This is a genomic window from Embleya sp. L77, from assembly GCF_055557415.1.
The window spans coordinates 3,092,092-3,147,722 of sequence record NZ_CM145709.1 but is presented as its reverse complement, the minus strand read 5'-3'; the positions used below and the strand labels follow the sequence as shown (position 1 = coordinate 3,147,722).

At 71.3% G+C, this 55,631-nt stretch carries 54 protein-coding genes and 5 tRNA genes (2 of these 59 only partly in view); 33 read left to right on the top strand and 26 right to left on the bottom strand.

Going from position 1 to position 55,631, the window contains the following annotated elements:
* Positions 1-91 carry the final stretch of a hypothetical protein gene (locus ACZOOI_RS13280; protein ID WP_396011499.1) on the top strand. It extends 758 nt beyond the left edge of the window, so 91 of the gene's 849 nt are visible here — the last part of the coding sequence; its start codon lies off the left edge, out of view; its stop codon occupies positions 89-91.
* 43 nt (positions 92-134) lie between these two features.
* Positions 135-1,085: a hypothetical protein gene (locus ACZOOI_RS13275; RefSeq protein ID WP_465280840.1), complete on the top strand. Its 951-nt coding sequence runs from the start codon at positions 135-137 to the stop codon at positions 1,083-1,085.
* 76 nt (positions 1,086-1,161) lie between these two features.
* On the opposite strand, the gene ACZOOI_RS13270 is transcribed toward ACZOOI_RS13275, so the two are convergent.
* Positions 1,162-1,524: a cupin domain-containing protein gene (locus ACZOOI_RS13270; RefSeq protein ID WP_465280839.1), complete on the bottom strand. Its 363-nt coding sequence runs from the start codon at positions 1,522-1,524 to the stop codon at positions 1,162-1,164.
* 115 nt (positions 1,525-1,639) lie between these two features.
* Between ACZOOI_RS13270 and ACZOOI_RS13265 the strand changes: the two genes are divergently transcribed.
* On the top strand, positions 1,640-2,728 hold the full coding sequence (locus tag ACZOOI_RS13265) for an RNA ligase (ATP) (protein ID WP_465280838.1): 1,089 nt from the start codon (positions 1,640-1,642) through the stop codon (positions 2,726-2,728).
* A 73-nt stretch (positions 2,729-2,801) separates the two neighbouring features.
* A complete protein-coding gene (locus tag ACZOOI_RS13260; RefSeq protein ID WP_391589207.1) occupies positions 2,802-3,293 on the top strand; it encodes a type III secretion system chaperone family protein in 492 nt (163 codons plus the stop codon).
* An 82-nt stretch (positions 3,294-3,375) separates the two neighbouring features.
* Here ACZOOI_RS13260 and ACZOOI_RS13255 read toward each other — a convergent pair whose 3' ends face one another.
* Complete coding sequence (locus ACZOOI_RS13255) at positions 3,376-4,533, bottom strand: pyridoxal phosphate-dependent aminotransferase (RefSeq protein ID WP_465280837.1); 1,158 nt, start codon at positions 4,531-4,533, stop codon at positions 3,376-3,378.
* A 231-nt stretch (positions 4,534-4,764) separates the two neighbouring features.
* Here ACZOOI_RS13255 and ACZOOI_RS13250 point away from each other — a divergent pair, with 231 nt between their 5' ends.
* The 3 genes from ACZOOI_RS13250 to ACZOOI_RS13240 all read left to right on the top strand — a co-directional run bounded on the left by ACZOOI_RS13250 (position 4,765) and on the right by ACZOOI_RS13240 (position 7,858).
* A complete protein-coding gene (locus ACZOOI_RS13250; protein ID WP_465280836.1) occupies positions 4,765-5,271 on the top strand; it encodes a DUF2617 family protein in 507 nt (168 codons plus the stop codon).
* Positions 5,272-5,341: 70 nt separating this feature from the next.
* Positions 5,342-5,767 carry a DUF350 domain-containing protein gene (locus ACZOOI_RS13245; RefSeq protein WP_391589204.1) on the top strand — a complete coding sequence of 142 codons (426 nt, stop codon included), beginning with the start codon at positions 5,342-5,344 and terminating at the stop codon, positions 5,765-5,767.
* Positions 5,768-6,286: 519 nt separating this feature from the next.
* A complete protein-coding gene (locus tag ACZOOI_RS13240) occupies positions 6,287-7,858 on the top strand; it encodes a polyamine aminopropyltransferase (RefSeq protein WP_465280835.1) in 1,572 nt (523 codons plus the stop codon).
* 60 nt (positions 7,859-7,918) lie between these two features.
* On the opposite strand, the gene ACZOOI_RS13235 is transcribed toward ACZOOI_RS13240, so the two are convergent.
* Entirely contained in the window at positions 7,919-9,127 is a 1,209-nt protein-coding gene (locus ACZOOI_RS13235) for a lipid II:glycine glycyltransferase FemX (protein WP_465280834.1), read from the bottom strand.
* Positions 9,128-9,259: 132 nt separating this feature from the next.
* Between ACZOOI_RS13235 and murJ the strand changes: the two genes are divergently transcribed.
* The 3 genes from murJ (at position 9,260) to pyrE (ending at position 12,519) form a co-directional block, all read left to right on the top strand.
* Complete coding sequence (gene murJ, locus ACZOOI_RS13230; protein ID WP_465280833.1) at positions 9,260-11,116, top strand: murein biosynthesis integral membrane protein MurJ; 1,857 nt, start codon at positions 9,260-9,262, stop codon at positions 11,114-11,116.
* An 87-nt stretch (positions 11,117-11,203) separates the two neighbouring features.
* On the top strand, positions 11,204-11,968 hold the full coding sequence (locus ACZOOI_RS13225) for a hypothetical protein (RefSeq protein ID WP_465280832.1): 765 nt from the start codon (positions 11,204-11,206) through the stop codon (positions 11,966-11,968).
* Positions 11,969-11,979: 11 nt separating this feature from the next.
* Complete coding sequence (pyrE, locus tag ACZOOI_RS13220; RefSeq protein ID WP_391589199.1) at positions 11,980-12,519, top strand: orotate phosphoribosyltransferase; 540 nt, start codon at positions 11,980-11,982, stop codon at positions 12,517-12,519.
* A 588-nt stretch (positions 12,520-13,107) separates the two neighbouring features.
* On the opposite strand, the gene ACZOOI_RS13215 is transcribed toward pyrE, so the two are convergent.
* Entirely contained in the window at positions 13,108-13,779 is a 672-nt protein-coding gene (locus tag ACZOOI_RS13215) for a DedA family protein (RefSeq protein ID WP_391589198.1), read from the bottom strand.
* Positions 13,780-13,963: 184 nt separating this feature from the next.
* Between ACZOOI_RS13215 and ACZOOI_RS13210 the strand changes: the two genes are divergently transcribed.
* On the top strand, positions 13,964-15,331 hold the full coding sequence (locus tag ACZOOI_RS13210; RefSeq protein ID WP_465280831.1) for an FAD-dependent oxidoreductase: 1,368 nt from the start codon (positions 13,964-13,966) through the stop codon (positions 15,329-15,331).
* Between the two features lie 142 nt (positions 15,332-15,473).
* Here the strand turns inward: ACZOOI_RS13210 and ACZOOI_RS13205 are convergent, their stop codons facing one another.
* Together ACZOOI_RS13205 and ACZOOI_RS13200 are read right to left on the bottom strand one after the other, a co-directional pair.
* Positions 15,474-16,460 carry a hypothetical protein gene (locus ACZOOI_RS13205; protein ID WP_465280830.1) on the bottom strand — a complete coding sequence of 329 codons (987 nt, stop codon included), beginning with the start codon at positions 16,458-16,460 and terminating at the stop codon, positions 15,474-15,476.
* Positions 16,457-17,077 carry a SigE family RNA polymerase sigma factor gene (locus ACZOOI_RS13200; RefSeq protein WP_465280829.1) on the bottom strand — a complete coding sequence of 207 codons (621 nt, stop codon included), beginning with the start codon at positions 17,075-17,077 and terminating at the stop codon, positions 16,457-16,459. Before ACZOOI_RS13200 ends, ACZOOI_RS13205 begins: the two co-directional genes overlap by 4 nt.
* A 407-nt stretch (positions 17,078-17,484) precedes the next feature.
* Between ACZOOI_RS13200 and fbaA the strand changes: the two genes are divergently transcribed.
* Positions 17,485-18,507: a class II fructose-bisphosphate aldolase gene (gene fbaA, locus ACZOOI_RS13195; RefSeq protein ID WP_396011489.1), complete on the top strand. Its 1,023-nt coding sequence runs from the start codon at positions 17,485-17,487 to the stop codon at positions 18,505-18,507.
* 121 nt (positions 18,508-18,628) lie between these two features.
* The gene (locus ACZOOI_RS13190) at positions 18,629-19,045 is read left to right on the top strand and encodes a DUF3151 domain-containing protein (RefSeq protein WP_026219278.1); all 417 of its coding nucleotides are present in this window, start codon (positions 18,629-18,631) and stop codon (positions 19,043-19,045) included.
* 109 nt (positions 19,046-19,154) lie between these two features.
* Here ACZOOI_RS13190 and ACZOOI_RS13185 read toward each other — a convergent pair whose 3' ends face one another.
* A complete protein-coding gene (locus tag ACZOOI_RS13185) occupies positions 19,155-20,141 on the bottom strand; it encodes a diacylglycerol kinase family protein (protein WP_465280828.1) in 987 nt (328 codons plus the stop codon).
* Positions 20,142-20,265: 124 nt separating this feature from the next.
* On the opposite strand from ACZOOI_RS13185, the gene ACZOOI_RS13180 reads away from it, so the two are divergent.
* From ACZOOI_RS13180 to ACZOOI_RS13150, 7 genes are all read left to right on the top strand, one after another.
* On the top strand, positions 20,266-21,558 hold the full coding sequence (locus tag ACZOOI_RS13180; RefSeq protein WP_391589191.1) for an adenylosuccinate synthase: 1,293 nt from the start codon (positions 20,266-20,268) through the stop codon (positions 21,556-21,558).
* Between the two features lie 139 nt (positions 21,559-21,697).
* Positions 21,698-23,050, top strand: coding sequence for an aminotransferase class III-fold pyridoxal phosphate-dependent enzyme (locus tag ACZOOI_RS13175; protein ID WP_465280827.1), 1,353 nt, complete (start codon positions 21,698-21,700; stop codon positions 23,048-23,050).
* Between the two features lie 286 nt (positions 23,051-23,336).
* On the top strand, positions 23,337-24,059 hold the full coding sequence (locus tag ACZOOI_RS13170) for a GntR family transcriptional regulator (protein ID WP_465280826.1): 723 nt from the start codon (positions 23,337-23,339) through the stop codon (positions 24,057-24,059).
* 74 nt (positions 24,060-24,133) lie between these two features.
* Positions 24,134-24,736, top strand: coding sequence for a hypothetical protein (locus ACZOOI_RS13165; protein WP_391589188.1), 603 nt, complete (start codon positions 24,134-24,136; stop codon positions 24,734-24,736).
* Positions 24,737-24,773: 37 nt separating this feature from the next.
* Positions 24,774-26,054 (top strand): phosphoribosylamine--glycine ligase, encoded by a 1,281-nt coding sequence (gene purD / locus ACZOOI_RS13160; RefSeq protein WP_465280825.1) that lies wholly within the window; start codon positions 24,774-24,776, stop codon positions 26,052-26,054.
* A 192-nt stretch (positions 26,055-26,246) separates the two neighbouring features.
* Complete coding sequence (locus ACZOOI_RS13155; RefSeq protein WP_465280824.1) at positions 26,247-27,623, top strand: M48 family metalloprotease; 1,377 nt, start codon at positions 26,247-26,249, stop codon at positions 27,621-27,623.
* 135 nt (positions 27,624-27,758) lie between these two features.
* Positions 27,759-28,661 carry a phosphoribosylaminoimidazolesuccinocarboxamide synthase gene (locus ACZOOI_RS13150; protein WP_465280823.1) on the top strand — a complete coding sequence of 301 codons (903 nt, stop codon included), beginning with the start codon at positions 27,759-27,761 and terminating at the stop codon, positions 28,659-28,661.
* A gap of 171 nt (positions 28,662-28,832) precedes the next feature.
* Here the strand turns inward: ACZOOI_RS13150 and ACZOOI_RS13145 are convergent.
* The 3 genes from ACZOOI_RS13145 to ACZOOI_RS13135 all read right to left on the bottom strand — a co-directional run bounded on the left by ACZOOI_RS13145 (position 28,833) and on the right by ACZOOI_RS13135 (position 29,610).
* Positions 28,833-28,908: transfer RNA gene (locus ACZOOI_RS13145), tRNA-Gly, on the bottom strand.
* Positions 28,909-29,000: 92 nt separating this feature from the next.
* Positions 29,001-29,072 (bottom strand) — tRNA-Gly (locus ACZOOI_RS13140).
* Between the two features lie 211 nt (positions 29,073-29,283).
* Positions 29,284-29,610, bottom strand: a complete 327-nt coding sequence (locus ACZOOI_RS13135; protein ID WP_465280822.1) for a histone-like nucleoid-structuring protein Lsr2 — start codon at positions 29,608-29,610, stop codon at positions 29,284-29,286.
* 497 nt (positions 29,611-30,107) lie between these two features.
* Here ACZOOI_RS13135 and purS point away from each other — a divergent pair, with 497 nt between their 5' ends.
* Genes purS through purL form a run of 3 tightly spaced genes read left to right on the top strand, consistent with a single transcriptional unit; the run spans position 30,108 to position 33,303 of the window.
* Complete coding sequence (gene purS, locus ACZOOI_RS13130; RefSeq protein ID WP_391589184.1) at positions 30,108-30,365, top strand: phosphoribosylformylglycinamidine synthase subunit PurS; 258 nt, start codon at positions 30,108-30,110, stop codon at positions 30,363-30,365.
* Positions 30,362-31,039, top strand: a complete 678-nt coding sequence (gene purQ, locus ACZOOI_RS13125) for a phosphoribosylformylglycinamidine synthase subunit PurQ (protein WP_391589183.1) — start codon at positions 30,362-30,364, stop codon at positions 31,037-31,039. The genes purS and purQ overlap by 4 nt, the downstream gene beginning before the upstream one ends.
* Positions 31,039-33,303, top strand: a complete 2,265-nt coding sequence (gene purL, locus ACZOOI_RS13120; protein WP_465280821.1) for a phosphoribosylformylglycinamidine synthase subunit PurL — start codon at positions 31,039-31,041, stop codon at positions 33,301-33,303. The genes purQ and purL overlap by 1 nt, the downstream gene beginning before the upstream one ends.
* 42 nt (positions 33,304-33,345) lie before the next feature.
* Here purL and ACZOOI_RS13115 read toward each other — a convergent pair whose 3' ends face one another.
* The 3 genes from ACZOOI_RS13115 to ACZOOI_RS13105 form a co-directional block, all read right to left on the bottom strand.
* Complete coding sequence (locus ACZOOI_RS13115) at positions 33,346-33,957, bottom strand: hypothetical protein (protein ID WP_465280820.1); 612 nt, start codon at positions 33,955-33,957, stop codon at positions 33,346-33,348.
* 65 nt (positions 33,958-34,022) lie between these two features.
* A complete protein-coding gene (locus tag ACZOOI_RS13110; protein ID WP_465280819.1) occupies positions 34,023-34,934 on the bottom strand; it encodes a hypothetical protein in 912 nt (303 codons plus the stop codon).
* Positions 34,919-35,269 (bottom strand): hypothetical protein, encoded by a 351-nt coding sequence (locus ACZOOI_RS13105; RefSeq protein WP_465280818.1) that lies wholly within the window; start codon positions 35,267-35,269, stop codon positions 34,919-34,921. The genes ACZOOI_RS13110 and ACZOOI_RS13105 overlap by 16 nt, the downstream gene beginning before the upstream one ends.
* Positions 35,270-35,374: 105 nt before the next feature.
* Between ACZOOI_RS13105 and ACZOOI_RS13100 the strand changes: the two genes are divergently transcribed.
* The 3 genes from ACZOOI_RS13100 to purM all read left to right on the top strand — a co-directional run bounded on the left by ACZOOI_RS13100 (position 35,375) and on the right by purM (position 38,943).
* Positions 35,375-36,163 (top strand): maleylpyruvate isomerase family mycothiol-dependent enzyme, encoded by a 789-nt coding sequence (locus ACZOOI_RS13100; protein WP_465280817.1) that lies wholly within the window; start codon positions 35,375-35,377, stop codon positions 36,161-36,163.
* Between the two features lie 37 nt (positions 36,164-36,200).
* Positions 36,201-37,757: an amidophosphoribosyltransferase gene (gene purF / locus ACZOOI_RS13095; protein WP_465280816.1), complete on the top strand. Its 1,557-nt coding sequence runs from the start codon at positions 36,201-36,203 to the stop codon at positions 37,755-37,757.
* Positions 37,758-37,869: 112 nt separating this feature from the next.
* A complete protein-coding gene (purM, locus tag ACZOOI_RS13090) occupies positions 37,870-38,943 on the top strand; it encodes a phosphoribosylformylglycinamidine cyclo-ligase (RefSeq protein WP_465280815.1) in 1,074 nt (357 codons plus the stop codon).
* 195 nt (positions 38,944-39,138) lie between these two features.
* Here purM and ACZOOI_RS13085 read toward each other — a convergent pair whose 3' ends face one another.
* Together ACZOOI_RS13085 and ACZOOI_RS13080 are read right to left on the bottom strand one after the other, a co-directional pair.
* Positions 39,139-39,390 (bottom strand): DUF3073 domain-containing protein, encoded by a 252-nt coding sequence (locus tag ACZOOI_RS13085; RefSeq protein WP_020555620.1) that lies wholly within the window; start codon positions 39,388-39,390, stop codon positions 39,139-39,141.
* A gap of 239 nt (positions 39,391-39,629) precedes the next feature.
* Complete coding sequence (locus tag ACZOOI_RS13080; protein ID WP_465281179.1) at positions 39,630-40,730, bottom strand: Leu/Phe/Val dehydrogenase; 1,101 nt, start codon at positions 40,728-40,730, stop codon at positions 39,630-39,632.
* 147 nt (positions 40,731-40,877) lie between these two features.
* On the opposite strand from ACZOOI_RS13080, the gene ACZOOI_RS13075 reads away from it, so the two are divergent.
* Positions 40,878-41,759 (top strand): DUF8083 family protein, encoded by an 882-nt coding sequence (locus tag ACZOOI_RS13075; protein ID WP_465280814.1) that lies wholly within the window; start codon positions 40,878-40,880, stop codon positions 41,757-41,759.
* 534 nt (positions 41,760-42,293) lie between these two features.
* The gene (gene bldC / locus ACZOOI_RS13070) at positions 42,294-42,500 is read left to right on the top strand and encodes a developmental transcriptional regulator BldC (RefSeq protein ID WP_020555617.1); all 207 of its coding nucleotides are present in this window, start codon (positions 42,294-42,296) and stop codon (positions 42,498-42,500) included.
* A gap of 754 nt (positions 42,501-43,254) precedes the next feature.
* Here the strand turns inward: bldC and ACZOOI_RS13065 are convergent.
* Both ACZOOI_RS13065 and ACZOOI_RS13060 read right to left on the bottom strand, forming a co-directional pair.
* Complete coding sequence (locus ACZOOI_RS13065) at positions 43,255-44,466, bottom strand: glutathionylspermidine synthase family protein (protein ID WP_465280813.1); 1,212 nt, start codon at positions 44,464-44,466, stop codon at positions 43,255-43,257.
* Positions 44,467-44,497: 31 nt separating this feature from the next.
* Positions 44,498-44,866, bottom strand: a complete 369-nt coding sequence (locus ACZOOI_RS13060) for a hypothetical protein (protein ID WP_465280812.1) — start codon at positions 44,864-44,866, stop codon at positions 44,498-44,500.
* Between the two features lie 369 nt (positions 44,867-45,235).
* On the opposite strand from ACZOOI_RS13060, the gene ACZOOI_RS13055 reads away from it, so the two are divergent.
* The gene (locus ACZOOI_RS13055; protein WP_465280811.1) at positions 45,236-46,012 is read left to right on the top strand and encodes a mechanosensitive ion channel family protein; all 777 of its coding nucleotides are present in this window, start codon (positions 45,236-45,238) and stop codon (positions 46,010-46,012) included.
* A gap of 3 nt (positions 46,013-46,015) precedes the next feature.
* Here the strand turns inward: ACZOOI_RS13055 and ACZOOI_RS13050 are convergent, their stop codons facing one another.
* The 5 genes from ACZOOI_RS13050 to ACZOOI_RS13030 form a co-directional block, all read right to left on the bottom strand.
* Positions 46,016-46,345 carry a DUF6401 family natural product biosynthesis protein gene (locus ACZOOI_RS13050; RefSeq protein ID WP_465280810.1) on the bottom strand — a complete coding sequence of 110 codons (330 nt, stop codon included), beginning with the start codon at positions 46,343-46,345 and terminating at the stop codon, positions 46,016-46,018.
* A 74-nt stretch (positions 46,346-46,419) separates the two neighbouring features.
* Positions 46,420-47,148: a VIT1/CCC1 transporter family protein gene (locus ACZOOI_RS13045; protein WP_465280809.1), complete on the bottom strand. Its 729-nt coding sequence runs from the start codon at positions 47,146-47,148 to the stop codon at positions 46,420-46,422.
* 206 nt (positions 47,149-47,354) lie between these two features.
* A tRNA-Phe gene (locus ACZOOI_RS13040) sits at positions 47,355-47,428 on the bottom strand.
* 45 nt (positions 47,429-47,473) lie between these two features.
* Positions 47,474-47,548 (bottom strand) — tRNA-Asp (locus tag ACZOOI_RS13035).
* A 90-nt stretch (positions 47,549-47,638) separates the two neighbouring features.
* A tRNA-Glu gene (locus tag ACZOOI_RS13030) sits at positions 47,639-47,711 on the bottom strand.
* 149 nt (positions 47,712-47,860) lie between these two features.
* Here ACZOOI_RS13030 and ACZOOI_RS13025 point away from each other — a divergent pair.
* The gene (locus ACZOOI_RS13025) at positions 47,861-48,220 is read left to right on the top strand and encodes a metallopeptidase family protein (RefSeq protein ID WP_465280808.1); all 360 of its coding nucleotides are present in this window, start codon (positions 47,861-47,863) and stop codon (positions 48,218-48,220) included.
* A 7-nt stretch (positions 48,221-48,227) separates the two neighbouring features.
* Here ACZOOI_RS13025 and crcB (ACZOOI_RS13020) read toward each other — a convergent pair whose 3' ends face one another.
* Together crcB (ACZOOI_RS13020) and crcB (ACZOOI_RS13015) are read right to left on the bottom strand one after the other, a co-directional pair.
* On the bottom strand, positions 48,228-48,578 hold the full coding sequence (crcB, locus tag ACZOOI_RS13020; protein WP_465280807.1) for a fluoride efflux transporter CrcB: 351 nt from the start codon (positions 48,576-48,578) through the stop codon (positions 48,228-48,230).
* A complete protein-coding gene (gene crcB, locus ACZOOI_RS13015; RefSeq protein WP_465280806.1) occupies positions 48,575-48,958 on the bottom strand; it encodes a fluoride efflux transporter CrcB in 384 nt (127 codons plus the stop codon). The genes crcB (ACZOOI_RS13020) and crcB (ACZOOI_RS13015) overlap by 4 nt, the downstream gene beginning before the upstream one ends.
* 195 nt (positions 48,959-49,153) lie before the next feature.
* On the opposite strand from crcB (ACZOOI_RS13015), the gene ACZOOI_RS13010 reads away from it, so the two are divergent.
* The 3 genes from ACZOOI_RS13010 (at position 49,154) to ACZOOI_RS13000 (ending at position 53,798) form a co-directional block, all read left to right on the top strand.
* Complete coding sequence (locus ACZOOI_RS13010) at positions 49,154-50,572, top strand: hypothetical protein (RefSeq protein WP_465280805.1); 1,419 nt, start codon at positions 49,154-49,156, stop codon at positions 50,570-50,572.
* Positions 50,573-50,780: 208 nt separating this feature from the next.
* On the top strand, positions 50,781-53,150 hold the full coding sequence (locus ACZOOI_RS13005) for a DEAD/DEAH box helicase (RefSeq protein WP_465280804.1): 2,370 nt from the start codon (positions 50,781-50,783) through the stop codon (positions 53,148-53,150).
* A gap of 99 nt (positions 53,151-53,249) precedes the next feature.
* Positions 53,250-53,798, top strand: a complete 549-nt coding sequence (locus tag ACZOOI_RS13000) for a winged helix-turn-helix transcriptional regulator (RefSeq protein WP_465280803.1) — start codon at positions 53,250-53,252, stop codon at positions 53,796-53,798.
* A gap of 128 nt (positions 53,799-53,926) precedes the next feature.
* Here the strand turns inward: ACZOOI_RS13000 and ACZOOI_RS12995 are convergent, their stop codons facing one another.
* The gene (locus ACZOOI_RS12995; RefSeq protein ID WP_465280802.1) at positions 53,927-55,153 is read right to left on the bottom strand and encodes a DUF2786 domain-containing protein; all 1,227 of its coding nucleotides are present in this window, start codon (positions 55,151-55,153) and stop codon (positions 53,927-53,929) included.
* 166 nt (positions 55,154-55,319) lie between these two features.
* A protein-coding gene (locus ACZOOI_RS12990) for a DUF6597 domain-containing transcriptional factor (RefSeq protein ID WP_465280801.1) crosses the window boundary here: on the bottom strand, positions 55,320-55,631 show its end. The gene runs 501 nt beyond the window's last position; only the last 312 of its 813 coding nucleotides appear in the window; the start codon falls outside the window, past its right edge — the gene reads right to left on this strand; the stop codon is at positions 55,320-55,322.

The window sequence follows — 55,631 nt, the reverse complement described above, 5'->3', positions numbered from 1 at the left end:
CTCGGGCGCCGACGAAGCACCCGACACCTGGACGAAGAAGGCCGGACCGGCCCTGGTGCGCGTCCTCAACATCAAGATGACGGACGACTGATTCGCCGTCGTCCCTCGACGGTTCGTCACCACGGGAGCACTCGATGACCGGCCAGTACAACAGCCCGAACTCCGGCCAATACCCCGGCCAAGGGCCCGGCTACCCGCCGCAGGGCGGGTACGGCCAGCAGCCGCCGCCCGGCCGGTACGGCGGGCCGGGGCAGTACGGGCCGCCGCCCGGCTACGGGACGCCCGGTTACCCGCCGCCGTATCCGCCCGAGCCGCCGCGGCCCAACCGCCGCAAGCAGGTCTTCAGTTGGCTGGCCGTGCTCGCGGCCGGCACGGCGGCGACGGTGATCGCGGCACTGCTGATCAACGGCACGGACGGGAAGAAGAACGAAGCGGTCAAGTTGCCGCCCACGGAGAGCGTCCGCAAACTGGAGAGCTTCGACCCGAACGCGGTCGCCGGCACCCCGAGCGTGGCGGCGTCCAAGGCCGCCTCGCGCCCCGAGGCGCCGCCCGCGCCCAAGAGCGGCGGCAAGTTCGCGCCGGTCGCAAGCGACATGTCCACCTGGCCGGACGTGTGCGACCTGATCCGGCCGGACGAGATCGCCAAGGTCATCCCCGAGGTGCTCACCCAGGAGGAACAGGGCACCGCCAAGGCTGCCGGTTCCTACGCGTCCCGGGGGCCGGCGGTGCGCAGCACGACCTGCCTCTACACGATGACCTCCAAGCGCGGCTTCGGCTACAGCAACGTGATCAAGCTGACCATCCAGATCAACAACATCGACGCTCCCAAGGAGCTCGACTACAACTGGGACCTCGGCAAGAACAGCGCGCAGCGGGTCGCGTCCGACTTCAAGGCGCTCGGCACCGCCGGGGGCGCCGACGACGCCTACTACTCGAGCAACACGTTGCGGATGCGCAAGGGGCAGTACGCCCTTCAGATCGACGGTTCGGGCAGCCTCACCAAGGAGGGCACCGACCGGCCCTGGAGCGGATGGCAGAGCGAACTGCTGCCGAAGTTCGTGTCGACCATCACCGCCAAGATCTGACCCGCTCGCACTCCGGCACCCCGGCGGGTCGCGGCGATCGCCACCCGCCGGGCCAGCGCCCCGGGCCGGCCGCGGCCTACGCGTCGCGGTGCACCGTGTTCGGGGTGAAGCCCGGGAGGCAGACGGCGATGTAGTCGGCGCCCTCGGTGCCCCTGGTGCTGTAGCGCACCCATTCGCCGGCGGCGGTGTGGATGGCCTGGCCGGCCGTGACCTCCTGGACGCCGCCCTCGAACTCGACGGTCAGCACGCCGCGCAGGACGACCGTGTACTCGTCGAACTCGGGGCGCTGGCCCGGCTCCTCCCAGCCGCCCGGGCTGGTCATGTGCGCGATGCTGAGCGCCTCGTCGCCGGTGTTCACCCGGCCGACGAACTCGCGAATGGTCTTGGGGATGTTGCCGGCGGCCTCGACAACCGTCGGCTTCTCGATGAAGTTCGGCATGAGTCCCATCCTGTCCCAGGGCGCCGGTAAATCGTTGGCCGCCCCGCCCGGATGCTTGGGACCGTGGGGTGCACGGGGATTCACCCCGAAGCGAGCACGGGGGAAGGGGCGCCTCATGTCCACACTCAGGGTCACGGCCGAGCGGTTGGTCGTACACGCACACCCGAACGCGGATGCGCTGGAGCTGGCCCAGGTCGGGCTGTACCGCGCCGTCGTCGCCAAGGGGGCCTACGTCACCGGTGACGTCGCGGTGTACATCCCGGAGCAGTCGGTGCTGCCGGACCCGCTGATCGAGGAGCTCGGGCTCACCGGGCGGCTCGCGGGGTCGGCGAAGAACCGGGTCCGGGCGATCCGGCTGCGCGGCGAGCTCTCGCAGGGCATCGTGTGCCGGCCGGCGGCGTTGGCCGGCCTGGACCTGGCGGCCGCGCTCGCCGACGACAAGGACTTCGCCGAACTGCTCGGCATCGTCAAGTGGGTGCCGCCTATCCCCGTGCACATGAGCGGCGACATCGTGCCCGCGGCCGAGCTGCTGCCGTGGGTGGACGTCGAGAACGTGCGGCGCTATCCCGCGCTGTTCACGGCCGGCGAGCCGGTGGTGGCGACCGAGAAGATCCACGGGACCGCGTGCCTGTACACCTACGTGGCCGACACCGGCGAGAGCTTCGTGTCCTCCAAGGGCTTCGGCGCCAGGTCACAGGCCCTGGCCCGGGACGAGCACAACCTCTATTGGCGCAGCGTGCTCGCACACCGGCTGCCCGAGGCCGCCGCGGAGCTGGCCGCGCGCTTCGGTGCGGCCCGGGTGGGTGTGTTCGGCGAGGTGTTCGGGCAGGGCGTACAGGACCTGGGGTACGGCGCGCAGGGCCGTTCGGAGCTGCCGGGTTACGCGGTCTTCGACGTCGCACTCGCGGACGCCGCCGGGGCGGTGCGCCGGGTGGACGCCGAGCAGCTGGCCGACCTGCTCGCCGGCCTGGAGACCGTGCTGCCGGTGGTGCCGACGCTGTATGCCGGGCCCTACGACGAGGCCGCGCTGCTGGCCCTGGCCGAGGGCCGGGAGACCGTCTCGGGCACGGCCGCGCACCTGCGTGAGGGGCTCGTGGTGCGCCCGGCCCGGGAGCGGTACAGCGACGTGGTCGGCGGCCGTGCGATCGGCAAGATCGTCTCCGCGGCCTACCTGACCCGTAAGGGTGGTACCGAGTACGAATAGGGGCTCGGTCGTGGCCCACCGCTCTGGGCCGAATGAGAGAGGATGGCGTCCATACGTCTGGAGAGGATCCTTCATGAGCATCGACCCGTCCTCGCTTCCGAGGTCGACCTTCGTTCCGGCCGCACCGGTCGTCAAGCCGTCGGCGGAGCTGATCAATCAGGTCCTCGACGAGCTTCAGGTGAACCATTTCACCGACGAGGAAGGTGACGTCTGCGCGCCTTGGGACGGTTTCCGCGTCTACTTCATGCTGCGCGGGGACAAGCACGAGATCTTCACGGTCCGGATGTTCCTGGACCGTGAGTTCGACCCCGCCGAGCGGCCGCGGATGCTGGAGCTGCTCGACGAGTGGCACCGCCAGTTCTTCTGGCCCAAGGTCTATACGCACGAGCACGAGGGCAAGCTGCGGCTGATCGGCGAGGCCCAGCTCGACTGCGAGCCCGGCATCAACCGCGAGCTGTTCGTGTTCACCACGCGCGCGTGGATCAGCACGTGCATCTCGTTCGGGAACTGGATCAACGAGCAGTACGGTCCCGAGGACAAGCCGGCGGCCGACGGCGAGGCGTAGTCGCCACGCGCGTTGTGCCGTGTCGTGTGTGGGGGCGGCCCGCCCCCACACATCCGCCGGTACCCGGGCGCGCGGGTCCGGCTCAGCCGCCCGCCGCGAGCCGCTTGGCCGCCTCCTCCAGCACCTCGACCCGCTTGCAGAAGGCGAATCGCACCAGGGGCCGGCCGACCTCGACGTCGTCGAAGAAGACCACCTCCGGGATCGCGACCACACCGCGCAGCTCGGGCAGCCGGCGGCAGAAGTCCAGGCCGTCCGCGTAGCCGAGTGGGGTGATGTCGGTGGTGGTGAAGTAGGTCCCCTGCGGCTCGTACACGGTCAGCCCGGCCGCGCGCAGACCGCCGCCGAGCAGGTCGCGCTTGTGGCGCAGGTCCTCGCGCAGCCCGCTGAAGTACTCGTCCGGCAAGCGCAGCGCGTGCGCGACGGCGGGCTGGAACGGCGCACCCGAGGTGTAGGTCAGGAACTGCTTGGTGGTGCGCACCGCCGCGATCAGCTCCCGCGGGGCGCACACCCAGCCGATCTTCCAGCCGGTGAACGAGAAGGTCTTGCCCGCCGAGGAGATGGTGACGGTGCGCTCGCGCATGCCCGGCAGGGTGGAGATCGGGATGTGCTCGCCGGTGTAGACGAGGTGTTCGTACACCTCGTCGGTGATCACGATCAGGTCGTGTTCGATCGCGATCTCGGCGATCGTCTCCAGTTCGGCCCGGGTGAGCACGGTGCCCGTCGGGTTGTGCGGGGTGTTGAGCATGATCACCCGGGTGCGGTCGGTGATCGCCGCGCGCAGCTCGGCCGGGTCCGGCCGGAAGTGCGGGGGGCGCAGGGTGACGCCGACCCGGCGTGCGCCGGCCATCGCGATGCAGGCCGCGTACGAGTCGTAGAACGGTTCGAGTGCGACCACCTCGTCGCCCGGCTCCAGCAGCGCGAGCAGGGCCGCGGCGATCGCCTCGGTCGCGCCGGTGGTGATCAGCACCTCGGAGTCGGGGTCGAAGGTCTGCCCGTAGAAGCGCTGCCGGTGCTCGGCCACGGCCAGGCGTAGATCGGGGATGCCGTCGCCCGGCGGGTACTGATTCGCGCCGTCACGCATGGCGGCGACCGCGACCTCGATCACCTCCGCCGGGCCGTCGGTGTCGGGAAAGCCCTGGCCGAGGTTGATCGCGCCGGTGGTGCGCGCGAGGGCGGACATCTCGGCGAAGATCGTGGTGCCCAGGCCGTCCAGGTGTCGGGCCAGCAGCGGTCGGTTCATCCGTACGGCTCCTTCGCGGGGTTCGGTCTACCCGCCCATCCTCGCGTGCCGGTCGGGGCCGCCCACAGGGCGCCCTTCACCCATTCGTGTCAATGCCTTTCACCTTCACGGGTGACGACGCTGTGCCTTCGGGCGCCTACCGTGAGTCATGTCCCCTGGTTTGCAGCCGATTGTCGCCCCCGGGAGCCTCCCGTGGGGTCTTCCCCGTTGCCCGGACAGATGAGCGCGAGAATGCACGCCACACTCACCACCACGTACACCGACACCCGTGCGGACGACCTCGGCTGGTGCCTGGGCCTGCCGCCGCTTCCCGCGCTGGCCGAGCGCGCCGTCGAACTCGGAGGGCTGAATCTGGAGCTGCGGCTGCTGGGCGCGTCGCACCAGATGCTGATCAGCCCCGGCCGGGGGGAGGGCGCGCCGGTGTCGGAGACCGTCGCGTGCGTGCCGGGCGCGTCCACCCCGCTGCCCGCCCGGGCGGCCACCCGGCTCGGCCGGTGGGAGTACGAGTTCACCGCGCTGACCCAGCGGCTGGAGGACACGGCGTTCGTCGCGCGGGTGCGCGAGATCGTCGCCCTGGCGAGCGGGCACGAGTACGGCCTGGTCGGCGATTATCCGGGGCTGCCGCACGCGGTCACCGCGATGGTGGTCGAGCGGTGCGGGGCCGGCGCGGTCTGGTCCACCTGGCACACCTATCCGCAGGAGTGCCGGATCGTGAACACTCGGAGCCGCGCGATGTGACGATCGCACGAGTCGATCCGACACAATGACGCCCCATCAGGTGATCCGACGACGATGGGGGACGGCGGCCATGTTCAAGGACCTTGCGGAAGGTGTCGGCTACGCGTTCGCGTACGGGGGAGTGGGCATCGTGCTCATGGTCCTCGGCTTCGTGCTCGTGGACGTGCTGACCCCCGGCAACCTCGGCCGGCAGATCTGGATCGAACGCAATCGCAACGCGGCCCTGGTGCTCTCCTCGGCGCTGCTGGGCGTGGGCATGATCGTCACCACGGCGATCGCGACCACCTACGACGAGTTCGGCAAGGGCCTCGCCTCCACGGCGATGTTCGGCGTCTCCGGGCTGATCCTGATGGCCATCGCCTTCCTGGTGATCGACCTGGTCACCCCGGGCCGACTCGGCGCCACCGTGGTCGAACGCGAACCGCACCCGTGCGTGTGGGTCACCGCGTCCTCCCAGATCGCGATCGCCGCGATCGTGTCGGCATGCATCGCCTGAGCCGGCGGGGCGGGGCGGGGGCCGGCCCGGCTCGGGTCGGCCCGGTCTGACCTGGCCCGGCGGGGCGGGGGCCGGTCCGAGTCGGCCCACCTTCGTGCCGGGGTCGGGGCTGGGGCGGGACCGGGGCCAGGGCCGGTGCCGGCGGCGCGTCCGTGAACGTGTGCCGGCTCCGGCCTCGGCTCCGGTTCCGCCCCCGGACTCCGGTTCCGGACTCCGGCTCCGGTTCCGCCCCCGGACTCCGGTTCCGGACTCCGGCTCCGGTTCCGCCCCCGGACTCCGGTTCCGCCTCCGGACTCCGGCCTCGGCTCCGGTTCCGGCTCCGCCCCCGGACTCCGGCCCGGCATCGGTTCCGCCTCCGCTCCGGCCTCGGTTCCGGCTCCGCCCCAGGGCCCTGCTCCGCCCCGCCCCCGGGCCCCGCCTCCGCCTCCCGGCCTCGGTGCCGGCCCCGCACTAGCCGGTTCGGGTGAACCGTCGGCGCGTTCGATGCCGTCCGGGTGCTTCGCGCCTACCGTGCTCGGGGTGAACTCCCCCGCACCGCGCGCCGCGACCATCGCGCGCGTGTCCGCGGCCCGGCCGCGCCCGGCCGCGATCGCGCCCGGGCCGGCGCGGTTCGTGGTCCTGCTCGCCGTACTGGTCTGCGCGGCGTGCGGGCTGGTCTACGAACTCGCGCTGGCCGCGCTCGGCGGCACGCTCGGCGGCGACCCGGTGGTGGAGACCTCGATCGTGCTCTCGGTGATGGTCTTCGCGATGGGTGTCGGTGCGCTGGCCGCCAAGCCGCTCGCGCGCCGGGCCGCGGCGGCGTTCATCGCCGCCGAGATCCTGCTCGCGGCGTGCGGCGGGATGTGCGCGACCGGGTTGTACGCCGCCTTCGCCTGGTACGACGTCTACCGCTGGCCGATGATCGCCGTCTCGGCCGTGCTCGGGCTGCTGATCGGGGCCGAGATCCCGCTGCTGATGACGCTGGTGCAGCGGATCCGTCCACAGGAGGCGGGCAGTGCGGTGGCCGACCTGTTCGCGGCGGACTACGTGGGCGCGCTGATCGGCGGCCTGCTCTTCCCGTTCCTGCTGCTGCCGCACCTGGGCCAACTGCGCACCGTGCTGCTCGCGGGCGTGGTCAACGCGATCGCGGGCGCACTCGTGGTCCTGTGGCTGTTCCGCACCGATCTGCGGCTTCGGCTGCGGATGGGGATGTATGCGTCGGCGGGTGCGGTGCTCGCGCTGCTGGCCGGCACCTGGCTGTACACGCCCGCCTTCGAACGGGCCGCGCGCGACGCGCTCTTCGACGGGGACGTGGTGTCCGCGCGGGAGGACGTGGTGCTCACCCACACCGGAGCCGGCCCCGAGTTGCACGTGGACGGCGAGCGGCGGGTGGCGGCCCCGGGGGCGAGCGAGGCCGCACAGGCGCTCGTGCACCCCGCGATGGCCGGTCGGCACGAGCGGGTGCTCGTGCTCGGCGGCGGCGACGGGCTGGCGCTGCGCGAGGTGCTGCGCTACCCGGCCGTGCGCGAGGTGGTGCTCGTGGTGGCACGGGTGGCCGAGACCGCGCCCGCGCGCACCGATCCGGCGCTGCGTGCACTGGCCGGCGATGCGTTCGCTGATCCGCGCGTGCGCGTCGTCGGCGCCGACGCCTTCGCGTGGGTGCGGGCCGCCGCGGAGCGCTTCGATGTGGTCGTGGCCGACCTGCCCGGGCCCGCCGCGGGCACCGCCGCGCGGCTGTACACGCGGGAGTTCTACGGCCTGACCCGGACCGTGCTGCGCCCGGCCGGCCGGATCGTGGTGCACGCACCCGCACCGGACGCACACCCGCGCGCCTACTGGTGCGCGGAGGCCGGCCTGCGCGCCGCGGGCCTGCGCACGCTGCCGTACCGGGTCACCGTGCCGGGCCCGGCCGATCGCGGCTTCGTCCTCGCCGCGATCGCCGCCGGCACCGGGTTGCGGGCCGCCGACGACGCGCCGGACCCGGCCGTGGTGCCGTTCCTGGCCGCCGACCGACTGGTCCGGGCCGTCTGGTTCCCGCCGCACGAGGCGCGCGTGGACGTGCCGCCGTCCACCCTGACCAACCCGCGCATCGCCGACTACGCGCGCGGGTGAACAGCCCGCGTACGGCCGATCCGGCCCTCCCGCAGCCCTCGTACGGCCCTCATCCGGTGTTCAGCGGATCGACATGTACGCCCGGAACGCCTTGTGCAGCGCCGGCACCACCGGGTACTCCCACTCGCCCAGGTTCTCCACGACCCGCCCGTTGGTACCCAGCTTCCAGCGCAGCACGCCGAACAGCCGGTCGTCCGGGTCGATCACCGGACTGACCCCGCGCATGTCGTAGACCGGCACACCGCGTTCGTGCACGTCCTGGATCATCCGCCACTGGAGGGCGTGACTGGGGCGCACCCCGCGCCCGTGGTCGGTGGACGCGCCGGTCTGGTACCACACCCGCGAGCCCGCGCTGATCAGCGTGTGCGCGGCGAGCAGTCGGTCCTCGAAGCGGGCCAGGTAGAGCTTCATCCGGCCCGCCGACTCGGTGTTGAGGGCGCGGAACTGTCGTTCGTAATAGGGAAGTTCCCGACCCAGTCGGAAGCCGTTGCGGCGCTCGGTGACCTGGAGCAACTCGAAGAACGCGGGCAGGTCCTCGTAGCCGCCCACGGTGATGTCCACGCCGGACTTGCCCGCCTTGGTGATCGCCCGCTTCCACTCCTGGTTGAAGCCCGCCCGGATCCGGTCCAGCGGTTGATTCTCGAACGGCAACTCGAAGGTGTACCGGGGTTGTGCGTCCGCGCCGTCGCCGGAAGTACGCCAGCCCAGGTCGCCCAGCCGCAGTGCGACCGTGGCGCCGAGCGGGTCGATCTCGTCGGGGGTGACCCGGTCCAGGTGTTTGAGGCCGTGCCTGACCGCGTCCTTGACCGTCTGCGCCCGCCACCGCCGGTGCGCCAGCGGCGGACCCATCCGCACGGTGAACACGTTCCGCCTGCGCATGAGTTCGATCAGCGGGGTGAGCCAGCGCTCCGGATTCGGATCGGTCCAGTCGATCACCGGACCCTCGGGTAGGTAGGCGAACCAGTACGGCACCTTGGGCATCTTGCGGTACAGCACCAGGGCCGACCCGACCACCACCCCGTTCGCGTCGTACCAGCCGATCCCCTCGCTGCGCCAACCCTCCTTGACCACGGCCCAGGACGGGTATTGCAGGAAGCCCGCGTCGCCGCGTCCGTCCAGATGGGCCAGGTGCGCGTCGGACGTCAGCCGGGCGACCCGCAGCCTCGGATCGCCCGGCACGGCGGAGGCGAGAGTGCCGGCGCCGGGCGCGGTGGGCGCCGCGGCGGGAACGTTCGAGCGCGCGGGCGGCGCCGGGAGCAGCGTGACCACGGGACGTCTCCTCGGGGACGGAGGGATGCGGGGAGCCCCGCTTCCTGTAAGAGCCCGTGGCAGCGGGTTTCGTCACCAAGAAATTCGGATGCAACGGAAGTGGCCTCCCGAGGACTCAGACAACGGGGGAGCATGTCGCAAACCCCGATCGAGGCCGAATTGGAGCCGTTTGTGAGCCATGTCGTCTCGGCGCCGCCGCAGGGCAGCCACGCTCGCGAGGAGAGCCGAGACGGCGCGTCCGGGACACCCGCCGCACAGTCGGCGCGCTCGCAGGCGCCCGCCCGTGGTCCGGCCGAAGGGGGCGTGGCCGTGCGCGCCGGCCGCTCGGTGTTGCGCGGCGGTGCGAGCCTGGCGCTGGGCTCCGCGGTGTCCCGGCTGACCGGCTTCGCGCGCAGCGCGACGGTGGTCGCGGCGCTGGGCACGGGGTTGTTCGCGGACGGCTACAACGTCGCGAACACGGTGCCCAACATCCTCTACATCCTGCTCGTCGGTGGCGCGCTCAACTCGGTGCTGGTGCCGCAACTTGTGCGCGCCGCCCGGCGCGACGCGGACGGCGGAGCCGGCTACACCGACCGGCTGCTGACCGCCGTCGGCTGCGTGTTGCTCGTGCTCACCGTCGCGGGCGTGCTCGCCGCACCCGCGATCGTGTCGGCGTACGCGGACTACGACGGCGCGCAGCGCGAACTGACCATCGCACTGGCCCGGATGTGCCTGCCGCAGATCCTCTTCTACGGCGTGTTCGCCCTGGTCGGCGAAGTGCTCAACGCACGGGGCCGGTTCGGGCCGATGGCCTGGACGCCGATCCTGAACAACGTCGTGGTGATCGCGGTGTTCGGATCCTTCCTGCTGGTCGCGCACGACGTCCGGGACGCGGCGGGCATCACCCCCGCCCAGACCCGCCTGCTCGGCCTGGGCACCACGCTGGGGATCGTGGTGCAGGCCGCCGCGCTGGTGCCGTATCTGCGCGCCGCCGGGGTGCGCTGGCGGCCACGTTTCGACTGGCGCGGGCACGGACTCGGCACGCCGCTGCGGATGGCCGGCTGGGCGGTCGCCATGGTCGGCGTCTCCCAGCTGGGGTATTGGCTGGTCACCCGGCTCGCGGTCGAGGTCTCCGACCAAGCGGTCGAGTCCGGGCTCGGCCACGGCGTGGGCTACACCGCCTACGCCAACGCCCAGTTGTTGTGGATCGTCCCGCACGGCGTGGTCACCGTGTCGATCGTGACCATGCTGATGCCCCGGATCAGCCGGGCCGCGGCGGACGGACACCCGGCGCGGGTACGCGAGTCGATCTCCCGGGGCCTGCGGCTGAACGCGCTGGTGATCGTGCCGGTGTCGTTCCTGTTCCTGGCACTGGGTCCGCAGGTGACGGCGGTGGTCTTCCAGCACGGGGTGACCACCGAGGCGGACACCCGCGCGATGGGGCTGATGCTGTCCGCGTTCGCGCCCGGGTTGATCGCGTACTCGGCGCAATACCTGATCCAGCGCGGGCTGTACGCGGTCCAGGACGCCCGCACGCCGTTCTGGGCCAACGTCGCGATGACCGCGGCCGGGGCGCTGTTCTCGCTGGTGGCCTACTGGACGCTGCCCGCCGAGTGGGCGGTCACCGGGATGGCCGCGGGATACGGCCTCGCCCAGCTGATCGGCCTGGTGTGGTCGGCCCTGGTGCTGCGCCGGCGGCTGCGCGGCCTGGACACGATCCGGGTGGCGCGTACCCATCTGGGCCTGGCGATCGTCTCCGCCGGCGCGGCGGGCGGCTCGTGGCTGTTCGCCCGCTGGTGTACGCACGCATTCGGCTCCGGGCCGTCGGGCGCGGCCGTCGCGTTGGCGGGCGCCGCGGTGCTGTTCGCGGGGCTGGTGGTGCCGGTCGCCTATCCGCGGGCGTGCCGGGTGCGGTTGCCCGAGGGGCCGCCGATCCCGGCCCCCGATCCCGGCACGACGCCGCGGGTGATCGACCCCGACGCGCCGACCGGGCGGCATCGGCGGGTGTGATGGGGTGGGCGGTAGCCGCCGACCGCACGGGTCGGTCCACGGGCGCGCCGGTCGAGCACCGTCCGCTGCCATGAACGGGGAGAACGGATGCAGTACGAAGTCGTCGTGCCGATCCCGGTGCGATCGGTCTGGGACACCTTCCACGACGCCGAACGACTGGCCCAATGCGTGCCCGGCCTGCTGTTGGACGAGCCGGCCCGGGTGGATGCCGAGGGGGTCGAGCTGATCGGTCGGTGGCGGTTGCGGGTCGGCGCCGACGAGGTCACCTACCGCGGCAGGCTGCGGCTCGCGGATGCGGTCGAGCCGCTGGCGCTGGTGGCGAGCGTGGCGGGCACCGAGGCCACCGAGGGCGCGGACGGCGACGGCGACGGCGCGGGCCGGTTCGCCGCGGAGTTCACCGTGCGGCTGTACGACCTGGCGGCGGACGAGCAGGACGGGCCGGGCGAGACCCGGATCGTGTTCGCCGACACGCCGGAGCCGACCGACGCCGGCGATGCGGCGGCCGCCGTGCGCGACCCGGCGCGGCCGGTCGCCGCATTCGCCCGGGCCGCCGACCTGTTCGCCGCGGCGCTGGCCGACGAATCGGCCCCGGTACCGGCGGTGAACACCCCCTTCGAGCCGGTCGAGCCGCTCGCGGACCCGTTCGCGCCGCCGCAGGCCCGGCCCCGGCAGCCGCAGCCGCAGCCGCCGGCGCCGCGGTCGGCCGCGCCCGACACCGAGCCGGATCTGTGGTCCGAGGCCGGCCACGGCACCGGTCGCGCCGCGCGGCGCGCGGTCCGGGTACTGGTGCCCGCGCTCGGCGCGCTGCTCGTCTGGCGTCTGGTCCACGTACGCCGCCGTCGCGCCGGTTAGGCTCCGGTGCCATGAATTCCGACCGCGATGCGCTCCTCGACCAGATCAAGACCAAGGCCGTCGTGCACGGCAAGGTCGTCCTCTCCTCCGGCCGGGAGGCGGACTACTACGTCGACCTGCGCCGGATCACCCTGGACGGCGAGGCCGCGCCGCTGGTCGGCCGGGTCATGCTGGAACTCACGTCGGATCTGGAGTTCGACGCGGTCGGCGGGCTCACCCTGGGCGCCGACCCGGTCGCCGTGGCGATGCTGCACGCCGCCGCCGCGCAGGGGCGCAAGCTGGACGCGTTCGTGGTGCGCAAGGCCGGAAAGGCGCACGGCCTCCAGCGCCGCATCGAGGGTCCGGACGTCAAGGGTCGCCGGGTCCTGGCCGTCGAGGACACCTCCACCACCGGCGGCTCGGTGCTGACCGCGGTGGAGGCGCTGCGCGAGGCCGGCGCCGAGGTCGTGGCGGTCGCGGTGATCGTCGAGCGCGGGGCCGCGCCGACGGTGGAAAAGGCCGGCCTGGAGTACCGGGTCGCCTACCACCTGGAAGACCTCGAACTGAACTGAATCAAATCCCCGCGGAGCCATTCCACCGACGGCCGCACTGTGTGATGCCTTGCGCATTCACGGAGCGGCCGTTGCTTTTTTCGCGGTCTCGGATATTGTCGGACCCGGTTCCGACGTCGGCGCATCCGCCGACCGGACTTCCCGGGGGGGAAGTATGAATTCGTCGTGTATGTCGTCCTGCGCACTCGCCGCGCTCCCGCGGCCGAGTCATTTCGCGCCGAACCGGACGTGAGCACCCCTGCCCTTTCCCCTCGGGCCGCCGGGTCGGTTCCCCGTCCGACCCGGCGGCCAACCCCACCGCCGGTACCGCTCCCGTAGCGTGTCCGGGTCTCCTCGGCGCCTCGTGCCGCCGCAGGAGCGGCGTCCCGCCCGAGGGCGGACGCCGCATCGAAAGCCACCCTGCTCCCGGTCCCCGTCCGGGGGCAGGGTGTTTTCGTCTCCGGGTAATAGTCGTGAGCCGGCCCGACGCACGGCGGCGCGAAAAGGTTGCACGCCCGGGCATTTCAATTCGGCCGATCGAGGCGTCGGCGCGGGCAACGAAAAGCGGTGGTGCACCATTGGCGCACCACCGCTTCGCAGCGTATGTGTTCAGTTACTCGACGACGATGACGCCGCTTCGCGCTTCGCCTCGCGCTTGCTGCGAATGACCTCGATGATGATCGGCAGCAACGAGATCAGCACGATGACGAACACCCCCGGCAGCAGGTACTTGTCGATACTGCTGCCGATCGTGTCGCCCAGCTTGTAACCGAGCAGGATGATTCCGTCGGTCCACACCAGGCCGCCGATGACGTTCCACAGGAAGAACGTCCGCGCGGGCATCTCCAGGACGCCGGCGACGGGGTTCAGGAAGGTGCGGACGATCGGGATGAACCGGGCGAGCAGCACGGCCTTGGCCGGGCCGAACTTCTCGAAGTACTCCTCGGCCTTGGTCACGTACTCGGCCTTGAACAGCTTGGAGTCCGGTTTGTTGAACATCTTCGTGCCGAACCGGGCGCCGAGGAAGTGGCCGAGTTGGGCGCCGGCGATCGCGCACAGCGGTGCGCCCAGGAGCAACCAGGGGAGCGAGATGGACGTGCCGACGATCTCTTCCGCCGACGAGGACGCGGCGACGCCGGCCAGGAACAGCATCGAGTCGCCGGGGAAGAAGAACCCGACCAGCAGACCCGTCTCCGCGAAGATGATCGCGAGGATGCCGATGAGTCCGAACGTCGAGATGAGGGACGTCGCGTCGAGGACGTTGACAGCTTGGAATTCCACCTCTGGAGGGTAGTCCGCGCGAAGCGCGCCTCGTCACCCGTCCCCGTCCCGAACCGCGCATCATTACCGGGTCGGGACGTTGCCGGCGTAATCGTGGGCCGGGCCGACGACGACCGGGTGCAGGCGGACGCCCGCGCCCGGGCACACACGGACACACGCACGCACACAGAGTCAGGGGTAGCACGTGGGCATCGAGCGGCTGGTGGTGATCGGCGGCGACGCCGCCGGAATGAGTGCGGCGTCCCAGGCCCGGCGCCGGCGCGCCGAGGACGACCTGGAGATCGTCGTGGTCGAGCGCGGCCGATTCTCCTCGTACTCCGCGTGCGGCATCCCGTATCTGGTGTCCGGCGAGGTGGACGGCCCGGACGCGCTGATCGCGCGCACGCCCCAGGAGCACCGCGAGCGCGGCATAGACCTGCGGATGGGGGTCGAGGCGGAGGGGCTCGACCTGGATCGGCGCGAGATCGCGGTCCGCGACCTGGCCACCGGACGGGCCGACCGGATCGGCTTCGACCAACTCGTGCTCGCCACCGGCGCGGTGCCGATCCGGCCGCCGCTGCCGGGCATCGACGCGCCGGGGGTGTACGGCGTGCAGACGCTGGAGGACGCCCGCGAGCTGACCGGGTGGCTGGCTCCCGAGCACCGTACGGCGGTGGTGATCGGCGGCGGCTACATCGGCATCGAGATGGCCGAGGCGATGGTCCGCAAGGGCCTGCGGGTCACCGTCGTGGACCGCTCCGCGCACCCGATGTCCACGCTCGACCCGGACATGGGCGCACTGGTGCAGGAGGCCATGGAGGGTCTGGGCATCGAGGTGGTGACCGAGACCGAGGTGTTGGAGATCGAGGTGGTGGACGGTCGCGCGAGGGCCGTGCTGACCGCCGACGGCCGCTTTCCCGCGGACATCGTGGTGCTCGGCCTGGGTGTGCGTCCCGCCACCGAACTGGCCCGCGAGGCGGGCCTGCCGCTGGGTGCGAGCGGTGGTCTGTGCACCGACCTGCGGATGCGGGTCACCGCGGACGGCATCTGGGCGGGTGGGGACTGCGTCGAGGTGCTCAACCTGGTCTCCGGCCGCCGCCAACACATCGCCCTCGGCACCCACGCGAACAAACACGGCCGGGTGATCGGCACCAACATCGGCGGCGACTACGCGACCTTCCCCGGCGTGGTCGGCACAGCCGTGAGCAAGGTCTGCGACCTGGAGATCGGCCGGACCGGGCTGCGCGAGAAGGACGCGGCGGCCGCGGGCTACGAGTTCGTGAGCGCGACCATCGAGTCCACCGGCCGGGCCGGCTACTACCCGGGCGCGCGGTCGATGAAGGTCAAGATGATCGCGGAGCGGATCACCGGTCGGCTCCTGGGCGTGCAGATCGTCGGCCGGGACGGCGCCGCGAAGCGGATCGACACCGCGGCGGTCGCGCTCACCCACCGGATGTCGGTCGAGGAGATGACCTCCCTGGACCTCGGCTACGCGCCGCCGTTCTCACCGGTGTGGGACCCGATCCTGGTCGCGGCCCGGAAGGCGGCCCAGAAGGTGGCCGAGGGCCACTGACCACACCCATGGCAGGCACCCACGGCATACACCCGGCGGCACGCACACACGGCACATGCCCACGGCACACCCACCCGGCACGCGCCGGCGGCGGCGCGTGCCGGGTGGGTGCGGTGCGGCGCTGTGTGGTCGGCAGCGTGGATCAGCCGGTCGTGCGGGGCTTGAAGCCCGACAGGTCCACGGACGCGACCACGTGGTCGATGTTGCTGTCCGCCTTCGGCCCCGCACTGGTCGCGAAGATCTCGATGCCCAGATCCGGCATCGACCAGGTGCGCACCCTGAAGTTCTGACCGCCCTTGCAGGTCACCGAGACCACGCGGTACTCCGCGCTGTGCCCACCGACCGTGCGCTTCTCCCGGGTCACCACCTCGGGCGTGATCGTGTCGGCGCTGGCCGGCAGGACCAGGTGCCCGTCCTTCGCGCACAACGGCTGGGTGGCGTAGTTGTACGCGGAGACGTCCAACCGTTTCGCGTAGCTCCACGCGTCCGGATCGCCGACCCGGTTGACCAGGATCCGCGCGGAGTCGAGATCGCAGGGGTACGTGACGTCCCCCGTCACGGGCGCGGAGAAGCAGCGGCTGGAAAGCGTGCCGTCGCTCAGGGCGGTGCCGGGCCGGTCACGCCACCCCGACGGCACCGCCACCCTGATCGCCTGTGCCCCGAAGGTCTTGCTCGGCGGCCGGGTGCTCGTCGGCGCGCTCGGGGTGCCGGCGCGCGTCGGGGGCGTCGTCGACGGAGTGCTCTCGTCCGGCGGTTCCGCGTCCGGCACCGATGGGGGAGCGGTGGTCCCGGGCGCTCTCGGCGACGTCGCCGCGGCCGGCGGCGCCAGGGACATCGCGGTGCGCTCCGGGGTGGTCGGCAGCGCGCTCACCGACATCGGCCGGTCCGCGGGCGCGCCCGCGGTGTGCTCCGGTGCGCCGATCAGGGACACCCCGCCGAAGGCCGCGGCCACGGCGGCCAGCACCGCGAGCGGGATGCCGATCCGCCCGCCCCCACTCCGGCGATCCTCGTTCGACGTGGGCGGGCCCGGCGGTCGCAGCGAGCCGAGCGTGACTGAGTCCGCGCGCGAGGCCAGGGCCGCGCGCAGCAGATCCTCCATCGATTCGTCGCGCGCATCGCGTTCGGTCACGACTGTTCGTCCTTCATGAGTTTTTCCAGGGCGTCGATGGCACGGCTTGCCGTGGACTTCACCGCTCCACGGGAAAGCCCGAGGGTCTCGGCTATCTGGGCCTCCGTCATATCGGACCAATAGCGCAGCACCAGCACTTCGCGCTGTCGCGGAGCCAGACGCTGCACCGCCCCGAGCACCCGCAGGTGCTCCTCGGACAGGACCACCGCGTCCTCGGGCGAGGAGGCGTCGGGTTCGTGCGGGGGCACGTAGGCACGGGCGGTACGCCGGCGGCGCAGTACCGAGCGGGAGAGGTTGACCACCGAGGTGCGCAGGTAGGCCAGCGCGTTGTCGACGTCCTCCAGCTCCTCGCCGAAGCGTCGGTACAGCGCGGTGAAGGCGTCCTGGACGACGTCCTCCGCGGTGCCGAGGTCGTCGACGAGCAGGATGGACAGCCGGACCATGCCGAGCCGTTGGGCGTGATACAGCTCGGTCAACGTCGGGCGGGCCGGCGGTTCCCCGCCGCCGCGCAGGATTCGAAATCGCGACCGACGTGGTGCCTCCGGTGCCGTCGCGCTCTCCGACGGGGAGCCGGACGACTGGTCGCCCCCGAATGCCGGCATGCTCAGCAGCGCCACAGCCCCGCCGCCCCCTTCGCTGTCATGAGACCGCCCCCACCCTCCGTGCACAGCCTGTGTCCTGGTGACGTCCCGGGGGCCGACAGGTTGCGTGTCCCCCCGAAGTTCCGGGTGTGCATGACGAACGCGACCACTGGGGAGGCTGTGGACAAAGAACCGAGGACGAACCGCAACCAGGGCGCCGCGCAGGCCGGTGCCGCTCCCCGCGGGTATCCCCAGAGCCCGGTGCGGCCCCGCCGCATCGACCTGACGCTCCGTCAGTTATCGCATTCGCTCCCCCGAACGGGGAGGACGGGATGCGGTGTCGTCGGGAGCGGTCTGCCAGGATGGGCGGCAAGCGGGGATACGGCCGTCCGTGTCCGAAAACCCTCATATCACCGCTTGGCTGAGCAACGAGGAGCAGACGCATGCCCATCGCAACTCCCGAGGTCTACGCCGAGATGCTGGACCGGGCGAAGGCCGGTCGATTCGCCTACCCGGCGATCAACGTGACCTCGTCCCAGACCCTGAACGCCGCGCTGCGCGGCTTCGCCGAGGCGGAGAGCGACGGCATCGTCCAGGTGTCCACGGGCGGCGCGGAGTTCCTGTCCGGCACCACCGTCAAGGACATGGTCGTGGGCTCGGTCGCGTTCGCCGAGTACGCGAAGGTGGTCGCCGAGAAGTACTCGGTGAACATCGCCCTGCACACCGACCACTGTCCCAAGGACAAGCTCGACGGGTTCATGCGCCCGCTGATCGACATCTCGGCCGAGCGCGTGGCCAAGGGCCAGGACCCGCTGTTCCAGTCGCACATGTGGGACGGCTCGGCCGTGCCGCTCGACGAGAACCTCGAGATCGCCCGTGAGCTGATCGCCAAGTGCGCCGCCGCGCGGATCATCATGGAGCTGGAGATCGGCGTCGTCGGCGGCGAGGAGGACGGCGTCGACAACGAGATCAACGACAAGCTCTACACGACCCCGGCCGACGCGCTGGAGACGGTCGAGGCGATCGGCCTGGGCGAGAAGGGCCGCTACATGCTGGCCGCGACGTTCGGCAACGTGCACGGCGTGTACAAGCCGGGCAACGTCAAGCTGCGTCCGAGCATCCTCAAGGACATCCAGGACGCGGTCGCCGCCAAGTACGGCCGGGAGAAGCCGTTCGACCTGGTCTTCCACGGCGGCTCGGGCTCGCTCCTGGAAGAGATCCGCGAGGCGCTCGACTACGGCGTGGTCAAGATGAACGTCGACACCGACACCCAGTACGCCTTCACCCGCCCGGTCGTGGACCACATGCTGCGCAACTACGACGGCGTGCTCAAGGTGGACGGCGAGGTCGGCAACAAGAAGCTGTACGACCCGCGTTCGTACGGCAAGGCGGCGGAGACCGGGATGGCCGACCGCGTGGTCGTGGCCTGCCAGGACCTGCGCTCCGCGGGCACCCGGCTCAAGTAGCGGGCACCCGGCTCGAGTAACAGGCGCCGGGCTGCACCCAACCCGTCGAAGCCCGCGACCACCAGGTCGCGGGCTTCGCGTCGTGACGGGCGATCGGCCGTGATGGGCAATCATGGGGACCATGACCATCGATCAGAACCTTTTCGGCGGACCCGACCCCACCTATCTGCCCGAGGAAGCCGAGCCGCTGGCGCTGCTCGTGGACGGAGTGCCACCGGCCGAGGTGGCCGCGAAGTTCCCGACCTTCTCGCTCGCGTGGGCCGACCTGGCCGACGACGCGTTCGCCAAGGGCAACGTGATCGAGTCCTACGCCTACGCCCGGGTCGGCTACCACCGCGGCCTGGACGCCCTGCGCCGCTCCGGCTGGCGCGGCCACGGCCCGGTGCCGTGGGAGCACGAGCCGAACCGCGGCTTCCTGCGCTCGCTGCACGCGCTGGCGCGGGCGGCGGGAGCGATCGGCGAGGAGGAGGAGTACTCGCGCTGCACGATCTTCCTGCGGGACAGCAGCCCGGCCGGCGCCGACGCGCTCGAAGGCTGAGTCGGACCCGGCCTTCGGCCGAGGTGGCCTCGAACGCCGGCCGGGCCGAAAATTCGGCCCGGCCGACGCTTCGGCCGCGGTCCCGGCAGCCGGCGGCTGCGCCGTGGGGCTACGCCGGTACGAACAGCCGCCAGCCGGTCGGGCGTACCGTCCAGGTGCGCAGACGGACCGGTCCGGTCGCCATGCCGTCCGCCGCGTAGGTGAAGTCGCGACCGCACACGGTGATCTCGTGTGCGCGCAACTGCACGAGTGCGTCGCGGGCCTGGGCGGCGCCGAACCGGGCGGCTCCCGGATGCCCGGTGATCATCACACTCGCCGTACCGACGCCGTCCGCGAGGTCCGCGTCCTGGAGGGCGTGTGCGCCATTGGCACCGTTCGTCCTGTTCATCTCGTTCATTCCACCGGTGCCGTCGGACCCGTTCGACGTGACTTCCGTCATCTTCGACCCCGGTGTCACCGAGCCGTCGCAGCCCAGGTGCACGGACAACACCGGCCGATCGATGTCGGCAACGACACACCCGTCCGCCTCGATCCGCAGCCGGTGACCCGAGGGCCCCACCGCCGCGCCGACGGTGCTCGACACGGTGCGCACGGCGTGGTCGACCAGCATGCGCCAGCCGCGCCCGAGCGTCGGCCGCGCCGGCGCCGAACGGGTCGAGCGCACGCCGTGACCGATCCGGACCGAGCGCAGCGCGAGCCCGCCCAGATCGTCCGACATCAGGTCGAAGGAACGTTCGTTCTCGCCCAGGGCCACGCGTGCGGCCTGGGCGGGCTCGGCCGGCAGGCCCAGTGCCTCGGCCAGTCCGTGGCCGCGTCCGGTGTCCACCGGGACGATGCCCAGGGGCGTGTCGCCGAGCTCGCCCGCGCGATCCAGTAACCGCGCCACGGCGTGCACTCCGGCATCTCCGCCGATCACCACGACACGCCGACGGCCCCGCCGCGCGAGCGCGCGTTGCAGGTCGGCGGTGTCCGTGGGAATGACGATCTTGCTGGGGGCGCAGGCCCGCAGAACATCGAGCGCGACCCGGACGGATTCGCCGTCCGCCGAGCGAGCCGCAGGGTCCGTGATCACGAGCAGCGAGCGCTCGGCCGACACCGGTCGTCCTTCCTCAGGTAACCTCTCCCCGCAAGAGCCCCTTGCCGCGCACCGCGTCAAGGGGCTTGGACCGTCCGGGGCTCCCGTTGTCAAACATGCCCCGCCTGGAAGGGGTGTACGCCTCATGCCCGCACTCGTACTCGTCGGCGCCCAATGGGGAGACGAGGGCAAGGGGAAGGCTACCGACCTGCTCGGCGGATCCGTCGACTACGTGGTCCGGTACCAGGGCGGCAACAATGCCGGCCATACCGTTGTCATCGGCGATCAGAAGTACGCCCTCCACCTGTTGCCCTCCGGCATCCTCACGCCCGAGTGCACGCCCGTCATCGGCAACGGTGTCGTGGTCGACCCGGGGGTGCTGCTCCACGAGATCAGCACCCTGGTCGAACGCGGCATCGACACCTCCAAGTTGCTCATCTCGGGCAATGCGCACCTGATCACGCCGTACCACCGCACCCTCGACAAGGTGACGGAACGGTTCCTCGGCAAGCGCAGGATCGGCACCACCGGGCGCGGCATCGGCCCGGCCTACGCCGACAAGATCAACCGGGTCGGGATCCGCGTCCAGGACCTGTTCGACGTCGGCATCCTGACCCAGAAGGTCGAGAGCGCGCTGTCGGACAAGAACCAGATGCTGGTCAAGATGTACAACCGCCGCGAGCTGCGGGTCGAGGAGGTGGTCGAGGAATACCTCGGCTACGCCGAGCAGCTCAAGCCGTACGTCGCCGACACCACGCTGGTCCTGAACCGGGCCCTGGACCAGGGCAAGGTCGTCCTGCTCGAAGGCGGCCAGGGCACGTTGCTGGACGTGGACCACGGCACCTATCCGTTCGTCACGTCCTCCAACCCGACCGCGGGCGGCGCGTGTGCCGGATCGGGCATCGGTCCGACCAAGATCACCGGCGTGATCGGCATCCTCAAGGCGTACACCACGCGCGTGGGTGCCGGACCGTTCCCGACCGAACTCTTCGACGAGGACGGCGAGGCGCTGCGCCGGATCGGCCACGAGCGCGGGGTGACCACCGGTCGCGACCGGCGCTGCGGCTGGTTCGATGCGGTCATCGCGCGCTACGCGACCCGGGTCAACGGGCTCACCGACTTCTTCCTGACCAAGCTGGACGTGCTGACCGGCTGGGAAGAGATCCCGGTCTGCGTGGCGTACGACATCGACGGCGTGCGGCACGACGAACTGCCGATGTCGCAGACCGACTTCCACCACGCGAAGCCGATCTACGAGAAGCTCCCCGGTTGGACCGAGGACATCACCGGGGCGCAGAGCTTCGACGATCTGCCGAAGAACGCGCAGGCGTACGTCCGCGCCCTGGAGGAGATGTCCGGCGCGCCGATCTCGGCGATCGGCGTCGGCCCCGGCCGCACGCAGACCATCGAGATCAACAGCCTGCTCCGCGGCAAGTAGCGGGCAGGCAGCGGGCAGGCGGCGGCCCGCGGGGCCGAAGACGCGATGCGGGGCCCGGCCGACACACTGTCGGCCGGGCCGCGTGATCGTTGACAACCTGACGGGTGGAGCGGCGTTTGTCCGGCCGTAGGGTGGCCGCATGAGCACTCTGGACCCGGCGGCCGGGAAGGCCGTCTACGACGCCGACCGCGCCCACGTCTTCCACTCCTGGTCCGCACAGGGGCTCATCAGCCCGCTGGCGGTCGCGGGTGCCGAAGGTTCCTACTTCTGGGACTACGACGGCAACCGATACCTCGACTTCGCGTCCCAGCTGGTCAACACCAACATCGGCCACCAGCACCCCAAGGTCGTCGCGGCGATCAAGGCGCAGGCCGACAAGCTGTGCATGATCCAGCCGGCCTTCGCCAACGACGCCCGCAGCGAGGCCGCGCGGCTGATCACCGAGCTCGCGCCCGGCGACCTCAACCGGGTCTTCTTCACCAACGGCGGCGCCGAGGCGAACGAGAACGCGATCCGGATGGCGCGCCTGCACACCGGCCGGCACAAGGTGCTCTCCACCTACCGCTCGTACCACGGCGCCACCGCCAACGCGATCGCGCTGACCGGCGACCCGCGCCGCTGGCCGAACGAGACCGGCGTGTCCGGCATCGTGCACTTCTGGGGTCCCTACGCCTACCGCTCCGCCTTCCACGCGGAGGGCGAGGCGCAGGAGTGCGAGCGCGCGCTGGCGCACCTGGAGAACACCATCGTGTTCGAGGGTGCCCAGACGATCGCCGCGATCGTGCTGGAGACCGTGGTCGGCACCGCCGGCATCCTGGTGCCGCCGGCCGGCTACCTCGCCGGGGTCCGGGCGCTGTGCGACAAGTACGGGATCATCTTCATCGCCGACGAGGTGATGGCCGGCTTCGGCCGCACCGGTGCGTGGTTCGCGGTGGACAACTGGGGCATCACCCCGGACCTGATCACCTTCGCGAAGGGCGTCAACTCCGGATACGTCCCGCTCGGCGGCGTGATCATCTCCGACCGCATCTTCGAGACCTTCCGCGAGCGCCCCTTCCCCGGCGGCCTGACCTACTCCGGTCACCCGCTCGCATGCGCCGCCGCCGTCGCGACGATCACCGCGATGCGCGAGGAGAAGATCGTCGAGAACGCCAAGTGGCTCGGCGAGAGCGTGATCGGCCCCGAACTGCGCGCGATGGCCGAGCGGCACCCGAGCGTCGGCGAGGTCCGCGGCCTCGGCGTGTTCTGGGCGATCGAGCTGGTCAGGAACAAGGAGACCCGCGAGCCGCTGGTCGCCTACAACGCCGCCGGTCCGGCCGCGCAGCCGATGAACGAGTTCACCGCGGCGTGCAAGGCCCGCGGCCTGTGGCCGTTCGTCAACATGAACCGCACCCACGTGGTGCCGCCGTGCACGAGCACCGAGGGCGAGGTCAAGGAGGGCCTGGCCATCCTGGACGAGGCGCTGACCGTCGCGGACGCCTTCTGCGCGTGAGCACCCGCTGACCCCTCCTGCGGATCCGCCCGACCCGTTCGGGCGGTCCCGATCGGGCTTCGCAACGAGCCGTACCCGCACCCCGACCGGTGCGGGTACGGCTCTTTCCGCTTCCGCGGGCCGGTCGTTCGCGGATCCGGCGGTCGAACTCCCGACGTCGCGGGCGAAATCGGATGGGCACGTTGTTCCCCAAATCGGATATCCGTTCATATGATCGACGCGATCGACTTGATCGGACGGATGCCCGTCGGCGCGACGGCGCCGACGGCCGGCGGGAAGAGACCGCGTGCAGTCGGCACAGGGCAGTGTTTTAGACGGCGGCCTGCTTTTCGGCTCGGCCGATCCCATCGGCGCAGGCGCCCCGTTGCGGCGGACCAGCCTGCGCCAGGAGATCGCCGAGGTGCTCAGTGACGACCTGGTGACCGGGCGGCTCGCCGCCGGTACCTCGCTCACCGTCAACGAGACCGCGCAACGCTTCGGCGTCTCGGCAACTCCGGTACGGGAGGCGCTGATCCAACTGGCCGCGCAGGGCCTGCTGCTCGGCGGCCACCACCGCGGCTTCCAGGTGTGCACCTTCACCTGGACCGACTTCGCCGAGATCGTCGAGTCCCGTCGACTGCTCGGCGTCCCGCTGATCGGCCGGGTCGCGCGCACCGCGCCGGAGGAGGCGATGCCCGCGCTGCGTGCGCTCGGCGATCGGCTCGACGCCGCGCGATGGAACGGCGACGTGTCCGAGGTGGCCCTGCTCGATCGCCGCTTCTTCGCCGAACTCGGGCGCTGGAGCGGCAATCGCCGACTGGCGGACGTGCTCGCCGTACTCCGGGTCCAGGCCTGGATGTACATCGTTCCCTACCTGCGCGACGCCCCGCCGACCGCGTCGGGCTGGGGCCGCTACCGCGAACTCGCCGACAAGGTCGCGCGACGCGACGCGGAGGCGGCGATGGCCCTGATGCGCGACTACACCTCGGTCGGCCGCCGGCTCGCCCGCGAACTCGCGGACGCGCGCTGACGATCGCCCCGCGCCAGGACGGTACGGTGGCGCCCTGACCCGCCACCCGCACCGACAAGACCGGGAGCTGCACCGTGGATTGCGACGTCTGGCTCGTTCCGCTGGTGGACGCGCTGTGTCACAACCCGGAGAATCCGTTCCGCGACGAATTGGCCGCCTACGACGCCGCGCTCGTCGGCAACGGCCTGCCGGCCGTGCCGGTGCGCACGTGGCAGCCGGGCACCGCCGAGGTGCGGTTGGCCGGCGCGTTCGACCACGAATCGCTGCACTACCTGCGCCGCGCCTATCTGCTGCACCGCACGGGGTTCCCGGTCACCCCGGTGGAGCGGCTGGGCGAGGACTACGACCGCCTCCTGGAGACCTTCGAGGCCGCCGCCCAGTTCTCCCACCTGGTCTGGCACTACGACCACGCGGGCGCCTACCTGCCGATCGACTTCCCGCAGCCGTTGATGGACGACCCGCTGCCCGAGGACGGCGGGCCGCTGGGCTCCAGCCTGGGCATGCTGCGCGAGCTGGAGGACCTCGCCCCCTACATCGGGGTGGACCTGCTCGACCCGCCCCGGCCCACGCCCACCTACGACGGAGCGCCGTTCGCCCGCGAGCGCTTCGTGTGGGCGACCCTGTACGCCGCGGCGCAGGAGAGCGTGACCCTGGGCGCGATGGTGGTCTTCGCCTGAGTTCGGTGCTCGTGCCGCACCCCACTAGGCTGCCGGTGTGAAGGTCCTCGTGATTGGCAGCGGTGCCCGTGAGCACGCGCTGTGCCGCTCGCTCTCCCTCGACTCCGCGGTCTCCGCCGTCTACTGCGCGCCCGGCAACGCCGGCATCGCCCAGGTGGCCGAGCTGCGCCAGGTCGACGCCCTCAACGCCGGGGACGTGGCCGACCTCGCGCAACGGCTCGGCGTCGACCTCGTCGTCGTCGGCCCCGAGGCGCCGCTGGTCGCCGGTGTCGCGGACGCCGTGCGCGCTCGTGGCATCGACTGCTTCGGCCCGTCCGGCACCGCCGCCCGGCTGGAAGGCTCCAAGGCGTTCGCCAAGGAGGTGATGGCCGCAGCCGGCGTGCCCACCGCGCGCAGCTACGTGTGCACCACCCCCGAGGAGGCCGACCACGCGCTGGACGCGTTCGGGCCGCCCTACGTGGTCAAGGACGACGGCCTCGCCGCCGGCAAGGGTGTCGTGGTCACCGACGACATCGAGGCCGCCCGCGCGCACGCCGCCTCCTGCGACCGCGTGGTGATCGAGGAGTTCCTGGACGGCCCCGAGGTCTCGCTGTTCGTGCTGTGCGACGGCAACGACGTGGTGGCCCTGCAGCCCGCCCAGGACTTCAAGCGGGTCGGCGACGAGGACGCCGGCCCCAACACCGGCGGCATGGGCGCCTACACCCCGCTCCCGTGGGCCCCCGAGGGCCTGACCGAGGACCTGGTGCGCACCGTCGCCCAGCCCACCGTGGACGAGATGCGCCGCCGCGGCACCCCGTTCTCCGGTGTGCTGTTCATCGGCCTGGCGCTGACCTCGCGCGGCCCGCGCGTGATCGAGTACAACTGCCGCTTCGGCGACCCGGAGACCCAGGTCGTGCTGGCGAGCCTGGCCACCCCGCTGGCCGGCGTGCTGCACGCGTCCGCCACCGGCCGGCTGGGCGAGCTGGAGCCGCTGCGCTGGCACGAGGGCGCGGCGGTGACGGTCGTGATCGCCGCGGAGAACTACCCGGCCACCCCGCGCACCGGCGACCCGATCAAGGGCCTGGCCGAGGTGGTCAAGCTCCCGCACACCTACGTCCTGCACGGCGGCACCCGCCGCGGCGAGGCCGGCGACGTGTTGTCCTCCGGCGGCCGGGTGCTCTCGGTGATCGGCACCGGGGCGACCCTGGAGCAGGCACGCGAACGTGCGTACGAGGGCGTCGCGCTGATCGGCCTGCCCGGCTCGCACCACCGCACCGACATCGCGGCCAAGGCGGTCCGGGGCGAGATCAGCGTCGCCGGCGGGGTCGCGAACAGCTGAATTAGGCTGTTTGCAGCAGTCACCTGTCGGCTCGAACACACGCAGCCGTCCGGCCCCGGATCTCACTCGCAGGGATGGTGTTCGGCCCGAAGGGGCTGAACACCCGAACTCGTCGCATTATCGTGCGAGCACCGCGGGTCGTGACCGACGACCCGGACGAGTGATCCCCGGATCCAGGATCGGATGAGGGCGATGCGTGTGGGCGAGTCGGCCGAACCACTGGCGTTGGCCGAGGCGCGCGCGCGGGCGCGCGCGGTGCTGTGGGTGCGCAACGGCGCCGTCCTCGCCGCGCTCACGGCCGCCGGCCTGCTGCTGTACGGCGCCTCGCGCACTTTCGGCGCGAGTGCGCCGGGATCGCTGCTCGCCGCCCTGGCGGTGGCCCTGGTGGCCGTGCTCGCCTGGGTCGCGCTCGACCTCGCGCTGGTACGCAGGACCGGCGTCCCGGCGATCACGCTGAGCCCGCGGGACGCCCCCGAGCTGCACACGATGGTGCGCGAACTGGCCGAGGAGCTGCACGTTCCGATGCCGGACGGCGTCCGGCTGTGCCCCGAATGCGACAGCTGGCTGGAGCCCGACCCCCGACGGGCCCGGCGCACGGTGCTGGTGATCGGCGCACCGTTTTTGTGGTGGCTGCGGGAGGGCGAGCTGCGCGCCCTGCTCGCCCCGGTGGTGGCGGGCACCGAGGCGTCGGCCGAACCGGCCGTCGCGGGTGCGCGGCGCTGGGTGCGCAGGCTGGACGCCGTCGCCGACGTGCGCCGCTCACTGGGTCCGCTCCCGCTGCGCCCGGCCCGCCGCGTCTCCCGCGCGTTCGCCCGCCAACTGCTGGGCCTGTGCCAGGGCCACGCCGAGCTGATGGAACGCGAGATCGCGGTCGGCGCGGCGGCGCTGGCCATCCCGCTGGAGCCGGAGCTGCGGGCCGCCGCGCACGAACAGGTCGGTCTGGCCTACGCGGGCTGGGACCGGCTGCTGACCCGCCTCGCGGCCCCCGCCTGGACGATCGGGCGGCGGCCGGACGCGCTGATGGCGGGTGTGGTGTCGGCACTGACCGAGCTGTCCCGGCGGGACAAGCTCGCGAACGCGTTCGGTGCGCGGCTGGCCGAGCGGCCCGCCAGCGACCTGCTCACCGACCCGGATGCCATGGACGGCGAGATCTCCCGCCTGGCGGCGGGCATCTTCGCGGACAATCCGACCCCGGACCCGGTCCGCTGGGCGGACTACCCGCAGGCGGTCATCGAGCCGGTCTGGCGGGCCCGGGCAGCGGCCTTCGCGGCCCCGGTCGACGACGCCCTGGCGGGGCTGCGCCGGGACCCGGACGAGGGCCGGCGCAGGGCCGCCGACCACCTGTTCGCCGTGGTCGCGTGCGCGGCCCTGGACACCGGCCGGATGCGCCCGGCGGTGGACTGGCTGGACGGCCCGGTCCTGGTCGACGGAGCCGGCCGAGCCGTCGACCTGGCGACCCTGATCACCCGCGCCGTCGACGAGGGCAACGACGCCCCGCTGCGCATGTGGCTGGCCCGCATCGGCATCCCCACCCGAGAACCGGTCCACCCGGGCGGCTCCGCGGCGTAGGCCGCAGCGACATCCGTGCCCCGGCCCGGCGGTGGGCCGGCGATTCCGGCCCCGACGGGGGGTCGTGAAAGACTCGCCTCGCCTCGCCCCGGCGCAGATGCGGCGAGCCCACGACCCGAGAAAGTGCTGGTTTCAGTGAGCGGATTCGTCACCAAGCCCGAGCCGGTCGAGGTTCCCGGCCTGACCCACATCCACACCGGCAAAGTGCGTGATCTGTACACCGACACCGAGGGCAACCTCGTGATGGTGGCGAGCAACCGGATGTCGGCCTTCGACTGGGTCCTGGACCCGGAGATCCCGGAGAAGGGCCGGATCCTCACCAGCATGTCGCTGTGGTGGTTCGAACTGCTCGCGGACCTGTATCCCAACCACGTGATCTCCACCGACGTCCCGGCCGGTGCCCCCGCCGACTGGGCCGGCCGTGCGCTGGTGTGCCGGCGCCTGGACATGGTGCCGGTCGAGTGCGTCGCGCGCGGCTACCTGACCGGGTCCGGCCTGGTGGAATACCGCGACTCGCGCACGGTGTGCGGGATCACGCTGCCCGAGGGCCTGACCGACGGCTCCGAACTGCCCGCGCCGATCTTCACCCCGGCCACCAAGGCCGAGGTCGGCGAGCACGACGAGAACGTGTCGTACGACTACATCGTCGAGCACCACGGCGCCGAGCTGGCCACCACGCTGCGCCAGGCCACGCTGGCCGTCTACGGCCGGGCCCGGGACATCGCCCGCGAGCGCGGGATCATCCTGGCCGACACCAAGTTCGAGTTCGGCTTCGACCCGGAGGGCCGGCTCGTGCTGGCCGACGAGGTGCTCACGCCCGACTCGTCGCGCTTTTGGCCCGCCGACGAATGGGAGCCCGGGCACGCCCAGCCGTCCTTCGACAAGCAGTACGTGCGCGACTGGCTGGCCTCGCCCGAGTCCGGCTGGGACCGCGCGGCGGACACCCCGCCGCCGGCCCTGCCCGATGAGGTCGTCCGGCGTACGCACGAGAAGTACGTCGAGGCGTACGAGCGGCTGACCGGCCGCCGCTGGGCCTGAGCACCGCACCCGATCACCGCCGGGCTCCCTGCCGGGGCCCGGCGGTGTCGTGTTTTCCGGCACACCCGCGGTGCCCCACGCCGGCCGTCTACGGCCGGGCCCGGGACCTGCCGCACCTGCCCTATGCGCACAGCAAGAAGGCCGGATCACCTGGGTGATCCGGCCTTCTCATGGAGCGGACGACGAGATTCGAACTCGCGACCCTCACCTTGGCAAGGTGATGCTCTACCAACTGAGCCACGTCCGCACGACCCGGGGTTTCGGCCCCGCGTTGTGTCCCCAACCCTACCCGATCCGCGGAGGTGGTTGCCACCAACCTCGGTTCGAGGGGCCGAGCAGAGCAGGCGACAGGAATCGAACACTGCGTCTCCCCCTTGGAAAGGGGGCGCTCTACCACTGAGCTACGCCTGCGTGTGTTCCCCGGTTTCCCGGGTGCAAGAGAACTCTATAGGACCCCCGGGGGTGCCAAGTACGCTCCGGAGTCGGATCGCTACAGATGTCCGGCTTTGCCGGAAAAGTTCTTCTGCGGGGTTCCGGCCCCCGTCCTGCCGACTGACGCAGGACGGGGGCCGGAAGGCCGGGCCGGACGTGGATCGCGCCGGATGCCGGGAGGGTGGTGCCGTCAGTTGGCGATGTTGGCGGCCTCGAATTCCGCGTACACGCGGGCCGGGATGCGCCCGCGGGCGGGCACGTCCATGCCGCGTGCCCGGGCCCAGGCCCGCACCGCCGCCGGGTCGGAGGTGACGGTGGTCTGACGGAACGGCTTTCCCGTGCGCGCGGTTCGCCGCGCGACCGCGAGATAAGGAGCCAGGGCATCCCGCATCTGCTGAACGTGCTCTTCCGAAAGGTCGATTTCATACGACTTGCCGTCGAGGCCGAAACGGATGGTTTCCGTGGCCTCGCTTCCGTCGATGTCGTCGTGCAGGCTGACGACTACACGTTGGGCCATGGCGGTGTCCTCTCGGGTGATAGCACCGAGGCGAAAAACAAAACTACATTGCCGATTCTAAGCGCTAAACGCGAACCGTTGCGGTGTGGTCCGCTGTTCTTCGGTTCGGTAGGCGCTAATTTACCGGTCGGCGATTCGTTTTCACGATACGCGAGATATTCCTCTCGCCGCGCGTGGGTGGGCGTGTCCGTCCGTCGGTCGAGCAGGGATCCACAGGCTGTGGACAACATTCGGCCGCATCCGCGGTCGCGTGGGGCGAGGTAGGGCGCATTGCCCGTTTCGAGGCGATTTATTGACATCGAGACCCGCCGAACCTGCCTGTGGACAACCCCAAAGCTGTGGATAACTTGGCGTCGGGGCGGTCCCCCGGAGGCGGCCGGTACCCTGATACCGCCGATCCATCGGGTCCCGGCGTCGACCGACCCGATCCAGCAGCAGGGTCCGAACCCCCGTATCCCGGATACGGACCGGCCCGAACCATCACAGTGGGAGTGCCTGTGGCACGCGTCGTCGTCGACGTCATGCTCAAGCCGGAAATCCTCGATCCCCAGGGACAGGCCGTGCAGCGCGCGCTGCCGCGTCTGGGATTCGACGGAATCACCGACGTCCGCCAAGGCAAGCGTTTCGAACTGGAGCTGGAGGGACCGGTCGACGAGGCCGCCCTCGCCCGCATCCGCGAAGCCGCCGAGTCGTTCCTCGCCAACACCGTGATCGAGGACTTCGTGGTCCGCGTCGAGGCGGAGGAGGGGAAGTGACGATCCGCGTCGGCGTCGTCACCTTCCCCGGCTCGCTCGACGACCGCGACGCCCGGCGCGCGGTCCGTATCGCCGGTGCCGAGCCGGTCGCGCTGTGGCACAAGGACAAGAACCTCCAGCAGGTCGACGCGGTCGTGCTGCCCGGTGGATTCTCGTACGGCGACTACCTGCGTTGCGGCGCGATCTCGCGCTTCTCGCCGGTCATGGAATCGGTGATCGAGCAGGCCCAGGCCGGCCTTCCGGTATTGGGCATCTGCAACGGTTTCCAAATTCTTTGCGAATCCCACCTGCTGCCGGGCGCGCTCACCCGCAACGACCACCTGCACTTCATCTGCCGTGACCAAAAGTTGCGCATCGAGAACGTGTCCAGCGCATGGACGTCGGACTTCGCGCAGGGGCAGGAGATCACCGTTCCGCTCAAGAACGGTGAAGGCGGTTTCGTCGCCGACGAGCGCACCTTGGACATGTTGGAGGCCGAGGGCCGCGTGATCGCGCGATACCTCGACGTCAACCCGAACGGATCGCGTCGCGACATCGCCGGCATCAGCAACGCCGCCGGAAACGTGGTCGGTCTGATGCCGCACCCCGAGCACGCGGTCGAGCCGCTGACCGGTCCGACGACCGAGGGCCTCCCGTTCTTCACCTCGATCCTGAAGCGCCTGGTGAACGCCTGATGAGCCTGGACACCGTCAAGAACGCGCTCGACCACCCCGAGGTCGAGCAGCCCTTCGCCGAACTCGGCCTCAAGCCGGACGAGTACGCGCGCATCCGGGAGATCCTCGGCCGCCGGCCGACGTCGTCCGAACTGGCGATGTACTCGGTGATGTGGTCCGAGCACTGCTCGTACAAGTCGAGCAAGGTGCACCTGCGCCAGTTCGGCGACAAGATGCCCGAGAACGACGCGATGCTCGTGGGCATCGGCGAGAACGCCGGCGTCGTCGACGTCGGCCAGGGCTACGCGGTGACCTTCAAGGTCGAGTCGCACAACCACCCCTCCTACGTGGAGCCCTACCAGGGCGCCGCGACCGGCATCGGTGGCATCGTGCGCGACATTCTGGCGATGGGCGCCCGCCCGGTCGCGGTGATGGACCCGCTGCGGTTCGGTGCGGCCGAGCACCCCGACACCCGGCGCGTGTTGCCCGGCGTGGTCGCGGGCATTGGCGGCTACGGCAACTGCCTGGGCCTGCCCAACATCGGCGGCGAGATCGTCTTCGACCCCTGTTACCAGGGCAACCCGCTGGTCAACGCCCTGTGCGTGGGCGTGATGAAGCACGAGGACATCCACCTCGCGCAGGCGTCCGGCGCGGGCAACCTGGTGATCCTGTACGGCGCCCGCACCGGCGGCGACGGAATCGGCGGCGTCTCGGTCCTGGCCTCGGAGACCTTCACCGAAAACGACGGTGGTGGGTCCGGCCCGGCCAAGCGCCCGGCCGTCCAGGTCGGCGACCCGTTCCAGGAGAAGCTGCTGATCGAGTGCACCCTGGAGCTGTTCCGCGAGCACTTGGTCGCGGGCATCCAGGACCTCGGCGGCGCGGGCCTGTCCTGCGCCACCTCCGAGCTGGCCTCGGCCGGTTCCGGCGGCATGCGGGTCGAGCTGGACACCGTTCCGCTGCGCGACCACACGCTCTCGCCCGAAGAGATCCTGATGAGCGAGTCGCAGGAGCGCATGTGCGCGGTCGTGGAGCCGGCCCACGTGGCCCGCTTCATGGAGATCTGCGACAAGTGGGACGTGATCGCCACCGTCGTCGGCGAGGTCACCGAGGGCGACCGGCTGGAGATCTACTGGCACGGCGAGCAGATCGTCGACGTGCCGCCGCGCACGGTCGCGCACGAGGGCCCCGTCTACGAGCGCCCGTACGCCCGCCCGCAGTGGCAGGACACGCTCCAGGCGGACGCCGCCGAGCGGCTGCCGCGCCCGGGCACGGCCGAGGAGCTCAAGGCCACCCTGCTGAAGGTCGTCGCGTCGCCGAACCTGGCGGACAAGTCGTGGGTCACCGCGCAGTACGACCGGTACGTGCTCGGCAACACCGTGCTGGCCCAGCCGGAGGACTCCGGCATGGTCCGGATCGACGAGGAGACCGGCCTGGGCGTCGCGCTCGCCACCGACGGCAACGGCCGCTTCTGCAAGCTGGACCCGTACGCCGGCGCACAGCTCGCGCTGGCCGAGGCCTACCGCAACGTGGCCACCACCGGTGCCAAGCCGCTGGCCGTCACCGACTGCCTGAACTTCGGCTCGCCCGAGGACCCGGCGGTGATGTGGCAGTTCGCCGAGACCACGCGTGGTCTCGCGGACGCGTGTCAGATCCTGGGCACGCCGGTGACCGGCGGCAACGTGTCGTTCTACAACCAGACCGGCGAGACGGCGATCCACCCGACGCCGGTGGTCGGCGTGCTGGGCGTGATCGACGACGTCGAGCGGCGCACGCCGATCGGCTTCGCCGAGGAGGGGCAGATCATCCTGCTCCTGGGCGACACGCACGAGGAGCTCTCCGGCTCGGCCTGGGCGCAGGTGGCCCACGACCACCTCGGCGGCCTGCCGCCGAGGGTCGACCTGGAGCGCGAGCGGCTGCTCGCCGAGATCCTGATCGCGGGTTCGCGGGACGGCATGATCGACGCCGCGCACGACCTCGCCGACGGCGGCCTGGCCCAGGCGCTGGTCGAGGCGTGCCTGGCCGGTGGCCACGGCGCCCGGGTCGTGCTGGCCGAGAACCTCGACCCGACGGTCGCGTTGTTCAGCGAGTCGGCGGGCCGGGCGATCGTCGCGGTGCCGCGGAGCGAGGAACTGCGCTTCAGCGACATGTGCAAGGTGCGCGGTCTGCCCTGCGCCCGGATCGGCGTGGTCGACGGCGACACGCTCGACTTCCAGGGCCACTTCGCGGTGGCGCTGAGCGAGGTGCGTACCGCCCACGAGGGGACCCTCGAGGGTCTGTTCGGCTGATCGGCGACATCCTGTGCCCGTGCGGGGTGCCTCGTGCACCCCTCACGGGCACTTCTGCTCCTCGGCGTTCAGGTTCCGATCGAAGCTCACTCGCATCGGCGCCCCCTGCGACGGGGTGTACTCCAGCGTGCGGTTGTCGAGGAATCGCACGCTCGTGATCGTCGCCCTGCGGCTCTCGCACTGGCTCAGGACGCTCGTGCTCCGGCTCAGCCCGGCACTCAGACGGATGTCCAGGTCGTAGCTCGGTTCGATCGTGTACGAGGCCGATTCGTCCACCCGCACCGCTCGGATCCGGCCGTCCGGCGATACCGCCACGACCTCTCCGGCCGGGCGGTCGTCCCGGGTGAGCACGGCGACCACGGTGCCGAGGGCCATCACCAGCCCGGCCACGAACGCGAGGCCGAGTGCCGCCACGCGGACCAGGAGGCCGCGGAATGTGAGCGCGACCTCGATCCCGATCAGGCAGAACCCGAACGCGGCCGGAACCACTCCGCCGATCAGGATCCCTCGGTCGAACACGTCCAGGTTCCACGGGTTGGCCGCCGCGATCCGCCACGTGGGCAACGCCACGAGGGCAGGTCCCAGCAGCAGCGTCCTGCGCACGATCACCGCGACGGGGACCGGGCGCCGTGCGGCGGCGGGGCCCGTGCCCACTCGCGTGCCGGACCTCGTCCCGAGGCGCATCGCCCCACCCCCGCCCCGCGGTGCTTCCGCGGCCACTACGTCCCCAACCGGTACGGCCGGAACGTTCCGTGGCCGGGCCAGTACGGGTAGGGCACGGTGGCGTGGTGCGCGCCCTTCGAGGCGCTCTCCTCGTACGCGAAGTAGCTCGTGTGCGCCGCGTCCGCCCAGCCCGCGAAGATCAGCGTGTGTCCGGCCGCCCCCGGGGCGGTGTTCAGCAGGATGTCGCCGGGCCGCAGGTCGTCCCGGCCGATCGGGTGGGACACCTGCGGCAGGGTCACCGTGGTCAGCCCCGGCGGCGGCAGTCCCCACGCCATCGAGACCAGCCCCGAACAGTCCGTGCGGTAGCCGTCGTGCAGTCCGCTCATGCTGTAGCCCAGCCGCAGGTCGGCCCACCGCTTCGCCCGGGACACGATCTCGTCCCCGTCCGGGGTCGCCGCGGCGACCGGTGGCTCGGGTGCGGCCGATGCGACCGGCGCCACGGGTGTGACCGATGCGACCGGTGTGACCCGGGCGATGCCCGCGCCGCGACCGATCGGCCGGACCGTGACCGGTCCGTCGTACGCCTCGGGCAGCGCGAACGGCGGCTCGGCGACGCGGACCGAGGCAGCGGCCGGGGGCGGCGCAACGGTGGCCGGCGCGGCCAGGTCGAGCAGACGGGTCGCCGCGACCGCGTCCACCTCCGCGTACGCCCGCGCGTTCTCGACCAACCGGTCGGCCAGATCCACCCCGGTGCGCTCGGCCCGGTCCAGCGTCTCCACCGCCTCGCGCAGCCGGGCGCGCACCGCCTCGAAGGTCTGCGGAGCCAGCGGCCGACTCGTCGCCACATCGACGGCCGCGACGCGCTCGCGCAGCGCCCACACCTCGCCGGCGACCGCGCGCAGCCGGCCCGCGAGCGCCACCAGCGCACCCGGCGTCGCGCTGAACCCGCCGGTCACCGCGGTGCCCACCGCTCGTCCAACCAGGCCGCGCTGCCGTCGGCCGGAAACTGCTCGTGCGGGCCGGCCCCGGCCGCCTCCCGGGCGGCCCGCTCGTTGGCCGCGATCCGGGCGAGCGCGGCCCGCATCGCCGCCGCGTGCGCCCGCAGCGCCTCGACCACCGCGAGCACGGCCGGTTCCGTCGCCGCGCACTCCCGCCGCCACGTCTGCGCGCGCACCGCGAAGGCGTCCGCCGCGCCGCCCTGCCAATCGGTCGCGATGATCGGCCCGGGCCGCACCCGCTCGCTCGCCGCCGCCAACTCGGCCGCGATGGTGTCGACCCGGCCGGGATCCCCGTAATTGCTCATGTGCCCAGCGTCACGATTCGGCGGACGGCTCGGGCGGCCCGGAGCCGAATCTGTGCAGAAACGAATCGGCTACCCGCGGTCGGTCGCGCGCTCTAATCTGCACCCATGACGAGCCGCCCCGCCGCCCCCCGCCCTCGCAAGGTCGATCCGGTCAAGGTTCGTGCCGCCCTGATCGCGCAGTGGCGCGCGATCGTGGACGTCACGGCCCGGCTGACCCCGGCCCAACTGGCCGCTCCCTCCGGCCTGACCGGCTGGTCCACCGCCAACCTGGTCGGGCACCTGGCCGCGAGCATCCAGGCGGTACCGCGTTGGCTCGCCGAGCCCGCCCCGACCGGCCCGGTGATCACCGTCGAACAGTGGGCGAACGGCACCTCCGCGTACGCCGCCGTGGTCTCCTCCATCGCCGACGAGATGGCCGAGGCCGGCCACACCCCCGCCGACTACGCGGACGCCGCGATCGCCGCCCTCGACGGCGTCCCGGACACCCGGGTCACCGTCACCCGGATCGGCCCGATGCGGGTCGCCGACATGCTCGTGACCCGCCTGGTCGAGGGCGTCGTGCACGCGGACGACCTCGAACGCGCCACCGGCGAACCGTTCCCGCACGACCGGCAGGCGCTGGGCACCGTGGTCCGGGCGCTGGCCGACGCGCTGGCGACCCGGGTGCCCGGGCACTCGGTCGAGGTCCGCGTCCCGCCGTTCGCCGTAGTGCAGTGCGTCACAGGCCCCCGGCACACTCGGGGCGTTCCGCCCAACGTGGTCGAGACCGACCCAAGGACCTGGATCCGCCTCGCCACCGGCCGCCTGACCTGGGCGGACGCGGTCGAGGACGGCCGGGTGCTGGCCAGTGGCGAACGTAGCGACTTGTCCGGATACCTGCCACTGATGGGGTGAACCGCGACGGATCCGGCGCTGTCGTAGACTCGATCACGTGCCACGTGGCGATGGACGACTCAACCACGATCTCTTCCCCGGCGAGAAGGGCCCGCAGGATGCCTGCGGCGTCTTCGGCGTTTGGGCCCCCGGCGAAGAGGTCGCAAAACTCACCTACTTCGGTCTCTACGCATTGCAGCACCGCGGAACGGAATCCGCCGGCATAGCTGTGAGCAACGGATCCCAGATCCTGGTCTTCAAGGACATGGGCCTGGTCTCCCAGGTCTTCGACGAAACCACCCTGGGCTCACTTCGCGGGCACATGGCCGTCGGCCATGCCCGCTACTCGACCACCGGTTCGTCGGTCTGGGAGAACGCCCAGCCGACCTTCCGGGCCACCGCGACCGGCAGCATCGCGCTCGGCCACAACGGAAACCTCACCAACACGGGTGAGCTGTCCCGTCTGGTCGCCGAGCAGGGCCCCGATCGCGGCGAACTGAACTATCCCTACCAGGGCCGGATCGAGGCCAGCAGCGACACCGATCTGCTGACCACGCTCCTGGCCGGCAGCCCGGACCTGTCCCTGGAACAGACCGCGATGCAGGTGTTGCCCGAGGTCAAGGGCGCCTTCTCGCTGGTCTTCATGGACGAGACCACGCTCTACGCCGCGCGCGATCCCCAGGGCATCCGGCCCCTCGTGCTCGGTCGGCTGGAACGCGGCTGGGTGGTCGCGAGCGAGACCGCCGCCCTGGACATCGTCGGTGCCTCGTTCATTCGCGAGATCGAGCCGGGCGAGCTGATCGCGGTCGACGAGCACGGCCTGCGCACCCGACGCTTCGCCGAGGCCAAGCCCAAGGGCTGCGTCTTCGAATACGTCTACCTGGCCCGCCCGGACACCACGATCGCCGGCCGCGGCGTCTACGCGTCCCGGGTCGAGATGGGCCGCCGGCTGGCCCAGGAGTTCCCGGTCGACGCCGACCTGGTCATGCCGACCCCGGAGTCGGGCACCCCGGCCGCGATCGGCTACGCCGAGCAGTCCGGCATTCCGTACGGAAACGGCCTGGTCAAGAACTCCTATGTGGGTCGGACCTTCATCCAGCCCAGCCAGACCATCCGGCAATTGGGCATCCGGCTCAAGCTCAATCCGCTGCGCGAGGTCATCCAGGGCAAGCGACTGGTCGTCGTCGACGACTCGATCGTGCGCGGCAACACCCAGCGTGCGCTGGTGCGCATGTTGCGCGAGGCCGGCGCGGCCGAGGTGCACGTGCGGATCTCCTCGCCGCCGGTGAAGTGGCCGTGCTTCTTCGGCATCGACTTCGCCACCCGGGCCGAGCTGATCGCCAACGGTCTCTCGGTCGACGAGATCGCCAAGTCCCTCGGGGCCGACTCGCTCGCCTACATCTCGATCGACGCGATGGTCGAGGCGACCACCATCCCCAAGGACCGGCTGTGCCGGGCCTGCTTCGACGGGGAATACCCGATCGAACTGCCCGACCCCGAGCGGCTGGGCAAGCACCTCCTCGAAGGCATCGAGCAGACCGTCCGCACCGACGTGGACGGCGTGCAGGCCCTCCTCGGCGGCGGCGGGGCCGAGGACGCGCTCCGCCGTCCCTGATCAGCCGAGTCCCCGAGTTCTCTTCTTCGGATCGCCGCGTCGTGTCCCCCACCCGGGGGCGCGGCGGGGCGTCCGAGGAGATCCACCGACCCGACCCGAAAGGGCCGCCGCCGTGAGCGACCAGTCCACCCCCACCCCCAGCACCGCGACCTACGCCGCGGCCGGCGTCGACATCGAGGCCGGTGACCGCGCCGTCGAACTCATGAAGCAATGGGTCGGCAAGGCCACCCGGCCCGAGGTCGTCGGCGGCCTGGGCGGCTTCGCGGGCCTGTTCGACGTGTCCGCGTTCAAGCGGTACGAGCGCCCCCTGCTGGCCACCGCGACGGACGGGGTGGGAACCAAGGTCGCCATCGCGCAGGCGATGGACAAGCACGACACGATCGGCCACGACCTGGTCGGCATGGTTGTCGACGACCTGGTCGTGTGCGGCGCCGAGCCGCTGTTCATGACCGACTACATCGCCACCGGCAAGGTCGTCCCCGAGCGCATCGCGGCGATCGTCAAGGGCATCGCCGAGGGCTGCGTACTGGCCGGCTGCGCGCTGGTCGGCGGCGAGACGGCCGAGCACCCCGGCCTGCTCGACCCGAACGAGTACGACGTCGCGGGCGCCGGCACCGGGGTCGTGGAGGCCGACGGCCTGCTCGGCGCGGAGCGGGTGCGCGCGGGCGACGTGGTGATCGCGATGGCCGCCTCCGGTCTGCACTCGAACGGCTACTCGCTGGCCCGACACGTGTTCTTCACGCTCGCCGGCTGGAGCCTGGACCGGGACGTCCCGGAGCTGGGCCGCACACTCGGCGAGGAACTGCTCGAACCGACCCGGATCTACTCGCTGGACTGCCTCGACCTGGCCCGGCGCACCGACGTGCACGCCTACTCGCACGTCACCGGCGGCGGCCTGGAGGCCAACCTCGCACGCGTGCTCCCGGCCCACCTGGACGCCCGCCTGGACCGCTCGACCTGGACGCCGGCCCCGGTCTTCGGCCTGGTCGGCGCGCTCGGCCAGGTGGCCCGCGCCGAGTTGGAGAAGACGCTGAACATGGGCGTGGGCATGGTCGCGGTGGTCGCCGCGGACGCGGCCGACGCGGCGCTGGCGGTGCTCGCCGAGCGCGGCGTGCCGGCCTGGATCCTCGGCGACATCGTCACCGGCTCCGGCCGGGCCGTACTCAACGGCGATCACCGGGCATGACGAAAGCACCCGCGGCGGTGGCCGTCGTCCCGGATCGGGACGGCGGTGCCCCCGTGGGCGCGTTCGCGAACACGCCAAACGGCCCGGGGTCGAGTAGTCGTCCTACTCGGTCCCGGACCGGGCGGTGTCACAGCGCACGGGCGCCCCGGCTGAAGAGGGCGTTCGTTCCCGTGCTCGAGAACGAGGAACGCAGGGTCAACGATGGCGCGATCGGCCGTCGTCTTCCTCGTCCTCGTCATCGTTGTAACGAGCCGAATACCCCGCGTAGGGGTCGTCGAACTCGTCTTCACTCGTGTCGTCGTCAACCTCAGGCTTGCCGATCGGCAAGTCGGTTGGCGACGACGCGCCCAGCTCTTCAGCCAGACGGCTCAGATCCGTACCGCCGCTGTTGTACTTCAGCTGGCGGGCGACCTTTGTCTGCTTGGCCTTGGCCCGGCCGCGCCCCATGGCTCGACCCCCTCAACGACGGGGCTCACGGCCCCGGGTCTTGACACGCGTTCATAGTCAGGGTCGGCTCGATGGCACTTGAGAACCGGCCCGTAGGGGATTAACGGTACCTGCTTCCGCTGCCGGGCGGTACGTCGCATGGGTGACAGCGGGGCTCGGACCCCGACCGGGCTGTGCTGTTCCGGCTGGTCAGGGGCCTGATCTGGGGTCCTTTGCCGAGTCTGACGATACCGTGTCGGTCAGCTTTGGAGGTAGATGTCACGCAGGCGGCCCACATCCGCCATGCGCCGCTCGGCCAATCGGTCCGCCGCGACGGCCGGTGGCACCCCCTCCTCGTCGGCCAGTGCGAAGATCTTCGCGGTCGTCGCGCGGATGCCCGTGGCCTTGCGCTTGGCCCGTTCGAAGTCGAATCCGTGCCGCTCGTCGGCGACCTGGATCACCCCGCCGGAGTTGACCACGTAGTCCGGCGCGTAGAGCACACCGCGCTCGGCGAGCGCCTTCTCGATGCCGGGATGGGCCAGCTGGTTGTTGGCCGCGCCGCAGACCACGGCCGCGGTCAGCACCGGGACGGTGTCGTCGTTCAGCGCGCCGCCCAGCGCGCACGGCGCGTACACGTCCAGGTCCGAGAGCCGGATCAGGGCGTCGGTGTCGGCTGCGAAGTCCACCTCGGGATGCAGGTGGCGCACGTGCGCCACCGCCCGCTCGTCGACGTCGGTGATCACCACCGAGGCGCCGTCCTCGACCAGATGGCCGACCAGGTGCCGGCCGACCTTGCCGACGCCCGCCACGCCCACCCGGCGTCCGCGCAGCGTCGGGGTGCCCCAGCGGTGCTCGGCGGACGCCAGCATGCCCTGGAAGACCCCGTACGCGGTCAGCACGGACGAGTCGCCCGCACCGCCGTTCTCGGGAGAGCGGCCGGTGACGTAGTCGCACTCCTTGGCGACCACGTCCATGTCGTCGACGTAGGTGCCCACGTCGCAGGCGGTGATGTAGCGACCGCCCAGCGACTGGACGAACCGCCCGTAGGCGCGCAGCAGCACCTCGGACTTGTCCCGGTCGGGGTCGCCGATGATCACGGCCTTGCCGCCGCCGTGGTCGAGTCCGGCCAAGGCGTTCTTGTAGGCCATGCCGCGGGAGAGGTTGAGGACGTCCGCGACGGCCGCTTCCTCGGTCTCGTAGGGGTGGAACCTGGTGCCGCCGAGGGCGGGTCCCAGGGCACTGGAGTAGATCGCGATGATCGCGCGCAGGCCGCTCGCGCGGTCCTGGCAGAAGACGACCTGTTCGTGGCCGGTCGACCTGCCGAACACCAGGCCCGACGTCGTGCCGTCGGGGCCATCCATCCTGTCGGTCACTGTGGTGACTCCATGGGATCGTGGTGATGTGTCCACCGCGCGGATGTGCGCGGCCGTTCAAGCCTAGAACCCGGAGGGATCACCGGGTCGGACCTTCTCCACGTCGGGGCTCGACCGACGTGCCAAGATTCGTTCGTGCGGACTTCGGTGGTTGCCCCCTATGCGGCGTACCTGCGGGTGTACGAGCCGCTTGCCGCGTTTCCCGAACCGGAACGCGAGCGGTGGGCCGCGTACGTCGCCACACAGCCGGCAGGCACCCCCGCGTCGCCCGAGGCACCCTCGCCCGCCGGACTGACCGCGCAGGAGCACCGGAGCGGCCTGGAGAACCTCCTGGCCACCCCTCCGGTGATCGCGCCGCCGCACGAGAGCGAGGACGCCTACGTGCACGTCCTGGACGGCGTCACGGTGATCTGCCCGCGGCAGACCCGGCTGCGCTGCTGGACGGCGCTGGCCGAGTTGCGTCGGGAGTATCCGGCGACGGTGCTGGACGTGTTCTGGCCGCGGATGGTGATCGATCAGGCGCACGTGGAGCACGAGCGGTGGAAGTCCGCGCACCCCGACGTGCATCCGCACATCCAGAGCAGCACGTGGCATGTCCCGGTGCGCTGGTTCGTGCTGTTCGCCCCGGAGGAGCGGGTCCTGGTGCCCGCGGCCGAGGACGCCTCGGCGGGGCCGGGCGAGCTCTACTACCGCACGCCGATGGTGCAGGCCCGGCGTCGGGTCGCCCGGGCGCTGAAGGTGCTCCGCGAGACGGTCGAGGACGGTGCGCTGATCACCGGGCTGGAGAACGTGGGCCGCTGGCTGGAGGAGTTCCACCCGCGCGCGCTGGTCGAGTTGGACTACGGCGGGCTCGTGCGACTGCTCGGGGCGGGTGATCCGGCGGCCGAGAACTCGGTCGCGGACGTCGCCGAGGGCATCGCCGCACTGGGATCCGGTGACGGAGCGCGAGCATCGGCGGCCTACCGAAGGATTACGGAGCGTTGGCAATCGGTACGTGCTCTGGAGCACGCGAGCTGAGCAAGCGTCCGCATTTCATGAAGTTTCGGCGTGACCGTCGTCACTCTTTCGTGTTCACTCACCCCGTGATCTGAAAGCCTCTCAACCTGCTGGTTCGAGTTGTGGGACTCCCAGCCCTCCAGGTTGTTGGAGATCCACTCACAACAAGGTGCATACGCCAGCGAATGGTTCGTATATGATGAAAAGGACAAACCAGATGTAGTCGGTCTGGTCGGGTCGAGTCATCGGGGATACTTCGTTGCTGGTGGGACGGGGTGGACACGAGGGGTCGATCGGGCCCGAGTGACTCATCGTCACAGTCGGGTGACTGTCCGCTATGCCTGGTCCTTCGGGATCGCGTGGCTTGAACCCTGGGATGCCAATTCCGGCGGTTTGACCAACCGGGTGCGACGGATGGTGTACTTGTACTGTGAAGGACAAGCCGTTCGTCCTATAACCGACTTGGCCCTCGTGAACTATTTAGGACATCGTGGGTCAAGGTGCAGAATTTGAAGAAAGAACCGTGTTGGTTCGGTTCTCCCGAGGAGGCCGCTCATGACCGCTCGTACGCCTGATGCCGAGCCGCTGCTGACGCCGGCCGAGGTTGCCAGCATGTTCCGCGTCGACCCCAAGACGGTGACGCGCTGGGCCAAGGCCGGCAAGCTCACGTCGATCCGCACGCTCGGCGGACACCGTCGCTACCGCGAGGTGGAGGTCCGCGCCCTGCTCGCGGGCATTCCGCAGCAGCGCAGCGAAGCCTGAGGGCTGCGTCGAAAGCTTTTCCCCTGAGTGCTGCACCGGATCCCGCCGGGTCCGGTGCAGCACTCTTTTGCGTGCCCGGAGAGTGCCGATCCGGTGGGCGGCCGGCCCGAGGCCGCCGCGGTGCCGCTCCGCGGGCCGGCCTGCGGTTCGAGCGGTGGTTTCGGGCGGTGTCCGGGACGGTCGGCCCGGGGTGGGACGGGGCCCGTCGGGCCGTTTTCGCCCGGGATCCATGACCGCGTCCAGTAAAATATCACATAGAATGCACAGTCGATTTCCGGCCGTCGATGAAAACCATTTCCAGTCAAAACAGTGACCTTGGTCACACAGGTGTTCGCGGCCGCTCCGCGCGGCTGCCCGCGGCAGTGGTTCGAACCTTTCCCGGGTCCGGCGGATCCTCAGGGCCTCCCGCCGGGCGACCCGAGCCGTGGGGGACCCGGCTCGGCCACCCGGGTGCTGCCGGGGTCGAGCGGCTTCGGGAAGGCCGGTGGGCGCCGTCGGGGCCCGGTCTCGGTGCCGTCAGGTCGAGGAACGCCGCCGCGGCGGCTCGGCGGATCCGGGTTCCCGACCCCATTCGTGCCGTGCGGGTCCGACGATCGGGGCATCGGAGTGGATTCGACGGACCCGACCGGAAATCGGCGATTGAATACGCAGAGTGATGATCCGCGCGTTCGCGGCGCGATTTCGATCGCGCCGAATCGCCGGCCTTCGTGACTGTGTGCGAGCAACGTGACCGTGCGCGCGGGGTCGTGCCCGGTCAGTCCTCGTCGAGCCAGGCGAGCCGGGTGTCCTCGTCCGGGGCCGGGCCGTCGATCACGTGCGGCAGGAAGCGGGCGTACCCGTCGGTGACCGGGCCGCTGGACTCGCGGATGCCGACGCCCGCGGACTTGCCGTCCACCACCCATGCGCCGAGCACGGGCTTGTTGCCGTCGAAGTCGGGCAGCGGCAGGTACTCCTGGAAGCACCAGCCCTCGTCGCCGTACGCCTCGGCGGGCTGGATGTGCTCGCCGGCGGGGGTGACGATCCGGATCGCGTCGCCCTCGCGACCGTGCAGCGGCTTGGCCACGTACGACTCCATGCCGCGCGGCGAGTCCAGGAAGGCGGGGAGCAGGTTCGGGTGGCCGGGGTACAGCTCCCACAGCACCGCGAGCAGTGCCTTGTTGGACAGGATCGCCTTCCAGGCCGGTTCGATGAACAGGCACGAACGGGGATGGGCCACCAGGTGCTTCCCGAACGGCTCGGCGAGCATGTCCTCCCACGGGTAGAGCATGAACATCGTGTCGATGCCCCGCTCCTCCAGGTCGACGAAGCGCAGCCGCTCGCTGTCCCAGCCGATCTCGGCGACCTCCAGGCCGATCGTGGTCAGCCCGGCCTCGGACGCGGTGTCGCGGAGGTAGGCGGTGTGCAGCCACTCCTCCTCGTCCTCGGTGCCCTCCACATGTGCGAAGTGCATCGTCTCCGAGCGCAGATACGGCTTGATCCGCCGCCACGCGCGGACCAGCCGCTCGTGCAGGCTGTTCCACTGGTCGCGCTCCGGGAAGCAGTCGCGCAGCCAGTACCACTGGACCAGGGAGGCCTCGATCAGCGCGGTGGGGGTGTCCGCGTTGTATTCGAGCAACTTGGCCGCGCGGCCGTCGCCGCCCCACGCGAGGTCGAACCGCCCGTAGACGCTCGGGTGTTCCTCCTCCAGCGTGATCCGCAGGTAGTCGCGGGCCTCGTCGGGCAGGCCGAACGCGGTCAGGTCGCCGCGCTCGATCACGTGCCGGGCGGCGGAGACCGACATCTCGTGCAGTTCCTCGGTGACGTCCTCGAGCCGGTCCACCTCGTCGAGGGTCAGCTCGTAGTACGCCTCTTCGTGCCAGTACGGCACCTCGGTGCCGTCGTCCTCCTGCCAGGTCGCATAGAGCAGCCCCTGCGACTCGACGAGCGGCTTCCAGCCCGGTCGAGGCGTGCTGGGTATACGGCGCATGGCTCAAGCCCTCCCCGGATGTGACACCGCGTCAGCTTGAACTCTTCGACGGGCACGAGCCGAAGCCGCCGCGTTCCACTTTGCCCTTGCGCGGGCGATCGAAGGATCCCTGCCCGGCGAGCAGGGTCGTACCCCTGGCCGGAGTGAGGGTCTGTCCACACGAATGCGGGACGTAATACCAGGACAGGGTCGGGTCGGTTCGGCCGAGGCAGCGGAAGTCGTCGACGCGCACGTTGTGCGTGCGGTCCGCGCAGACCTCGGCGTAGCCGCTTTTGGCGGAGTTCTTGCCGCCGCCGCTTCCACACGCGGTGAGCGCGCCCGCGAGGGTCAGGGTCAGGGTCGCAGCGACCGCGGTCGACTTCATGCCGCCCTTGCGTTGCGGACGCGAACTCGACGACACGAGCCTGATGACACGAGAGTGGGTGGCCACGAATCCTCCGCTCCACGGGCTGTCGGTGACGGTCCGATGCGAACCGACTCCGAGGACGGTATCGAGACCGGCGGGCCGGCGGTGGCCCGGTGAGGGGGAAAACACGGAAGTCCTCGACGAGTCCGGGCCGATTTGTTCGATGGTGACGCGGATGCCCGATCCCGGATGCGGGTGGATGTTCGACCGGGTGCGTCCTCGGTGCGGTGCCGAATCCGAGTCGGTCATCACTGTGGAGTAGGAGGGTGCGGCCCCGCGTGCGGGCGTGATCACTCGGTGTTACCACTTGAGGGAGAGCGCGTGACCACTGTGACGCGCGGAGACCTCAGTGAAGAGGACGCCATGACACAGACTCGGAATCTTGCGCTGTCGGTCGACTACAGCAAGGGGTTCACGGACGCCTGGTCGTCCTTCGCGACCTTCGTGCCGAAGCTGATCGCGTTCCTCGTGATCCTGGTGATCGGCTGGTTCGTCGCGAAGGTGATCGCGCGGATCGTCGATCGAGTGCTGCGCAAGGTCGGCTTCGAGAAGGTGGCCGAACGCGGCGGGGTGGCCAAGACCCTCGAAGGATCCAAGTACGACGCGACCGGGATCATCGCCAAGGTCGTCTACTACGCGATCCTGCTGATGACGCTGCAACTGGGCTTCGGGGTCTTCGGGCCGAACCCGATCAGCGACATGATCCGGGCCATCGTGCTGTGGTTGCCGCGCGCCGTCGTGGCGCTGGTGATCGTGGTCGTCGCGTTCGCCATCGCGGGCGCGGTGCGCGACATCGTGCGCTCGGCGCTGGGCGGGGTCTCGTACGGCAAGATGGTCGGCACCATCGTGTGGGCCTTCATCGTGGCGCTCGGCGTGATCGCCGCGCTCGGTCAGGCCGGTATCGCGACGGCGGTCACCGGCCCGGTGCTCACCGCCGCGCTCGCCACCATCGCGGGCATTCTGATCGTCGGTGTCGGTGGTGGCCTGATCCAGCCGATGCGGCAGCGCTGGGACCGCTGGCTCGACGTCGCCGAGCGCGAGACCGTCAACGCCCGGGCCAGCGTGAACGCCTATCAGCAGGGCCGCGGCGACGCGATCGCCGGGCAGCCCGCGCAGATCCGCGAGGAACGCCGGGAGTAGGGCTCAGCCCAGCAGGTCGTGTTCGCGGACCAGCCAGCACACGGCGGTCAGGCGCAACGCGGCGAAGTCGTAGCCGACCGGCTCCCGCCAGTCGGTTTCGGCCAGTACGTCGGTGAAGCCGAGCACGTAGTCGGCCAGGTCCTCGCGCCGCAGTTGCCGCGGGATCAGGCCCGCGCCGTCCGCCGCGAGCGAGGCGCGCACCGCCGCCGCGTGCTGGTCCACGGCGGCGACCAGCCCCGGTTCGAAGGCGAACTCCGCGAGCCGGGGCAGGTACGCGTCCACGACCGTGGCCAGGGGGCAGCCGGGCCGGCCGGCGTCGAACAGTGGGCTCATGCGTCCACTTTAAACATATTTCCGGCATTTATTTCCGCCGAATCGGGCGACTCTGCTCCGGTCCGTGATCCGGCTCACACCCCGCTCGCGCCGAGCAGGCTGCCCACCCCGTAGGTGACCGCCATCGCCAGGGCCCCGCCCGCGGTGGTGCGCACGATCGCGCGCGTCGCCGGGGCTCCGCCCAATCGGGCCCCGCTCCAGCCGCACGCCATGAGGGCGACCAGTACGGCGGCCACCGTGATCGGCAGTCGGGTCGAGGCGGACGGCAGCACCATCGCGAGCAGCGGCAGCAGGGCGCCGGCGGTGAAGGCCAGGAAACTGGCGCCCGCCGCATGCCACGGGTTGGTCAGCTCGTCCGGGTCGATCTTGAGCTCGACCTGGGCGTGTGCGGCGAGCGCGTCGTGGGCGGTGAGCTGCTCGGCGACCTGGCGCGCGAGCGACCGGGTGAGGCCCAACTCCTGGTACAGGCCGGTCAACTCGTCGAGCTCGGCCTCCGGTTCGTCGGCCAACTCGCGCCGCTCCTGGACCAGCGCGGCCCTCTCCGCGTCGCGCTGGGTGCTCACCGAGACGTATTCGCCCGCGGCCATCGACAACGATCCGGCGAGCAGTCCGGCCAGTCCGGCGGTGAGCAACTGGGCGCGTTCGTCGGTGGCTCCGGCGACGCCGACCACCAGGCCCGCGGTGGAGACGATCCCGTCGTTGGCACCCAGCACCGCCGCCCGCAACCAGTTCAGCCGCGTTCCCATCGCCTCGTCGTGCGGGGGATGGGTGGGCATCCGGTCGGGGGTGTCCGCGGCGCTCATGACCGAAGTATCACGACGAAGTCCGGGACGAACGGCGCGGACACGAGCGCGCGGCCGGGGCGACACCCGAGCGGGTGAGTCGGCCGGTCGCGTCGGCCGGCCGGCGCGGTGCCGAGCCGCCGGGCCGGTCCACCGGCGCACGGTTCGGCAATGCAAAAACGCCCCGGACGACGAATCGTCTGGGGCGTCGGTTTCTCCGGCTGCGGTGGCCAGGGGCGGGGTCGAACCGCCGACCTTCCGATTTTCAGTCGGACGCTCGTACCAACTGAGCTACCTGGCCTCGATGGATCAGGGCGCCTTTCGGCGCCCCGACCTTTCCATCTTGCGGTCCTGACGGGATTTGAACCCGCGGCCTTCACCTTGACAGGGTGACGAGCACTCCAAACTGCTCCACAGGACCTCTACCCGCGTTTCCTTGGGCTTCCTTCGTGTTGAACCCTACCGTACTGGCTGTCCGGCTTGTTGCGGCCCCCGGAGGGGGTTTGTTGCGTGCCCCCAACGGGATTCGAACCCGTGCTACCGCCTTGAAAGGGCGACGTCCTAGGCCACTAGACGATGGGGGCTTGTTGGCCGTGTCCGGCGTCTTGTTGCCGTCGGGGACGTCCCGAACTATACGGGGTTTTCGGCGGCGCTTGCAAAGCGGATAACCGGGGGCCGGTGCGGGCCCGCGACAGGCCCCGCGAACGGGGGTGCGAACCCGCAGAATGGGGGAGTGCTGGAGATGTCGCGCGAGGAGTTCGAGGAACTGGTGGCCGAGGCCCTGGATCGGATCCCGCCTGAGCTGACCAGGCTCATGGACAACGTGGCGATCTTCGTCGAGGACGAACCCGCCCCCGACGGCGAGCACGGGGCCAACCTGCTCGGCCTGTACGAGGGCATCCCGCTGACCGAGCGCGGCGACTGGTACGCGGGCGTCCTGCCGGACCGGATCACCGTCTACCGCAACCCGATCCTGCGGATCTGCGAGACGTACGAACACGTCGTCGAGGAGGTCGAGGTGACCGTCGTGCACGAGGTGGCGCACCACTTCGGGATCGGGGACGAGTGGCTGCACGAGCACGGGTACGGCTGACGGTGCGTCAGCGGGCCGCGGTGTGGCCGAGGGTGGCCGCGGCCAGGCCCAGGGTCAGGCTGAGCAGGACGTAGCCGGCGGCGGCGGCGCGCCGGCCGCGGGTGTAGGTGTCCACGGTCGCGTAGCCGAAGGTGCTGAACGTGGTGAGGGTGCCGCAGAAGCCGGTGCCGATCAGCGCGGCGATCCGCTCGTCCGGGGCCAGGCCGGTGAGCACGCCCAGGATCAGCGAGCCGACCACGTTCACGGTCAGCACGCCCCACGGGAAGGCCGACTTGGTGCGCGCGGACACGTGCAGGTCGGTCAGGTAGCGCAGCGGGGCGCCGACCAGCGCGCCCAGGACCACCATCAGCGGGATCATCCGGCGACCCCGCGCGGGCGGCGGGCGACGGCGAGGCCGATCTGTACGGCGGCCAGGCCCAGGGCGACGCTGCCCACGACGTAGAGGAAGGCCGAGGCCCACGCGTGGCCGGCCGCCAGGGTGCGGGTCTCGACGGCGAAGGTGGAGAACGTGGTGAAGCCGCCCAGCACACCGGTGCCCAGGAAGGGGCGGACCAGCGGGCCGGGCGGGGTCAGGCCCATCAGGATCCCCATCAGCAGGCAACCGGTGACGTTGGTGAGCAGGGTCGCCCACGGGAAGGCCGTGCCGCTGTGGGGGAGCGCCTCCGCGAGTGCCCAGCGGCCCAGCGCCCCGATGGCGCCGCCGATCGAGACGGCGGTGAGTACTCGGGTCTGTGACACCAGAGCACGCTAGGCCCTGTCCGGCGGATCCCGGTGGGGCCGCGCCGCATCGGGATCCGCCGGACCGGGACCCGGCCCGGACGTCGGGTCGGGGATCTCGTGCGCTCCCGTCGCGCCCTCACGCGCTGCGGCCGAATGGGTGACGCGTGAGGTCGTGAATTGGAGCCGGAGTTTTTCCGTCCCCATGCTGAAGCGGTGACCACGCAGGGGGACATCGGGCCGATGCCGGACTTCGCCGACGATGAGCCCGAGTTTCCCGGAACCGGATCGACCACCCGGGTGGTCGGGCCCACAGCGGCCGAGTCGGCCGTGCCGCGCGCTCGCGGCGAGTGGCGGCGCGCGCCGGGGCCGCAGGCGTACGAACCGGGGCCCGGACAGGCGTGGGGGGATCCGGAGCCGCGGACCCGGGGAAGGGGCCGGGCGGGCGAGGGCGCCGACGGGCCGGGCGCCCGGGCCGGTTCCGGTGAGCCCGTCGAGCCGGCCGGGCGGGGCGAGCAAATCCCGGGCGGGTCGGCCGAGTTCGCGCCCTTTCGGACGACCGGCAACCTCGCGCTGGGGCATGCCGAGGTGTCCCACCGCGAGCCGGTCTCGATGCTCGCCCAGTGGTTCGGCGAACCGGACAGCATCGAGCCCGCACCCGTGGTGGAACACGGACCCCCGCCGGCGGATCGACGGGCGCCCAGGCGTCGCAGGTCCGCGCACCGGGCCCATCGGGTCGTCGAGACGGCGCGCACCGAGGTCGCCAAAGGCGCCCCGGAGGGGCGATCGGCAAGCGCCAACGGCGAGTTCGTGACCGCCTTCGTGGTGGTCGCGCTCGTACTCACCGGATTGCTGTACCACTTCGGCTGGGCACGTGACTCGGCCCGGTCCGAGTACCTCGGGTTCGACGAGAGCGTGCTGGACAGGCCGACCCTGGAGTATCTGGCGGACGGCCTGCGCGCGCTGTACCGGCCGCTGCTCGTGCTCGTCGCCGGGCTGCTCGCGACCCGGGTGGTGCATCCCCGGCTGCTGGTGTGGCTGCGTCGGCACCGGCGGATCGCCGCGTGGTGTGCGTGGTGGCTGCGCTGCGCGTGGTTCGTGCTGCCGGGCGCGACCTGGTTCGGGGTGTACCGATGGCCCGTCCGCGGCGCGCAGTGGTGGCCGCTGCTGTTGCCGTGCGCGCTCGCGCTGGGGCTGTTGATCAGTGCGTACGGGGTGCTGCTCTCGCGCCGGATCGGGGCGCACCGGCGCAGCTCCGCGGCCGGCTCGCGGCCGTGGTCGCCGTCGGTGCTGTTGACCGCGGCCGTCGTGGTGCTGTGTCTGTTCTGGGCGTCGGGGGCGTACGCGAAGGTGTCCGGGCGGGACGCGGGCAAGACCGTCGCGCACCAACTGCCCAGGCGGACCGGGGTGGTCCTGTATTCGATGCAGGATCTGCGGATGCGATCGGACGACGGGATCGCGGTCGAGGAAGAAATCGGCGCCTCCTACCGTTTCCGGTACACCGGACTGCGCTTGTTGCGGCGTGCCCCGGGGACGCTGTACCTGCTCCCCGAGCACTGGTCGTGGCAACGTCCGAGGCTGCTCGTCGTGCACGAGGACGCACGTCTGAGGGTGGAGTACGAACGCACCCGATAGGCGTAAACGCGCAGTGATCGGGTACGCTGGTGAATCGCTTTGCCCATATCCAGGCACCGCCATGAGTCGCGGCGCCTCGTAGGCTCGTTCTGGTGCTCCGCAGAAGTGTCGCTTTCTCGTGCGACCACATTTCGGCTGCGGACCTTCGAGACGGGCCGCATCCGGAAGGTTTTGCATGCCCCCCTATGCCAATGACACTGCTACGCCCATGCCCGGTACCGAAGGTGCCGAGGTGCAGGAGGGTGTGGCGGGTGCGCAGGCAGCCGAGGTGACCGAGGTCGCCGCGGAGATCACCGAGATCGCTCCCGAGGTCGTCGAGAACGACGACACCAATGACGGCGACACCGAGCTCGCGGCGCAGGACGAGGCCGCGACGGACGCCGATGTGCACAACGACACCGATGGCGACACGGACGTCGACGCGAGCGTCGAGGACGCCGCCGCCGACGAGGCCGGGCTCGACGGGGCGGACGACGCCTCGGACGAGGTCGAAGCCGAGGCCGTGCCCGAGCCGACCGGCCCCAGCTTCGCCGAGTTCGGTCTGCACAAGGACGTCGTGGACGCGCTCGCGCGCCGCGGCGTGACCCACCCGTTCCCGATCCAGGCGGCGACGCTGCCGGACGCGATGGCCGGCAAGGACATCCTCGGCCGGGGTCGGACCGGTTCCGGCAAGACGCTGGGCTTCGGTCTGCCGATGCTGACCCGCCTGTCGGGTCGCAAGGCCCGCGCCCGTCGCCCGCTCGCGCTGATCCTCACGCCGACGCGTGAGCTCGCGATGCAGGTGCACGACGCGTTGGAGCCCTACGGTCGCATTCTCGACCTGCGGATGAAGACGGTCACCGGCGGCATGTCGATGCCTAAGCAGATCTTCGCGCTGGAGCGCGGCGTGGAGATCCTGGTCGCCACCCCCGGTCGGCTCCAGGACCTGGTGGACCGCGGTTCGGCCGTGCTGGACAACGTCGAGATCACCATCCTCGACGAGGCCGACCAGATGGCGGACATGGGCTTCCTGCCCGAGGTCACCGCGCTGCTCGACCTGATCCCGGCCGGCGGTCAGCGGATGTTGTTCTCCGCGACGCTGGACAAGGGCGTGGACGCGATCGTCCGCAAGTACCTGGTCGACCCGGTCACCCACTCGGTGGACCCGCACGCGTCGTCGGTGACGACCATGTCGCACCACGTGCTGGTCGTGCAGCCCAAGGACAAGACGTACGTCACGGCGGCCATCGCGGCCCGTCGCGGGCGCACGATGATCTTCGTGCGGACCAAGTTCGGCGCCGACCGCGTCGCGCAGCAGCTGCGTGAGGCGGGCGTTCGTGCCGAGGCGCTGCACGGCGGGATGACCCAGGGCGCGCGTACCCGCACCCTGGCCGAATACAAGGAGGGCCGCACGCCGGTCCTGGTCGCCACCGACGTCGCCGCCCGCGGCATCCACGTCGACGGCATCGACCTGGTCCTGCACGTGGACCCGGCCGCCGACTCGAAGGACTACCTGCACCGCGCGGGGCGTACCGCGCGTGCCGGCGAGGCCGGTGCGGTGGTCACGCTCGCGCTGCCGCACCAGCGCCGCACGGTGGACCGCCTGATGGAGGACGCCGGCGTCGAGCCGACCCGCCTTCGGGTGCAGGGCTCCAACGACCCGGAGATGCGCAAGCTGACCGGCGCGCGCACGTTGTCCGAGGTCAAGGCGCAGTCCGTGGCGGACGCCGCGGTCGAGGCCGAGGCCGAGGCCGAGCGGCTCGCCGGTCGGATCATCGAGCTCAAGGCCGAGGCCGCGGAACTGCGGCGCAAGGCGGCTGAGTTGGCCGAGGCCGCGAAGAACGGCGACGTGCCGGTGCGGACCGAGCGCTACGAGCGTCCGGACCGGGGCGAGCGCGGCGGCGACCGGCGCGAGGGTGGCTACCGGGGCGGCGACCGCAACGACCGCGGCAGCGACCGTCCGCCGTACGGTGGCGACCGCGGCGGCGACCGTCGTGGCGGCGCGCCGCGTGGCGACCGGCCGTCCTACGGCGACCGGGACCGGGCACCGCGTTCCGGTGACCGTCCGTCCTACGGCGACCGGCGCGAGGGTGGCTACCGCGGCGACCGTCCGTCGGGCGACCGCGGCCCGCGTGCCGACCGTCCCGCGTACAACAGCGGCGACCGTCCGGCCTACAACAGTGGCGACCGCGCTCCGCGCACGGGTGACCGGCCGGCCTATGGCGACCGGGCACCGCGTTCCGGCGACCGTCCCGCGTACGGGGACCGCGCGCCGCGTACCGGTGACCGTCCCGCATACGGGGACCGGGCACCGCGTACCGGTGACCGTCCGTCCTACGGCGGCGGCGACCGGCGCGAGGGTGGCTACCGCGGCGACCGTCCGTCGTACGGGGACCGCGCGCCGCGTACCGGCGACCGCCCCGCCTACGGCAACGACCGCGCCCCGCGCGGTGACCGTCCGACGTACAACAACGACCGGCCGTCCTACAACGACCGGGACCGTTCGCACGACCGTGCGCCGCGCCGGGACGGTCACTACGACCGTCCGGCCGGCGGCCCGGCGGGCGACCGCAAGCCGCGTTGGAAGCGCGACGCGTAAGCGCCGAGTGACCTTGCGGTAACTGACGTGTAGTCAAAAACACTGAGCGGGGCGGGATCGATCGCGTATCGATCCCGCCCCGCTCAGTAATGTGGCGACATGAAGCGGACCTCGTTCGGAACCTGGCCGTGTTCCATCGCGCGCGTCCTGGAGTTGTTCGGCGACGGCTGGACGCCGCTCGTGTTGCGCGAGGCGTCCTACGGGGTCCGGCGGTTCGAGGACCTTCAGGAGAACCTGGGCATCGGCCGCAACGTGCTGGCGCAGCGGCTGAATCGGCTGGTCGAGGAGGGGCTGCTCGATCGGGTCCCGTACGAGGAGCGGCGCCCCCGACACGAGTACGTCCTGACCGCCAAGGGCCGCGATTTCTTTCCGGTGCTCGTGGCGATCGGCCAGTGGGGGGACACCTGGCTCGCGGACGAGACCGGGCCGCCGGTGGTCTACCGGCACGGCGGGTCCGAGGGGCACGAGGCGGAACCGGCCGTGGTCTGCTCGGTGTGCGGCGACCCGCTCCACCTGGAGGACGTCGAGCCGTTGGCGGGACCGGGTATGACGGCGCGTCAGGCGCATCGGGCGGTCGCCGAGGGGCGCTGTGGGCCGCGTGCCTCGACGGTGCCGGCGCAGCGCGGGAACTGGTTGCCGCGGATCTGACGCTTTTTCGCGGCCTTGGGGCTGTTGTGGAGCTGGGGCCGTTTCCGATGCTTTCGGGTCCCGATCTTTCGGGGATCCGATGCTGTCGGCCTCGATGCATTCGGGGTGGCGGTTTCGGTTTCGTGGACCTACGAGCGGGCCGGCTCGCCGCGGTCCAGCTTGTCCCGCAGGCCCAGTTCGGCCCGGTCGGCGGCGGCCTGGCCGTGTCGCCACCCGTCCGCGTCGCGACCGCGCAGGCGGTGAGTGGTCTTGGTGGGGAACATGCGCTCCGTGGTCTCCCGAACCGCGACGTCGCGGGCGGCCAGGACCGGCAGCAGGCGATTGTCCGCGGCCTCGTTCGCGCTTGCCTCGGCCTCCTCCTTGGCGGTGGTGAGCCGCTCGCGGATCCGGTCGGCGTAGGCGATCAGGAAGGACTGGCGGAAGGTCTTGGTCCGGCGGGAGCGGCCGGACTCGTGGTAGCGCGAGCCGGCCCGGTTCATCGCGGCGGTGGCCTGCACCAGGAGCGAGGTGTAGAGCAGTTCGACGGCGTCCAGTTCGGAGTCGAAGCCGACCACCGTGGAAAAGCCCAGCGAGCTCGACCAGATCGCCTGGCAGCCGTTGGCGTCGGCGACCGCGTCCAGCAGCAGTGCCTTCGCGCCCTCGTACGGGTTGTCCACACCGATTCGGCATGCGGCGGGCGCGTGGCGCGAACCCTCCTGCGCGCCCAGCAGCGCCTCGTCGATCCGGTGCCGGGTCATCAGCTCCTGCGCCTTGGCGGTGAACGCCTCGGCCTCCTCGGGGAACTCGCTCGACTCGGCCTTGGCGAGCAGGGCGCGCACCCGGCCGAGTTGGCGGGGGGCGCCGGTCGCGGGCTGCTTGCGGGCCGGCTCCTGGAAGGACGCGGCGGCGAGCGGCTCGATGGCGGGCAGGCGGGCGATCGAGCGGAGCAGTTCGAGCACGCGCGCGGCGGTGCCGAAGCGGTCCAGGTTCTCCCGGGCGCCCAACTCGGTGAGGTAGGCGTCGTCCGAACTCCACCACGGGGTGCTCGCGTCCAGGTCGCGCAGCTGGGCGGTCCAGCGGCGGCCGGTGCCCGAGTAGCTGCGGGCCTGGGCGGCGACCAGGTCGGCGGCGATCGGGGCGTGGCGTTCGCCCAGCTCGCGGGTGACCGCGCGGACCACGTCGGCGGGTTGCCAGCCGCGTCGCCAGCAGCCGTCCGCGGTGCGGTCGTACAGCGCGAGCACCGCGCGCGAGATCTGCGGCCAGTCGGCGGCGGAGGCCGCGAGCAGGGACGCGCCGAGATCGATCGTGTCCTCCAGGGCGTCGTCGGACGCGCTCAGGACGGCATGGAATTGGGTTTCGACGAGCGTGGTGGGCACCCGTCAAGGATTGCATTTTTCGGCGCGCGGACGGTCGGGGCCCGCGCGGGGTGGGTGCGGGGCCCGTGCGAGGAGGGTGCGGGCAGGGTGCGGGGTGGGTTCTGGTTCGGCGGACCGGGCGGGGGCGTGTTGGGGTCCGCCGGACGGGACCGGGGTCCGCGGATGCTCAGGTCCTGGCGTAGCGGCCCGGTGCGGTGCCCACCGCGGCGGTGAAATCGCGGGTCAGGTGGGCCTGGTCGGCGTAGCCCAGATCGGCGGCCAGTGCCGCCCAGTCGATGCCGTCGCCGTGCTCGGCGCGCTCGGCGACCTCCTGGAGGCGGGCCCGGCGGAGCACCCACTTGGGGCCGACCCCCACGTATTCGGCGAACAGCCGCTGAAGTCGGCGGACCGGGACGCCGACCTCCCGGGCCAGGTCGTCGACCCGGAACAGGTTCGGATTCGTGGTGATGCGCTCGACGATCGCGGCCACCTCGGCGAT

What these genes read in the sequence shown, in the direction of transcription:
- ACZOOI_RS13275 (WP_465280840.1), top strand. Translation starts at nt 135, where the DNA reads ATGACCGGCCAGTACAACAGCCCGAACTCCGGCCAATACCCCGGCCAA.
- ACZOOI_RS13270 (WP_465280839.1), bottom strand. Translation starts at nt 1,524, where the DNA reads ATGCCGAACTTCATCGAGAAGCCGACGGTTGTCGAGGCCGCCGGCAAC.
- ACZOOI_RS13265 (WP_465280838.1), top strand. Translation starts at nt 1,640, where the DNA reads ATGTCCACACTCAGGGTCACGGCCGAGCGGTTGGTCGTACACGCACAC.
- ACZOOI_RS13260 (WP_391589207.1), top strand. Translation starts at nt 2,802, where the DNA reads ATGAGCATCGACCCGTCCTCGCTTCCGAGGTCGACCTTCGTTCCGGCC.
- ACZOOI_RS13255 (WP_465280837.1), bottom strand. Translation starts at nt 4,533, where the DNA reads ATGAACCGACCGCTGCTGGCCCGACACCTGGACGGCCTGGGCACCACG.
- ACZOOI_RS13250 (WP_465280836.1), top strand. Translation starts at nt 4,765, where the DNA reads ATGCACGCCACACTCACCACCACGTACACCGACACCCGTGCGGACGAC.
- ACZOOI_RS13245 (WP_391589204.1), top strand. Translation starts at nt 5,342, where the DNA reads ATGTTCAAGGACCTTGCGGAAGGTGTCGGCTACGCGTTCGCGTACGGG.
- murJ (WP_465280833.1), top strand. Translation starts at nt 9,260, where the DNA reads ATGTCGCAAACCCCGATCGAGGCCGAATTGGAGCCGTTTGTGAGCCAT.
- ACZOOI_RS13225 (WP_465280832.1), top strand. Translation starts at nt 11,204, where the DNA reads ATGCAGTACGAAGTCGTCGTGCCGATCCCGGTGCGATCGGTCTGGGAC.
- pyrE (WP_391589199.1), top strand. Translation starts at nt 11,980, where the DNA reads ATGAATTCCGACCGCGATGCGCTCCTCGACCAGATCAAGACCAAGGCC.
- fbaA (WP_396011489.1), top strand. Translation starts at nt 17,485, where the DNA reads ATGCCCATCGCAACTCCCGAGGTCTACGCCGAGATGCTGGACCGGGCG.
- ACZOOI_RS13190 (WP_026219278.1), top strand. Translation starts at nt 18,629, where the DNA reads ATGACCATCGATCAGAACCTTTTCGGCGGACCCGACCCCACCTATCTG.
- ACZOOI_RS13180 (WP_391589191.1), top strand. Translation starts at nt 20,266, where the DNA reads ATGCCCGCACTCGTACTCGTCGGCGCCCAATGGGGAGACGAGGGCAAG.
- ACZOOI_RS13175 (WP_465280827.1), top strand. Translation starts at nt 21,698, where the DNA reads ATGAGCACTCTGGACCCGGCGGCCGGGAAGGCCGTCTACGACGCCGAC.
- ACZOOI_RS13155 (WP_465280824.1), top strand. Translation starts at nt 26,247, where the DNA reads ATGCGTGTGGGCGAGTCGGCCGAACCACTGGCGTTGGCCGAGGCGCGC.
- ACZOOI_RS13135 (WP_465280822.1), bottom strand. Translation starts at nt 29,610, where the DNA reads ATGGCCCAACGTGTAGTCGTCAGCCTGCACGACGACATCGACGGAAGC.
- purL (WP_465280821.1), top strand. Translation starts at nt 31,039, where the DNA reads ATGAGCCTGGACACCGTCAAGAACGCGCTCGACCACCCCGAGGTCGAG.
- ACZOOI_RS13105 (WP_465280818.1), bottom strand. Translation starts at nt 35,269, where the DNA reads ATGAGCAATTACGGGGATCCCGGCCGGGTCGACACCATCGCGGCCGAG.
- ACZOOI_RS13100 (WP_465280817.1), top strand. Translation starts at nt 35,375, where the DNA reads ATGACGAGCCGCCCCGCCGCCCCCCGCCCTCGCAAGGTCGATCCGGTC.
- ACZOOI_RS13085 (WP_020555620.1), bottom strand. Translation starts at nt 39,390, where the DNA reads ATGGGGCGCGGCCGGGCCAAGGCCAAGCAGACAAAGGTCGCCCGCCAG.
- ACZOOI_RS13080 (WP_465281179.1), bottom strand. Translation starts at nt 40,730, where the DNA reads ATGGATGGCCCCGACGGCACGACGTCGGGCCTGGTGTTCGGCAGGTCG.
- bldC (WP_020555617.1), top strand. Translation starts at nt 42,294, where the DNA reads ATGACCGCTCGTACGCCTGATGCCGAGCCGCTGCTGACGCCGGCCGAG.
- ACZOOI_RS13065 (WP_465280813.1), bottom strand. Translation starts at nt 44,466, where the DNA reads ATGCGCCGTATACCCAGCACGCCTCGACCGGGCTGGAAGCCGCTCGTC.
- ACZOOI_RS13055 (WP_465280811.1), top strand. Translation starts at nt 45,236, where the DNA reads ATGACACAGACTCGGAATCTTGCGCTGTCGGTCGACTACAGCAAGGGG.
- ACZOOI_RS13050 (WP_465280810.1), bottom strand. Translation starts at nt 46,345, where the DNA reads ATGAGCCCACTGTTCGACGCCGGCCGGCCCGGCTGCCCCCTGGCCACG.
- ACZOOI_RS13045 (WP_465280809.1), bottom strand. Translation starts at nt 47,148, where the DNA reads ATGAGCGCCGCGGACACCCCCGACCGGATGCCCACCCATCCCCCGCAC.
- crcB (WP_465280807.1), bottom strand. Translation starts at nt 48,578, where the DNA reads ATGATCCCGCTGATGGTGGTCCTGGGCGCGCTGGTCGGCGCCCCGCTG.
- ACZOOI_RS13005 (WP_465280804.1), top strand. Translation starts at nt 50,781, where the DNA reads ATGCCCGGTACCGAAGGTGCCGAGGTGCAGGAGGGTGTGGCGGGTGCG.
- ACZOOI_RS13000 (WP_465280803.1), top strand. Translation starts at nt 53,250, where the DNA reads ATGAAGCGGACCTCGTTCGGAACCTGGCCGTGTTCCATCGCGCGCGTC.